The sequence below is a fragment of the Pseudomonas sp. HP_08 genome, from assembly GCF_055284095.1.
The window spans coordinates 1-56692 of sequence record NZ_JBTOQC010000009.1 but is presented as its reverse complement, the minus strand read 5'-3'; the positions used below and the strand labels follow the sequence as shown (position 1 = coordinate 56692).

Below are 56692 nucleotides of genomic sequence, written 5' to 3'. Positions count from 1 at the left end.
GGTATGAGGTGTTTTCGCCAATGTGTTCGTAGTAACCAATAAAGGGTATGGTTGTAAGGATAATGGCCAGCAGTGCAGTGATTTTTTTCATGGTTCGATCCGATTTTAAGATGCTACCTCTTTTCGCAAGCCTCTAGCTCTCGCTGACTACTTAGCGTTGTTTCAATACCCAGCCGATAGATGCAGTAATCAATTACCCGCTTGCGCTCTTGATTTGTCAGTTGATGAAGCTTTTTGCTATCAGCGTCATTGGCGAAAATATTAAAAAATTTTATTTGCAGTGTGGGTTTCTTCTTGATGAAGAAATGAGAGTGAATTTCAGCGTCTTCAATTGAGTTGTAGTACCCAACAAACAGAGCGCTGGAAAGTACGACCGTCAAAAGCGCGATAATCTTCTTCATGAGGTGGGTGGTGTCAACAGTTGGGTTTTTGTTCGGATAAGCTGAACCAGCTCCATGCCAACATTGCCAGGACATATTTTCCCGTCGCCCACTTGAAAAGGGAACTCTTGATGACCACCAAAGTACTTGATCTTGAAGAGACTGCTTAACGCGCGTAGAAGCATCCGCGTGGCATCTATTTGCTGGGCCGGTATCTGATTGGTTGTTCCGATTCCCATGGAATCCAGCGCTTTACGCCCGAAGGCTACGAGGTCTCCCCCCTCTTCCGGGGTAGTGAGATTGTTCAGCAATACGATGCCAATCACCTGTGAATTGAAACCTGAAACGCTTGAGCCTTTGAAGCGAATATCCCGCCCTTCATATATGTTTCCAGAGCAATCGATTCCAAAGTGGTAACCAATGTCCGAAAATTCTTTATTGTTTTGATGAAAGCTCTGAGTATCAAGCATCTGCTCAGCGCCTGTGCCACAAGAGTAACTCCTGCCAGCGTGGTGTAGCGCTACCATGCTGTAGCTCCAGTCTTTTTCAGGCGTTCCTTGGAGTTTATGAGCGCCCCATTCTGATCGCTCCACAAACTCATGCCCCAACCCCCTGACCTTACGAATAAGCGCCTCCCGCGTCGCCGCCCGGTCATTCACGGTAATCACTATCGGCACCGCCGCTTGTCCCGCCCGAACCTCGTGTGCATTGCCCGTTGCCGTAAAGCGTGGATCACGCCCTGACAGTTCATCCAGTAGCCGGGCCGGTGCCTTGAACAGCACATGCATGGCGATAATCGAGTTTTCCGACGCTGCCTCGATCTGCACCTGTCCGGCAGCATCGGTCGTGCCGGTGATCTGGCGTTCATCCACCACAGCGGTGAAAGGCCGGTTGGCCAGCGGCGCGCCGGTTTCGCTGTCGGTTACCTTGAAGAACCGGGAAAAGGTTCTGGCAGCGTCCGTCGGTGCGTCGTTGGGCTGTACCAGCGCGCCGGCAGCCTGAGCGCGTTGTTCCAGTTGCGGGTCGGCAAGCAGGGCTTGCAGCTTTTGATCGTCGACATTGCCCAGTTCATCGATGGCGCCAAGCCTGGCGAAGTCGACTGCCAGTTTTGGCGTCACAAAGTTGATCGGGCTGCCTTGGGTGTCCTGGCTGCCGGTGACAATGCCGCCGCCATGGCTGGTCAGGCTGCCGATATGCGCCATGGGACGGCCGTCGACCAGGATATTGACGAAGCCGGTGACGATCACCGCACCGCAGGCGGCCCTGTCACCGATGCGGGCAACGGGCAGGCCGTTGACTAATACGGTAGGGGAGGCGGATATCAGCGGGCTCAGCCCGTGCAGCGGAATCGGGCAGGCGTGCAGGTCGGTCAGGCGCGAGACGGGAATCATGGTCAACCTCGTGGATGCGGGGTGTGCATCCTGACGCGGGTTGCCATGGGCTTGATGTAGGGCGTTTCAGCGGGTTGTGTCTGATTGGGCTTCGCCGCCTGTTCAGAGACAGCTGTAAAGAAAAAGCCCGGCGCAGAGGCCGGGCTTTTTCAGGGGGTTGCCGCGAGCGCTATCAGGCGCCGTAAACCGGCAGGCGGGCGCAGATGGCCTTGACCTTTTCACGCACAGCGTCGATCACCGCTTCGTTGTTCAGGTCGGCGAGGATGTCGCAGATCCAGCCGGCCAGTTCCTTGCAGTCGGTTTCGTTGAAGCCGCGGGTGGTAACGGCCGGGGTGCCGAAACGCAGGCCCGAGGTCACGAACGGCGAACGCGGGTCGTTAGGCACCGAGTTCTTGTTGACGGTGATGTAGGCGCGGCCCAGGGCGGCGTCTGCGTCTTTACCGGAGATGTCCTGCTTGATCAGCGAGAGCAGGAACAGGTGGTTCTCGGTACCGCCGGAGACCACGTCGAAGCCGCGCTCGATGAACACGCCAGCCATGGCCTTGGCGTTCTTCACCACTTGTTGCTGGTAAGTCTTGAACTCAGGCTGCAGCGCTTCCTTGAAGCACACGGCCTTGGCGGCGATGACGTGCTCCAGCGGGCCGCCCTGGGCGCCCGGGAAGACGGCCGAGTTGAGCTTTTTCTCGATGTCGGCGTTGGCCTTGGCCAGGATCAGGCCACCACGTGGACCGCGCAGGGTCTTGTGGGTGGTGGTGGTGACCACGTCGGCGAATGGCACCGGGTTTGGATAGACGCCCGCAGCAACCAGACCGGCTACGTGAGCCATGTCGACGAACAGGTAGGCACCGACCTTGTCAGCGATTTCGCGGAAGCGCGGGAAGTCCAGCACTTGCGAGTAGGCCGAGAAGCCGGCAACGATCATTTTTGGCTTGTGCTCGACCGCCAGGCGCTCGACTTCGTCGTAGTCGATCAGGCCGTTGCCGTCGATGCCGTACTGGATGGCGTTGTACAGCTTGCCCGAGGACGAAACGCTGGCGCCGTGGGTCAGGTGACCGCCGTGGGCCAGGCTCATGCCCAGGATGGTGTCGCCGGCTTGCAGCAGCGCCAGGTAGACAGCCGCGTTGGCTTGCGAACCTGCGTGCGGCTGGACGTTGGCGTAGTCGGCACCGAACAGCTCTTTGGCGCGGTCGATGGCCAGTTGCTCAACGACGTCGACGTATTCGCAGCCACCGTAGTAGCGCTTGCCCGGATAGCCTTCGGCGTACTTGTTGGTCAGGGCCGAACCCTGAGCTTCCATGACGGCGGGGCTGGTGTAGTTCTCCGAAGCGATCAACTCGATGTGCTCTTCCTGGCGCACGGCTTCTTGCTCCATGGCTTGGAAGAGATCGGGGTCGAACTTGGCGATAGTCAAATCACGGTTGAACATGGCTGTCCTCGGGAGGTCGGAGCGGAAAAGGGAGGCATTCTACCCCATCGGCTTTTATCTGGCATATGAAAGGGCTTCATCTGTCGGATGAAGCAGCTGCAAGGCAGGAGCGCGCTTGCCCGCGACTGGGCGCGGAGCGGCCATAAAAATTGATGAAACGCCACAAATTTACGACTGCTACGCAGCCGGTCGTGGTGGTCCGGCATTCCGGCAGAGCGCGCTCCTGCGGCGATCATGCGCGACGCTAGTCGAGCATGAACAGGGCGTCGTTGCTGAACTGCGCTTCGAAGTGGCTGGCCGACATCGGGCGGCCGAACAGATAGCCCTGGACTTCGTCGCAGCCGTGTTCGCGCAGGAACTCCAGTTGCTCGTGGGTTTCGACGCCCTCGGCGATGACGGCCAGGTTCAGGCTGTGGGCCATGGCGATGATTGCCCGGGCGATCTGCGCGTCCTGCTCGCCTGACGGCAGGCCGTCGACGAAGGTGCGGTCGATCTTCAGTACGTCGATCGGGAACTGCTTGAGGTAGTTCAGCGAGGAATAACCGGTGCCGAAATCGTCGACGGCGATGCTCAGGCCGAGGTTTTTCAGGCCGTCGAGGATCTGCATGGCTTCGCTGACTTCGCGCATCAGGATACTTTCGGTCAGCTCCAGCTCCAGGCACGCCGGCGGCAGGCCGGTCTGGCGCAGGGTTTCGGCGATGCGCTCGCCCAACTGGCCGTCGGAGAACTGCCGCGCCGAGATATTCACCGAGACCTTGGGCACCCGCACCTTATTCTGGTGCCAGGTCTTGAGCTGGCGGCAGGCTTCGGCCAAAACCCAGTCGCCAACTTCGACCACCAGCCCTAACTCTTCCAGTACCGGGATGAAGTCGTTGGGCGGCACCAGCCCACGGCGTGGGTGGCGCCAGCGCAGCAGGGCTTCGGCGCCGGTCAGGCGTTTGCCGTCGCCGCTGAACTGCGGCTGGTAGAACAGCACGAACTCCTGTTGCTCCAGCGCATGGCGCAGGTCGCTTTCGAGTTCCAGGCGCTCCAGCGCCGTGGCGTTCATGTCGGCCTGGTAGAACTGGAAGTTGTTCTTGCCGCGCTCCTTGGCGTGGTACATGGCGGTGTCGGCGTTTTTCATCAACTGGCTCAGCTCGTTGCCGTCCTGCGGGCTGAGGGCGATGCCGATACTGGCCGTCACAAAAAACTCGCGGCCTTCGAGCACAAACGGCGTCACCAGGCTGGTCAGGATTTGCTCGGCGACATGAATGGCGCGGTTCAGGGCGCTTTCGCGGGTGGCGCCAGGCTCCAGCAACAAGGTGAATTCGTCGCCGCCCATGCGTGCCACGGTGTCGTCGTCGGTCACGCAGGCCAGCAACCGGCTGGCCATTTCCTTGAGCATGCGGTCACCGGCGGCATGGCCCAGCGAGTCGTTGATCGGCTTGAAGCGGTCCAGGTCGAGGAACATCAACACCACCCAGGCTTGCTGGCGTTCAGCGTGTTGCAAGGCCGAGTGCAGACGGTCCTGGAACAGCGTGCGGTTGGGCAGGTGGGTCAGGGCGTCGTAATAGGCCAGGCGATGGATATGCTGTTCGCTGGCCTTGCGCTCGCTGATGTCGCTGAAGAAGCACACATAGCTGGCCAGGTCGCCTTCATCGTCGAACACCGCCGTAATGCCGACCCACGCCGGGTATTGCTCACCGTTACGGCGCTTGAGCAGCACCTCGCCTTCCCAACTGCCGCGCTGGTTGAGTTGGGTAAGAATGTGGTGCAGGTGTTTTTCCTGTTCATGCTCGACGGTGAGCATGCTCGGCAACTGGTCGAGCACCTGGGCCACTTCATAGCCGCTGACCCGGGTGAACGCTTCGTTGGCCTGAACAATGTAGCCGGCCGGGTCGGTGATCAGGATGGCCGAGGTCGAGTGCTCGAAGACCGTGGCGGCCATGCGCAGGTCTTTCTCGGCACGGCGTTGCTGGCTGACATCGCGGCCCACGCCAAGAATGCCTTCCAGGCGACCACGCTCGTCCCAGACCAGCACCAGGCGCAACTCGACAGGAATCTTGCGCCCGTCGGCGCGCAGGCAGTCGAACAGAAACAGGTGGGTCGGCAATTCGTTGCGCAGCTTGTCGAGTTCGGCGGGCTTGTTCAGCACCTTGCGAATGCGCGCGATCAGGTTGTGAATGCCTGTCAGTTGCTGCGGGTTGGCGATGGCCGCGCCCCAGCCGTTGTGCAGAATCCACTCGGCGCTGTAGCCCATCACGCTTTGCACCGAGGGGCTGACATAGTTGAGTTCCAGCTGGCTGTCGGTGGAGAAAATCACATCGCTGATGCTTTCGGCGAGCATCCGGTAACGCTGCTCGCTGTCACGCAGCGACTGGCTGGCGGCAACCTGTTCGGTGATGTCTTTGGCAATGCCGATGATCCGCGTGACCAGGTGATCTTTATCCCAGGCCATGGCCTGCTCGCGGATGTCGAAGCAGCGCCAGTTCTGTTGCCGGTCGCGAAAGCGCAGCACGCATTGCAGCAGCTCGTTATGACCGTGATGGCGCTGGCGCAGGCGCATGTCCCGGTAGGCACGGGCATCGTCGGGGTGCAGCAGGATTTCCCAGAAAAACTCGCCCATCGCCTGCAGCTCGGCCTTGCTGTAGCCCAGTGTCTGGCCCAGATGGTGGTTGCTGTAGATCATCCGCTGGCTGAGCACGTCCTGCACATAGAGGTGATCGGGCACGGTGCGCACCACATCCGACCAGAAACTCTCGCGGTCCAGCAGCGACAGTTCGATCTGCTTGCGGCTGGTGATGTCGCCGATGCTCAGGATCACGGCATCGAAGTCGGCGTGCGCCTGGGGCAGGCGCATCACCAGCCATAGGTGCTGGTCCTGACCGTTGTCCTGGGTCAGGCGGATTTCCAGCTCCAGGCGCTGTTGGCCGTTGAGCACCGCTTCGATGATCTGCAGGCCGATACCGATGCGGGTGCGCGGGCAACCGTCGATCAGTTGCTGCCAGGCCTGCTCGTTGCCGTCGATGGCCAGCAGGTCCAGGGCCACCTGATTGACTTCGGTGATGTGCAGTTGTTGCAGCAGCCGCCCGCGCTGGCCGGGCTGGTTGTCGAGCAGCTTTTTCAGGTCCTCGGCAGTCTTGATCTGCAGGCTGTCGAACAGCGGCGGCAGTCCGGACATGTCCAGTACGCACAGCGCCACGCCGGTGCCTTCGAAAATCCCCTGATAACGGCGCCGGCTTTCGAGCAACTGCCCCTGGCGGCGGCGCAGGCTGATCAGCGCCATCAGCGGCAGGATCGAGAACAGCAAGGCCAGCGCGCATTTGATGATCAGCGGCACCAGCAAGGCCTGGCGTTCGCGATAGGCATCGAACAGGCCGCGCAGTTGCCAGTCACTGTTGCCGATCGGTTGCAGCAACACGGTTTCGGCACTGCCGGCATTTCTATAACTGTCGCGTGCAAGGGTCTGCTGGCCTTCGCGGCTTTCCAGGCGCCACAGGTGGATGAAGTCATGGTCGTACTGTTGGGTCAGGCCCTTGAGTACATCGGGGCCCAGCCGCACCACCCAGTAATCACCGGTAAAGCCGCCTGCCTGGCGCAACAGCAAATAGATCAGGGTGGCGTCTGTGGAATGCGTGTAGTAGAACGGCCGGCCCTGCGCCCGAACCAGTTGGGCCTTGATAAATGCAGCGTCGTGGGTGTCGCCGGCGCTGTCTTTGATCACGTCCCCGACCGGGTTCAGCCAGACCACACTGTGCAAGGCGGGCAGTGCCTGGCGCAGTGGGGCGAGGGTGACGGCCTGGTCCATGGGCTGGCCCAGGGATTTGGCTTCATCCAGCAGGCTGGTGCTGACCTGCGCGTTGAGGGCCATGTTCAGGCTCAGGCGATCGGCCAGTTGAGTGCTGTAGTCAAGGCTGCGCTGGCGTTGGCGGTCCTGGGTCTGCTGGAACTGCTCGAACGATTGCCACAACAGCAAGGCGAGCATCAACAGCACCAATGCCGCCAGCACACCTTTCAATGAGCTGCTCAAAGGCACATGCCCGGTGCTTTTGGCGCTACGCAGCGATGAGGAAGAGGTTGGTGTGGGCAAGTCGTTGTTCCTGACTACTGAACTGAAGCAGCGAATGCGCGATGCATTGACTAATTAGGCCGGGCGCCCAAAGGGCGGCTAGCATGCCTTGAGTCTAGGCGAAGTGCCAGCGTTTGTTGGGTCTTATGCCCGTGCCATGGCATCGGGCCTGGCCTTGCGAAACTCATCCGGGGTCACGCCCATCAACTTGCGAAACATGCCGATAAACGCCGATGAACTGCTATAGCCCAGATCCAGTGCGATCGCTTCGACCGTCATCGGTGTTTCCAGGCGTTCCAGTGCGCGCACCACGGTCAGCCGTTGCCGCCATTGCGCCAGCGACATGCCCAGATCGCGCTGGCAGCGGCGCAGCAAGGTGCGTTCGGTGGTGTTGGCCATTTTCGCCAGTTCCAGCAGTGAGTAGGTTTCGCCGGGATTACGCTCAAGCCACAGCAAGACCGGTGCCAGAATCGGGTCGTCCGAGCCGGGCAAATAGCTGCCGGCGCGTGAAGTCTGCCTGAGCTTGTCGAGCAGCACCTGCAACAGCCGTTCATCCTCGGCACTTTGCGGCACGCCGGGCGGGGCGCCGTGCAGTTCGTCGAGCAGGGCGCGGATCAACGGGGTAATGGTCAGTGCGCAGGCTTGCAACGGCAAACCTGCACACAAGGGCCGGGCGATATACAGCGAGGCATGGCAGGCTTCGTAGCGATTGCGCCCGACGTGCTCGGTTTCGGGCGGCAGCCACACACCGTATTGCGGCGGCGCCAGGAAATGCTGGTCACGCATCTTGATGTCCATCACGCCGCTGTATGAATAGACGAACTCACCCCATGGATGACTGTGCACGGGGTAGGTGCTCGAAGCCGGCACCCAGGCGCTGCGAAAATAGATCGGCGCAGGAATCGCCTCGGTGAAGGGTGGCAAGTGCAGGTGGCGGGCTGTTTCAGCCATGGGCAGGTTTTCCGTCAGGCGGCCGGCGAGTGGCGATTATGCGCTATGGGTTGTCGGTTTGGCGCTATGTGCTTCTGATCGGTCGCGCCCACACTGCCGGCACTTCCTGCACGAGTGCCGATCATGAACACACGCCAACCCGTCGATGCCCGCGCCGCCGCACTCATGTGCGGTATCTGCGCCTTGTGGGGATTACAGCAGGTGGCGGTCAAGGTCGCGGCACCCGACATGGCGCCGCTGATGCAGTTGTCGATCCGCTCCGGACTGGCGGCGATTCTGGTCTGGGCGCTGATGCTCTGGCGCGGCGAAGGGCGTGCCTTTGATCGCGCCACGCTGGCGCCGGGCATCATCGTCGGGCTGCTGTTTGCCCTGGAGTTTCTGTTTGTGGGCGAGGGCCTGCGCTATACCAGTGCTTCGCGGATGGTGATCTTCCTTTATTGCGCGCCGATCTTTACCGCCATCGGCCTGCACCTGTTTGTGCCCGGTGAGCGTTTGAGCCTGTTGCAATGGGGCGGGATTCTGATCGCGTTCGTCGGGGCGGTGTTTGCGTTCTACGGGCCAGCCGACAGCCTGGCCAACCGTCCGGCAGCGGCCGCCGATCAGCGCCTGGGCGATGCCTTTGGTTTACTGGGCGCCATTGCCTGGGCCGCGACCACCGTCACCGTGCGCGCCACCCGGCTGGCAGCGGCACCGGCCAGCCAGACGCTGCTGTACCAGTTGTTGGGCGCGTTCGGCTTGCTGCTGGCGGTGGCCTGGTTCAGCGGCCAGACCGGCTTCACCCTGTCGCACATTGCCCTGGTGAGCCTGGCGTTCCAGACCTTTCTGGTGGCCTTCATGAGTTTTCTGGTGTGGTTCTGGCTGTTGCGCCACTACCTGGCGTCGCGCCTTGGGGTGTTGTCGTTCCTGACCCCGCTGTTCGGCGTGGTATTCGGGGTATGGCTGCTCGATGAAACGCTGGAGCCGGCCTTTATAACCGGCGCGCTGCTGGTCATGGCCGGTATCGTCGTGGTCAGCGGCCATGACCTGTTCAGGCAGCGATCGGTGCAGCCATCCCCCTGCCAGCCACCGCCGAGTTAGGTTAAGCTTGCCGACCCTGAGCGCGGTGCGTCTGCGCTCGCTGTCGACTTTCAATACAGCCTGCAGCCTGCTTCTGGCACGGCCTGCGCCAGCTCGCGGCTTTCTATAGTCCGCCTGTAGTCCGGCGAGCTGCCAATCTTGTGGCCTTGCCTGCGTGGCAGGGCTTTCCATTTGTGTTTTCGAGCGAGGTCAACGTTTTGGCTCAATATGTCTACACCATGCATCGGCTGAGCAAAGTAGTGCCGCCGAAGCGGGAAATTCTCAAGAATATTTCTCTGTCGTTCTTCCCCGGCGCCAAGATCGGCGTACTGGGCCTGAACGGTTCGGGTAAATCCACCCTGCTGAAAATCATGGCCGGCGTCGACAAAGAGTTCGACGGTGAAGCCCGCCCGATGCCGGAACTTAACGTCGGCTACCTGCCCCAAGAGCCGCAACTGGACCCTGAGAAAACCGTTCGCGAAGTGGTCGAGGAGGCCGTCAGCGTCATCAAGGACGCCCAAGCGCGCCTGGATGAGGTGTATGCCGCCTACGCCGACCCGGATGCCGACTTCGACAAGCTCGCCGCCGAACAGGCCAAGCTTGAAGCCATCTTGCAGGCCAGCGATGGCCACAATCTGGAGCGTCAGCTGGAAGTCGCCGCCGACGCCCTGCGCCTGCCGGCCTGGGATGCCAAGGTTGCCGTGCTGTCCGGTGGTGAAAAGCGCCGCGTCGCGCTGTGCCGCCTGCTGCTGTCGGCCCCGGACATGCTGCTGCTCGACGAACCGACCAACCACCTGGACGCCGATTCCGTCGCCTGGCTGGAGCAGTTCCTGCACGGTTTCCCCGGCACCGTGGTTGCGATCACGCACGACCGTTACTTCCTCGACAACGTCGCCGGCTGGATTCTGGAACTCGACCGCGGCGCCGGCATTCCGTACGAAGGCAACTATTCGGGCTGGCTGGAAGCCAAATCCGATCGTCTGGCCCAGGAATCCAAGCAGCAGTCGGCCCATGAAAAGGCCATGAAAGAAGAGCTGGAGTGGGTGCGCAAAGGCGCCAAGGCTCGTCAGTCCAAGTCCAAGGCGCGTCTGCAACGCTTCGAAGAAATGCAATCGCAGGAATTCCAGAAGCGCAGCGAAACCAACGAGATCTACATCCCGGCCGGTCCGCGCCTGGGTGACAAGGTCATCGAGTTCAAGAACGTCAGCAAAGGCTATGGCGATCGCGTGCTGATCGATAACCTGTCGTTCGCCATGCCCAAGGGCGCCATCGTTGGCGTGATCGGCGGTAACGGTGCCGGTAAATCGACCCTGTTCCGCATGCTGATGGGCAAGGAACAGCCGGATTCGGGCAGCATCGAGATCGGTGAAACCGTGCAACTGGCGTGCGTCGATCAGGCGCGTGACGACCTGGACGGCAGCAAGACCGTGTTCCAGCAGATCTCCGACGGTTCCGACCAGATCCGCATCGGCAACTACGAGATTCCGTCGCGTACCTATGTCGGCCGTTTCAACTTCAAGGGCGGCGACCAGCAGAAGTTCGTCAAGGACCTGTCTGGCGGTGAGCGCGGTCGCTTGCACTTGGCGCTGACCCTGAAAGAGGGCGGCAACGTCCTGCTGCTCGACGAACCGTCCAACGACCTCGACGTAGAAACCCTGCGTTCGCTGGAGGAAGCCCTGCTGGACTTCCCTGGCGCCGCCATTGTGATTTCCCATGATCGGTGGTTCCTGGACCGCGTGGCCACTCACATTTTGGCGTACGAAGATGATTCGCAAGCGGTGTTCTTCGAAGGTAACTACACCGAATATGAAGCTGACCGTAAGAAACGTCTGGGCGATGCCGCTGCACAGCCGCACCGTGTACGACACAAGAAACTGGCGTAACACGCCGTTTTAGCTGCGCAAAAATGGGGCCTTTGTAGCCCCATTTTTGTGCCTTGAATTCAGCGTTTCAGGCTTTTAAATCGAATTAATTTATAGAATTGCACCATTTAATTTCATTAAAACGACATTTCGCCCTTTTTAAGTGCGTTATCCCTTGGTAGAGTCCGGAAAAAATTCCTACAAGCCTCCACTCTCCGAGACGTACCCCATGACTGAATCCGTCGACAATTTCCTCGCCCGTATCAAGCTGCGCGACCCGGCGCAGCCTGAATTTCATCAGGCCGTCGAAGAAGTATTGCGCAGCCTCTGGCCATTCCTGGAAGCCAACCCGCATTACCTGCAGGCCGGCATTCTGGAGCGCATGGTCGAGCCGGAGCGGGCAGTGCTGTTTCGGGTGTCGTGGGTCGATGATCAGGGCAAGGTTCAGGTCAATCGCGGCTACCGGATCCAGATGAGCAGCGCCATCGGCCCATACAAGGGCGGCCTGCGTTTTCACCCGTCGGTGAACCTCAGCGTGCTCAAGTTCCTGGCTTTCGAGCAGGTATTGAAGAACTCGCTGACCTCGCTGCCCATGGGCGGCGGCAAGGGCGGCTCGGACTTTGATCCCAAGGGCAAGAGCGACGCCGAAGTCATGCGTTTCTGTCAGGCCTTCATGAGCGAGCTGTACCGCCACATCGGTGCCGACCTCGACGTGCCGGCCGGTGATATCGGCGTGGGCGGTCGTGAGATCGGCTTCATGTTCGGTCAGTACAAGCGCCTGGCCAACCAGTTCACCTCGGTGCTGACCGGCAAGGGCATCACCTACGGCGGCAGCCTGATCCGCCCGGAAGCCACCGGCTACGGCTGCGTGTATTTCGCTGAAGAGATGCTCAAGCGCCAGGACAAGACGATCGATGGCCGTCGCGTGGCCATTTCCGGCTCCGGCAACGTGGCTCAGTACGCGGCACGCAAGGTCATGGATCTGGGCGGCAAGGTGATTTCGCTGTCCGACTCCGAAGGCACGCTGTACATCGAGGCTGGCCTGAACGACGCGCAATGGGACGCGCTGCTGGAGCTGAAAAACGTCAAGCGTGGGCGTCTCAGCGAACTGGCGGCGCCGTTCGGTCTGGAGTTCCGCAAGGGCCAGACACCGTGGAGCCTGGCCTGCGACATCGCATTGCCTTGTGCGACGCAGAACGAACTCAATGTCGAGGATGCCCGCACGCTGTTGCGCAACGGCTGCATCTGCGTGGCCGAAGGCGCCAACATGCCGACCACGCTGGAGGCTGTGGATATCTTTATCGAGGCCGGCACCCTGTTTGCGCCGGGCAAGGCCTCGAACGCCGGCGGTGTGGCGGTCAGCGGCCTGGAAATGTCGCAGAACGCCATGCGCCTGCACTGGACCGCAGGTGAAGTGGACAGCAAGCTGCACGGCATCATGCAGTCGATCCACCATGCGTGCGTGCACTACGGCACCGAGGCCGATGGCAGCGTCAACTACGTGAAGGGCGCCAACATCGCAGGCTTCGTCAAAGTCGCCGACGCGATGCTGGCACAAGGCGTGGTGTGATGTATTCACTGTATCTGTAGGCAATTACCCGACGCCACGCAAACACAGGCCCGTAGCAATTGTGTTCTCAAGCCAACTGCGCGTCAGCCTTCAAGGCTTCGCGCATTCTGGCCTTGATACTGAGTACGACACAAACCTTGTAGGAGTGAGCGCAGCTCACGAAAGGGCCCGTGGAATCAGCACATTTGCGGTGAGTTTACTTTAGCCTTCGCGAGCTGGCGCTCGCTCCTACGGGTTTTGGGCAGGCCTTGATACTGAGTACGACACAAACCTTGGCGCGCGCTTGCCTTGGGGCGCACCCGGACGACCGGCTGCGTTAGCAGCCGTAAATTTTCAGCGTTTACGAGATCTTGCGAGCGCTGGCGCACTCGGTCGCGGGTAAACGCGCTCCTACAGGGGCGGGTTTTCACTGGCCGGGGTCGGCTTCGATTTGCAGCACTTCGATCAAGCGGTCGCCGGCCGGGCGTTTCCACAGCACTTCGTCGCCCGCCTGGGCGCCGAGCAGGGCGCGGCCCAAGGGTGAGCCCCAGTTGATCAGCCCGTGGCTGGCGTCGGCCTGGTCTTCACCGACCAGTTGCACGCGCTGGCGGTGGTCCTGTTCATCGGCGTAGGTCACGGTGCTGCCAATCTGAACCTTGTCGGTGGACAAGGCGGGCGTCACCACTTTTGCGCTTTGCAGGCGTTGGGTGAAATAACGCAGGTCGCGCTCCAGATCGACCAGGCGCTGTTTGTCGGTGCCGTCGTCCAGTTCCGCTTGCTGACGATGCAAGGCCTGCAGTTCGCTGACCTGGTTCTGCAACAGAACCAGGCCTTGGGCGGTCACGTAATTGGGTTGTTCGCTGACCTGCCGTTCGACCGGCTGGCTGGCTTGGGATGCAGTGTTGTCTTCGTTAACAAAAGCACGACTCATGATGTCCTCCCGGCTAGATAAGCGTTAGGCAATCGCAGGCCAAAGAAGTTGAGGCACCATCAGACGCATGGTCGGCATTCAGTCAGACATATAGGCCTTGGCCTTGCTGCGGGTTTTCTCTCGTTCCCAGTCACGGTCGCGGTCGTTGCCCAGACTGTTGGCGTCGCGGTCACGGTTTTGCTGCATGGCCTGGCATTGGCGAAACCCGTCGTTCCAGCCCTTGGCGTACAGCGGCTCTTTCAGGTCGCGCGGCACGTCCTTGCGGTACACGCCGCCAATGGAGCCGGCCGCCTGTCGGCCACTGCCGCAACCATCCTGAAAGCCGTCGGCAAACGCCGGTGGATAGCCTTCGGCGACTAATTGCTCGTGGGTCGACTGGCAACCCGCAAGCACAACGATCAAGCCCAACAACGCGATACGCATGTTCATGACCGGATTCCTCGGTTACTGAGGAAAGTCTAGATCACGCCGTGTCGGGGCGTGGTCAAAGGCTTGTCGAGAAGCTGTTCAGTAGTGATACCACTTCGCTTGCAGCATGACTTCGTTCTGCGCGCCACCCAGATGGCTGAAGTCGCGTTGCGCTGTCAGGCGCAGGCCCAGGTTGCGCGACACTTCCCATTGCTGGTTCAGGCTGATGCTGCGGCGCACTTCGCCATTGGTGAAGTAATCGCCCTTGGCTTCCAGGCTCAGGTTGCCCAACGGGTTACGCCACAGCAGGCCGGTATCGAAACCGGCGGCTGGCGCGACGAAGGCGGCGAAATCGTTGTTGTGTTCGACGCGCACTGTGCCGAGTGCGAAGCCCAGTACATTGTCGTGCAGTTGCCAGGTGCCGCCGGCGCCGCCGTTGACGTGGCTGACCAGGTTCTGGTCGCCGTGCTTGCCCGGCACCCGCTCAAGGCCGCCGGCCACTTGCCAGGACCACGGCTTGAGCAGTTCGGTGCGCGGTGTCATCGAGCGGATGGTCGCCAGATCCAGACGCTGGACTTGCCATTCATTGCCTTCGTACTGGCGCAGCTTGAGTTGCAGGATCTCGATCTGGGCGCCCAGCGGAAAGCCATAGGCGTTGTCGTTGAGGTCGTGATAGGCCATGCGCAAACCATATTCGGCGAATGCCTTATCGTCGCGGCTGCCGACGCCGAGTTGCCAGGTGCGCGATTCGTGGCCCTCTTCGGGCAGGCCCGGTTGCTCGATCTGCAACGCCGGTGGCGGATTGCGGTTGATGGCCTGCAACAGCGCAAAACTGCGTTGCGCCGCCTGCCTGTCGCGGGCCTGGCCGTTGGCGCGGTAACGCTCCAGACGGTAAGCGGCGTCCTGAATCAGCGCGCGGCGCTCAGTTGGCAATGCTTGATAAGCCGGCGCTTGCAATTGCGAGGTGTCGGCGCTGATCGCCTTCACCCACTGCTGTTCGTCAGCGTCCAGCGGCTCGGCGCGGCTGAGCAATTCACGCTCGCGCGAAGGGCGGTATTCGGTCTTTTCCACCAGGCCAGCGGCCTTGATGGCCTTGACGGTGTCGGTCGGGATCGCGGTCAGCTCGAACTGGTCGGTCAGTTTCAGGCCGGGTCGGGCGATTTCGAGCAATTCAAGCAGGCGATAGGAGCAGTTTTCGTCGAAGAAGAAATAGCTGAAGCGCACCTGCTTCAGTTCCCAGACGTGCTCGACCATGCGCTCGGTTTCAGCGGTGCTCAGGTTCAGCCGGTATTCCCACAGGTCGCGGTTTTCCAGGCTGCGGTATTCAGAGAGCTTTTCCTGGTACGGGACCATCGAAAACAGGCCGGGATAACCGCCGGCCAAGCCTTTCCAGGCGTACAGGATGCTGTTGTCCATGCCTTCGATGTAGGCGCCGAAGTTGATCGCGTAGCTGAGCAGCGTGGTGTTGTTGGTCCTGGCACTGGCAGGGTCGATGCGCAGCAAGGTGTGGCCGAACATCGACGACGGGCTGTTGAGGTAGGCCGCCGGAAAGATCAGCACGGTGCTGTCGGGCGCCACATCCTTGAACCACGCCTTGAATTCAGTGCAGTCCACGGCAGGCAGGTCATGCAGTTGCAACTGATCGCGCAGCCAGCGGGTACGGGCCGGGTAAACACATTGAGCGTGTTGCTGGGGGTTGCCGACCGGGGCGGTGATCGCCGCCAGGGTCGCGGCAATTTCGGCGCGCGGGTCATGGGCGCCGTCTTTGGCAAGAAAGAATTTCGGGTCGTCGACATAGCTGCGCCAGCCACTCAGACGAGTTTTCTCGTAGTGGCCCAGCGAGATCCAGAACGGGTCGTCGGCCAGTTGCTGCAAGCGTCCGGCATTGGGTTCAGAAGCCGCAGCGGCCGCGCACAGCGGGGCACAGACCGACAGCGTCAGGCAGGCGAGACGTTTGAGCATGGGCAGGCAACTGTCAAAAAGAGGAGAACCCGCCCCTTGTTACAGAGGCGGGGGCACGCGTCAAGCCTGGGTAGCGTACTTGGCCAGGGTTGGGTCGTTTTTCAGCACATCGAGGGTTTTGGCATGAACGTCTTCAGCGGTGGCATCGGCCTTGGTGAAGATTTTCGAGAAGTTGTCATGGGTCACGGCCGCAAAGCGGTCACGGTCCTGTGGCGCAACGCCGAGGATCACGGCATAGGTGGTCAGCGCTTCGCCCTGACCCATGGCCATGTCCTTGGACAACTCGTCCATCATGCCATTCATGGCCAGCCACGATTTGCCGCCGTAGGTCAGTGCACTGTTGGTCGAGCAACCGTTGGTACCGCTGGTCATGCCGAAGGTGGCGTTACCGGAGGTGCCGTTGGTGGTAGAAGCCAGGAAGTGTGCCGGAGTGCCGCGCTGGCCTTCGAACAGCATGTTGCCCCAGCCGCAATCCGGACCGCCTGGCGCCTGGGCCATGGCGTTGACGGAAACAGCGGCAAAGAGCGTTCCAAGAAGAATCCGTTTCATAGCTTTATTCTCTTTATGTGCGACCTGAGTGGGCCGGGAGTTGTGCGTCATTGCGTCAATGCAAATGGCCATGAACGCCACTGTGCGAAATTTTGAGTCTGAGGTGTGTGCGAGGGTTCCGTGATTTGTTGCGGTTTATTACGCTTTATCACGCTTTGTAGAGAGACAGTCGGGACGTTGTCGCGCGTTGCCATGCGCCAGCTTGCCTGGCGTCTTGCAAGTGATGTCCGGCGAGCGCCAGAATGCCGCTATCTGCCCCGCGTGATCTAAGGAACACTGATGCCCGATTCTGTAGCTGCCAGTCTGCGTCTGGCGCCACAAGCGCTGACCCGTCCATTTACCGCTGAACAGTTCGCGTTCCAGACCACCAATGATCTGGAGCCCTTTCGCGGAGTCCTCGGCCAGGAGCGTGCCGTTGAGGCCTTGCAGTTCGGGGTGGCGATGCCACGTCCCGGTTACAACGTGTATGTCATGGGCGAACCCGGCACCGGCCGGTTCTCGTTCGTCAAACGCTACCTCAAGGCTGAGGCCAAGCGCCTGCAGACCCCGTCGGACTGGGTCTATGTCGAAAATTTCGAAGAACAGCGCGAGCCCCGCGCGCTGGAGCTGCCGTCAGGCACGGCGATGGCATTCATCGCCGACATCGGTGGCCTGATCGATAACCTGCTGGCGACCTTTCCGGCGGTGTTCGAACACCCGTCCTACCAGCAAAAGAAAAGCGCCATCGACCGCGCCTTCAACCAGCGTTATGACCGCGCGCTGGATGTGATCGAACGCCTGTCGCTGGAAAAAGACATTGCCCTGTACCGCGACAGCACCAATATCGCCTTCACGCCGATGGTCGACGGCAAGGCGCTGGACGAGGCGGAATTCGCGCAGTTGCCCGAGGCTGACCGCGAGCGCTTTCATGAAGATATTTCCGGCCTGGAAGAGCGCCTGAACGAAGAACTGTCGAGCCTGCCGCAGTGGAAGCGCGAGTCCAACAATCAACTGCGCCAGCTCAACGAAGAAACCATCACCCTGGCCTTGCAACCGCTGCTGGCGCCATTGTCGGAGCAATACGCCGAGAACGCGGCGGTGTGCGCGTACTTGCAGGCCATGCAGGTCAACCTGCTCAAGACTGTGGTCGAGCAACTGGTCGACGACAGCAAGACCGATGCCCAGGCGCGCAAGCTGCTGGAAGACCAGTACAGCCCCAGCCTGGTGGTCGGCCATACCCACGGCGGCGGTGCGCCGGTGGTGTTCGAGTCGCACCCGACCTACGACAACCTGTTTGGCCGCATCGAATACAGCACCGACCAGGGCGCGCTGTACACCAGTTACCGGCAGTTGCGCCCTGGCGCCTTGCATCGCGCCAATGGCGGCTTTCTGGTACTTGAGGCCGAGAAGCTGTTCGGCGAGCCGTTTGTCTGGGATGCGCTGAAGCGCACGCTGCAATCGCGCAAGCTGAAAATGGAATCGCCGCTGGGCGAACTGGGCCGCGTGGCCACGGTGACCCTGGCGCCGCAGGTGATCCCCTGGAGCGTCAAGGTGATCATCATCGGCTCGCGCCAGCTGTATTACACCTTGCAGGACGTCGATCCGGACTTTCAGGAGATGTTCCGGGTGCTGGTCGACTTCGACGAAGAAATTCCGATGGTCGATGAAACCCTGGAGCAGTTCGCGCAGTTGCTCAAGACCCGCACCTTCGAAGAGGGCATGGCGCCGCTGACTGCCGACGCCGTGGCGCGCCTGGCGACGTACAGCGCGCGGCTGGCCGAGCATCAGGGGCGTTTGTCGGCGCGCATCGGCGACCTGTTCCAGCTGGTCAGCGAGGCCGACTTCATTCGCCAGCTGGCCAACGAAGAGCTCACCGACGCCGGTCATATCGAACGCGCGCTCAAGGCCAAGGCCACGCGAACGGGGCGGGTTTCGGCGCGGATTCTCGACGACATGCTGGCGGGCATCATCCTGATCGACACCGATGGTGCGGCGGTGGGCAAGTGCAACGGCCTGACGGTGCTGGAGGTCGGCGACTCGGCCTTCGGCGTGCCGGCGCGTATCTCGGCAACGGTTTATCCGGGCGGCAGCGGCATTGTCGACATCGAGCGTGAGGTCAACCTTGGTCAGCCGATTCACTCCAAGGGCGTGATGATTCTCACCGGCTACCTGGGCAGCCGCTACGCGCAGGAATTCCCGCTGGCGATTTCGGCGAGCATCGCGCTGGAGCAGTCCTACGGCTATGTCGACGGTGACAGCGCTTCGCTGGGTGAGGTCTGCACCTTGATCTCGGCCCTGTCACGCACGCCGCTCAAGCAATGTTTCGCCATTACCGGTTCCATCAACCAGTTCGGCGAAGTGCAGGCGGTGGGCGGGGTCAACGAGAAGATCGAAGGCTTCTTCAGGCTTTGTGAGGCACGTGGCCTGACTGGCGAGCAGGGCGCGATTATCCCGCGTTCCAACGTCGCCACGTTGATGCTCGACGAGCGCGTGTTGCAGGCCGTCAGGGCCGGGCAGTTCCATATCTATGCGGTGAGCCAGGCCGACGAAGCCCTGAGCCTGCTGGTGGGCGAACCTGCCGGCGAGCCAAACGAGGAGGGCGAATTCCCCGAAGGCAGCGTCAACGCCCGTGTGGTCGAGCGCCTGCGCGATATTGCGCAGATGCTCAGTGACGAGGACCTCAAGGAAGAGCTGGAAAAAGAGCCTGCGCAACTGGCACCGGAGCTCAAGCCCTAGAAGCCTGCCCGGACGAAGAATGCCGCAGGGGTCACATTCTGCGGCATCCGTTCGTCCAGCCCCTGCGTACGTTGGGGTTTCTCCTCTATGCTGAAGCATCAGTGCAGTGCCACATGGACTGGCTGCACCTGTATCCACAAGGAGGAACCCGCCATGTCACGAAGCCTTTGCCTGACCCGCCACTGCCTGGGGCTGGTGACGCGGATCGAATGCATCATTCGGCCCTTGGGGGATAGCGGCCTGTGGACACTGCTGTTCGCGGCCGGCATGTCGGGCGAGCAACCTTCGGCGATCAAGGCCCAGGGCCCGTTCCAGGGCGCCCGTGCCGCTGAGACGGTGCTGCAGGCGATTGCCGACAGCCTGAGCCTGAACGGCTACCAGTCCAGCGACGACCTGCCGATCTGGAGTTTGCACCTGCAAGGCGAACTGCGGCGTCTTAACCTTCAGTTGACCGATTGCCAGCGATCATCGCCGTTTTAATCGCGCGATCCTGGAATCACCCATCGTGCGCGGCATTTTGTCGCGTCTTCAGAGCGGTCATGCCGCGCTGATATACTCGCCCGCCCATTTCCAATCACATGCGAGTCCCGATGGAACGTTTCTTCGAAAATGCCATGTATGCATCGCGCTGGCTGCTGGCACCGATTTATTTCGGTCTGTCCCTTGGATTGCTGGCGTTGGGGCTGAAATTCTTTCAGGAAGTTTTCCACGTCCTGCCCAATATCTTCTCGCTGGCCGAAGCCGACCTGATCCTGGTGCTGCTGTCGCTGATCGACATGGCGCTGGTGGGCGGCCTGCTGGTCATGGTGATGATCTCCGGCTACGAGAACTTCGTTTCGCAACTGGACATCGACGAAGACAAGGAAAAGCTCAACTGGCTGGGCACCATGGACTCTTCGTCGCTGAAGATGAAAGTGGCGGCCTCCATCGTGGCGATTTCCTCGATTCACTTGTTGCGGGTGTTCATGGACGCACGCAATACGCCGACCGAATACCTGATGTGGTACGTGATCATCCACATGACGTTCGTGATCTCGGCGTTCGTCATGGGCTATCTGGATCGCCTGACCAAGCACTGACGCCCGCTTTGTATTACGGCCGGCCGGCCCGATTATGCTAGGCTGGCCGCCCTTTTATTCGGGGTGCCGGGTTTTTTCACCCTGCATCCCCTTGCGGAGCAGTGTTATGTCCGAAGTCAATCTGTCCACCGACGAAACCCGCGTCAGCTATGGCATCGGCCGCCAACTGGGCGACCAACTGCGCGACAACCCGCCACCGGGCGTTGACCTGCAGGCCATCCTCACCGGCCTGACCGATGCTTTCAATGGCCAGCCAAGCCGCGTCAGCCAGGAAGACCTGTCGGCCAGCTTCAAGGTCATTCGTGAAGTGATGCAGGCGCAAGCTGCCGCCAAGGCCGAGCAAGCCGCTGCTGCCGGCGTGACCTTCCTGGCTGAAAACGCCAAGCGCGAAGGCATCACCACCCTGGCTTCGGGCCTGCAATTTGAAGTGCTGACCGCCGGTAGCGGCGCCAAGCCGACCCGCGAAGATCAAGTGCGCACTCACTACCACGGCACCCTGATCGACGGCACTGTGTTCGACAGCTCCTACGATCGTGGCGAGCCTGCGGAGTTTCCGGTGGGCGGCGTGATTGCCGGCTGGACCGAAGCCCTGCAACTGATGAATGCCGGCAGCAAATGGCGCCTGTACGTGCCAAGCGAGCTGGCCTATGGCGCTCAAGGCGTTGGCAGCATCCCGCCGCACAGCGTTCTGGTATTCGACGTCGAGCTGCTCGACGTTCTGTAAGCCGACTGCCTGTCTGCCCAACGAACCTGCGCGGTTCGTTGGGCAGGCACGTTGTTCAGCGCTCACATGCTGAGCTCACCCATCGGGCGCAACGCTCGCGCATAGCAAAACAGAAACAGATTGCGCACCAGCTCCTTGAGCACCACCGGCTCGCTCGAACTGAGACTGTTGACGTCCAGGTCGCCCTGATCGCGCAATTCCTCCAGTGCTTCTTCCTCAAGTACCGCACAGACTTCGCCTGTTTCGCGATGAAGAATTCGCAAGTAGGGTTGTGGGCGGTCCAGCCATGCATCGATCAAATAAGTCATGTTCCATCTCCTGCTTCGGTGTGATGAGAATAATTCTTATTACGATAATAGCAAGCCTCTATTGAGATTAATTCGCATTTTCTGTCGGGCGGTTGAACGACCCGGCATAAAGACGCCGTCTTGTAGGGCCAGCTTTAGCGGGGAAGCGGGCGCCGCCATCTACGTCGTAATGCCTGTCAGTCAAGCCTTGGCGCTGACCTGTAGGAGCCCGCTCTGCCGGCGACCGGCTGCGTTAGCAGTCGTAAACTTTCAGCGGTTCATAGGTTTTTGCGAGCGCTTCGCGCTCGGTCGCCGGCAGAGCGGGCTCCTGCCAAGGCCCGTGTCGCCCTTAACTGATCGGTATTACTTCTGCGACGGTGTTTCAGTACACGATGGCGCCCAACAAAAAGCCCGTCACGAGGACGGGCTTTTTATGTGCGAGCTGTGGATCAGTGCGTGCGGGCGACCGCAAATTCACTCAGTTCCACCAGCGCATCGCGGTACTCGCTCGGCGGCAGGGCATCGAGGCAGGCAATGGCGCGGGCGACATAGTCACGGGCCAGCTGGGCGGTGTAGTCCAGGGCGCCGGCGCTTTCGACGGCATCACGGATACTTTCCAGATCGTCCAGGCCGCCTTTCTGAATCGCCTGACGCACCAGCGCTGCCTGTTCGGCCGTGCCTTCGCGCATGGTGTAGATCAGCGGCAGGGTCGGCTTGCCTTCGGCCAGGTCGTCACCGACGTTCTTGCCCAGGGTCTCGGCATCGCCACGGTAATCGAGCAAGTCGTCAACCAGCTGGAAGGCCACGCCCAGATGGTCGCCGAATGTGCGCAGGGCTTCGGTTTGCTCCGGGCTGGCGCCGCACAGCGCTGCGGCGCTATGGGTCGAGGCTTCGAAGAGCATGGCGGTCTTGCCGCGAATCACTTCCATGTAGATTTCTTCAGTGGTGCTGGCGTCGCGGATCTTCGACAGTTGCAGCACTTCACCCTCGGCAATCACCCGGGTGGCTTTGGAGAGAATCTTCATGACCGGCATCGAGCCCAGTTCGACCATCATTTCGAACGAGCGCGAATAAAGGAAGTCACCGACCAGCACGCTTGGCGCATTGCCCCACAGCGCATTGGCTGTCGAACGACCACGGCGCATGCCGGACATGTCGACCACGTCGTCGTGCAGCAGGGTGGCGGTGTGCAGGAACTCGATGGTGGCGGCCAGCAGGCGCAGGTCGTCGTCCTGATGCCCCAGGGCCTTGCCGCTCAACAGCACCAGCAGCGGGCGCAGGCGTTTGCCGCCGGCCGAGGTGATGTAATCGCCGATCTTGGAGACCAGCGGCACACGCGACGTGAGTTGCTGCTTGATGATCAGGTCAACGGCACTAAAGTCGTCCGCCACCGCGCGGTAGAAAGCTTGGGGTTGCATCAGCGACAGGTGCTCCAGATAGGTTGCGCCGCATGCTAGGTCGCGGGTCAGGGTGTGTCAAGGCGTGATGGGTGGGCACTTGCAAGGCTCTGGCAGCTTGCGTACAATCGCGCACCCTTACTTTCTTGGGCAGCACCTGCCTTACGCAATTGCATTAAGGTCTCCAGCCTGATGCAGCCATGCCAGCCGATACTCTACCTATAAAGAGCTGGGTGAGCAGGATTTTCGGAGAGATACCATGTCTTACGCAGTAATCGTTACGGGTGGCAAGCAGTACAAAGTCGCCCCGGGTGAATACCTGAAAGTTGAAAAACTGGAAGTCGCCACTGGCGAATCCATCACTTTTGACCGTGTGCTGCTGATCGGCAACGGCGACGAAGTCACCATCGGCGCTCCAGTCGTTGCTGGCGCTACCGTTGTCGCTGAAGTGGTTGCACAAGGTCGTCACGACAAGGTTCGTATCATCAAGTTCCGTCGTCGTAAGCACCACATGAAGCGCCAGGGCCACCGTCAGTGGTACACCGAGATCAAAATCACCGGTATTCAGGCGTAATTCAGCCTAATCCTCATTTGGAGAATTGACTCATGGCACACAAAAAAGCCGGCGGTAGTACTCGCAACGGTCGCGACTCAGAAAGTAAACGTCTTGGCGTTAAAATCTACGGCGGCCAGGCAATCATCCCAGGCAACATCATCATTCGTCAGCGCGGCACCGAGTTCCACGCTGGCTACGGTGTTGGCATGGGCAAAGACCACACCCTGTTCGCGAAAGTGGAAGGCGTGGTGAAGTTCGAAGTGAAGGGCGCTTTCAATCGCCGTTACGTAAGCATCATTCCGAAGGCTGAAGCCGCGGCAGTGTAATTACGTGTTGCATGAAAAGCCCTGTCTTGCGACGGGGCTTTTTCGTTTTCGGTGGTGGTGAGTCTCTTGCAAAGCTGTCTGTGCGAGCTGTTGTGATACGGGCCCCGGGCCCTCTGGTTTTTGATCGGTGTCGCAGCGCTCATCTTTGCAAGAGGCTTATGAATTCATGTGGTTCTGCTCGTCCTCGTGACGGGAGCAAGTGTTATGAAATTTGTTGATGAAGTATCGATTCGAGTAAAAGCCGGTGATGGCGGCAACGGTTGCATGAGCTTCCGTCGTGAAAAATTCATCGAAAACGGTGGGCCTAACGGCGGCGACGGTGGTGATGGCGGTTCGGTGTACATGGTTGCCGACGAAAACCTCAACACCCTGGTCGACTACCGCTACACCCGTCACTTCGATGCGCAGCGCGGTTCCAACGGCGGCAGCACCGACTGCACTGGCGCCAAGGGTGAAGACATGATCCTACGCGTGCCGGTCGGCACCACGGTGATCGATGCAGGCACCCAGGAAATCATCGGCGACCTGACCAAGGCCGGTCAGCGCCTGATGGTTGCTCAAGGTGGCTGGCACGGCCTGGGCAACACCCGTTTCAAATCCAGTACCAACCGCGCGCCACGCCAGACCACGCCAGGCAAGCCAGGCGATCAGCGTGACCTCAAGCTGGAGCTGAAAGTACTCGCTGACGTTGGTTTGCTGGGTCTGCCGAATGCCGGCAAGAGCACCTTCATCCGCTCGGTGTCGGCCGCCAAGCCGAAAGTCGCCGACTACCCGTTCACCACGCTGGTGCCGAACCTGGGCGTGGTCAGCGTCGACCGCTGGAAAAGCTTTGTCATCGCCGACATTCCGGGGCTGATCGAAGGCGCATCCGACGGTGCCGGCCTGGGTATTCGCTTCCTCAAGCACCTGGCGCGTACCCGCCTGTTGCTGCACCTCGTCGATATGGCGCCGATGGACGAATCCAGTGCGGCAGATTCCGCTGAGGTGATCATCAATGAGCTGGTGCGCTTCAGCCCGGCGCTGGCCGAGCGTGATCGCTGGCTGGTGCTGAACAAGTGCGACCAGTTGCTCGAAGAAGAGCAGGAAGAGCGCAAGCGCGAAATCGTCGAGCAACTGGGCTGGACCGGTCCGGTCTACGTGATCTCGGCCATTGCCCATGAAGGCACCGAGCGTCTGTCGCGCGACATCATGCGTTATCTGGAAGACCGTGCCGATCGTCTGGAGCGTGACCCTGCGTACGCCGAAGAGCTGGCCGAGCTGGATCAGCGCATCGAAGATGAGGCGCGTGCCCAGTTGCAGGCGCTGGACGACCAGCGTGCCCTGCGTCGCAGCGGCGTGAAGAGCGTCGAAGATGTCAGCGACGACGACTGGGATGATGATCTGGACGATGAAGACGGTCCGGAAATCATTTACGTCCGTGACTGATTGCTTGAAGTAAACTAGCGCCGCTTTCGAGCGGCGTTTTTGTGTCGCCTGTATTTGTGTTCAAGTTTTGTATCCAAGAAAATTCTCTGGCTAAGGTTGGAAGATGATGCGCAGCAAAGTGACAGGTGCCCAGCGCTGGGTCGTGAAGATCGGCAGTGCCTTGCTGACCGCTGATGGCAAGGGGCTGGATCGCTCGGCAATGGGCGTGTGGGTCGAGCAGATGGTGGCGCTGCATAATGCAGGCGTCGAGCTGGTGCTGGTGTCTTCGGGCGCTGTGGCGGCGGGCATGAGCCGCCTGGGCTGGACGATTCGACCGAGCGCGATGCACGAGTTGCAGGCCGCTGCCGCCATCGGCCAGATGGGCCTGGTGCAGGCCTGGGAATCAAGCTTTGCCGAGCATGGCCGGCACACCGCGCAGATTCTGCTGACCCATGACGACCTGTCCGACCGCAAGCGCTACCTGAATGCGCGCAGCACCTTGCGTGCGCTGGTCGAATTGGGCGTGGTGCCGGTGATCAACGAAAACGACACCGTGGTCACCGACGAAATCCGTTTCGGCGACAACGACACGCTGGCTGCGCTGGTGGCCAACCTGGTCGAGGCTGACTTGCTGGTGATCCTCACCGACCGCGATGGCATGTTCGATGCCGACCCGCGCAATAACCCCGATGCCCAGCTGATTTCCGAGGCCCGCGCCGATGACCCTGCGCTGGACGCGGTGGCTGGCGGCACCGGTGGTGCGCTGGGGCGTGGTGGCATGCAGACCAAGCTGCGTGCGGCGCGACTGGCGGCACGTTCGGGTGCGCACACCGTGATTGTCGGTGGGCGTATCGAGCAGGTGCTGTCGCGCCTCAAGGCGGGCGAGCAGCTGGGTACGCTGCTGTCGCCAGAGCGTGAAATGCTCGCGGCGCGCAAGCAATGGCTGGCGGGTCACCTGCAAACCCGTGGCACGCTGGTGCTCGACGAGGGCGCGGTGGCGGCGCTGGTGTCGGACAGCAAGAGCCTGCTGCCGGTGGGCGTCAAGCTGGTGCAAGGCAGCTTCCGTCGTGGCGAAATGGTCGTTTGTGTCGCGCCCGATGGTCGGGAAGTGGCGCGCGGTCTGAGCAACTACAGCGCAATCGAAGCGCAGAAGATCATTGGCCAGTCCTCCGAGGCGATTGTCCGGGTGCTGGGCTATATGGCCGAGCCTGAGCTGGTGCATCGCGACAATCTGATTCTGGTCTGAGCAGGGTGAATGTGGGTATGCGGCATGTGATCAGGAAAATGGCGGCGCTGATGGTGTTCTGGCCTTTGCTGGCAGGCGCTGAAGAGATCGGTCAGGTGTCGACGGTGTTCAAGTTTGTCGGCCCCAATGACCGGATCGTGGTCGAGGCGTTCGACGATCCGGGCGTCGAGGGTGTGACGTGCTATCTGTCGCGCGCCAAGACCGGCGGCGTGAAGGGCGGGCTGGGGCTGGCCGAAGACCGTGCCGAGGCCTCCATTGCCTGTCGACAGGTCGGGCCGATTCGCTTCAAGGCGACGCTCAAGGATGGCGAGGAAGTGTTCAAGGAGCGCACTTCGCTGGTGTTCAAGACCATGCAGGTGGTGCGTTTCCTCGATCAGAAGCGCAATACGCTGGTGTATCTGGTCTACAGCGATCGTCTGATCGAAGGCAGTCCGCAAAATGCGGTGACCGCCATTCCGATCCTGCCCTGGCCGCAAGCGGTCGCCACCCCGTAAGCCCGAAGGCGCGGCTGATAGCTGCTCGCAGGAGTGGCTTTGGCCGCGAACCCAGTTGCATGAATTACGGGCGGGGCTTTTTTACAGGCAATAAAAAAACCGGCCCTGAGGCCGGTTTTTCAAGAACAGATCAATCAGGCAGCTTCTTTCAGAGCCTTGATGTGACCATTCAGGCGGCTCTTGTGGCGAGCAGCCTTGTTCTTGTGGATGATTCCTTTGTCGGCCAGACGGTCGATGACAGGAACAGCCAGAGTGTAAGCGGCTTGCGCTTTTTCTGCGTCTTTTGCGTCAATGGCTTTAACTACATTCTTGATGTAGGTACGAACCATGGAACGCAGGCTGGCGTTGTGGCTGCGACGCTTCTCAGCCTGTTTTGCACGTTTTTTGGCGGAAGGTGAGTTGGCCACCGTCAAGCTCCTCGAAAGACTTTATGAATTAGCTTACAAACAAGGCCGCGAATCATGCCGATGAGTGGAAGTGTTGTCAAGCTCAGATGCTCGGTTCCGCTGAGCGGTCGTGGCATAAAGCCGGTGCTTCACTTCCACTGCGCGACCTGTAAACTCGCGCACCTTGGCTTCGGGCTCATTTGGGGCGCGGAGTATTGCATGCATGAGTCGTTTGGTCGAGGCGCGTAACTCTTTAATGAATCTGCTCAAGTCACTGGCTGCTGTCAGCTCCATCACCATGCTGTCCCGGATTCTGGGCTTCGTGCGCGATACCATCATCGCTCGGGCCTTTGGCGCCGGCATGGCGACCGATGCCTTTTTCATCGCCTTCAAGCTGCCTAACCTGTTGCGGCGCATCTTTGCCGAGGGTGCGTTTTCCCAGGCGTTCGTGCCGATTCTGGCCGAATACAAACAGCAGCAAGGCGAGGAGGCGACCCGCACCTTCGTGGCTTATGTTTCGGGGTTGCTGACGCTGGCGCTGGCGCTGATCACCTTGCTGGGCGTGATATTCGCACCCTGGATTATCTGGGCCACGGCGCCGGGCTTTGCCGATACGCCGGAAAAGTTCGCCTTGACCAGCGAACTGCTGCGGGTGACGTTTCCTTATATATTGCTGATCTCGCTGTCATCGCTGGCCGGCGCGATTCTCAATACCTGGAACCGTTTCGCCGTACCGGCCTTCGTGCCAACGCTGCTTAATGTCAGCATGATCGGCTTCTCGCTGTTCCTGATTCCGTACTTCGACCCGCCGATCATGGCGCTGGGCTGGGCGGTGCTGGTCGGCGGCCTGCTGCAGTTGCTGTACCAACTGCCGCACCTGAAAAGGATCGGCATGCTGGTGTTGCCGCGCCTTAATCTGCGTGATTCGGGGGTGTGGCGGGTGATGCGGCAGATGCTGCCGGCCATTCTCGGCGTGTCGGTCAGTCAGATTTCGCTGATCATCAACACGATTTTCGCCTCGTTCCTGGTGGCAGGCTCCGTGTCGTGGATGTACTACGCCGACCGCCTGATGGAGCTGCCATCCGGTGTGCTCGGCGTGGCGCTGGGCACGATCTTGCTGCCGACCCTGGCCAGGACCTACGCCGACAAGGACCGCCAGGAATATTCGCGGATTCTCGACTGGGGCCTGCGCCTGTGCTTCGTGCTGGTCTTGCCGTGTACCCTGGCGCTGGGCCTGCTGGCCGAACCTCTGACGGTTTCGCTGTTCCAGTACGGCCAGTTCGACGCCCATGATGCGGCCATGACCCAGCGCGCGCTGGTGGCCTATTCAGTGGGTTTGCTCGGTCTGATCCTGATCAAGGTGCTGGCGCCGGGCTTTTACGCCCAGCAGAACATTCGCACGCCGGTAAAGATCGCGATCTTCACCCTGATCGTCACGCAGCTGCTCAACCTGGCGTTTATCGGGCCGCTGCAACATGCAGGCCTGGCGCTGGCGATCAGTGTCGGCGCGATCATCAACGCCGCGCTGCTGTTCTGGCAATTGCGTCGCCAGGACCTGTTCCAGCCGCAGCCGGGCTGGGCAAAGTATCTGTTCAAGCTGTGCCTGGCCGCCGGCGTGATGTCGGGCGTGCTGCTGGGCATGCTGCATTACATGCCGGCCTGGGATATGGGCGGCATGCTGGAGCGCTTCATGCGCCTGGGGTTGCTGGTGGTGGCAGGCGTGGTGACCTATTTCGCCATGCTGCTGTTGCTGGGCTTTCGTCTCAAGGATTTTGCCCGCAAGGCGATCAAATTGTAGGAGCGCGCTTGCCCGCGACCGAGTGCGAAGCGCTCGCAAAATCTCGGAAACGCTGAAAATTTACGACTGCTAACGCAGCCGGTCGCGGTGGTCCGGCATTCCGGCAAGCGCGCTACCTATCTTCATTACCTGTCGTCCATGCGTTTGTCTGGGTATAATCGGCCACTTTATGAGCAAGAAGCGCGTTATGCAGCTGGTTAGAGGCCTTCACAACCTGCGCCCCCAGCACCGGGGCTGCGTCGCCACGATTGGCAATTTCGACGGTGTTCACCGTGGCCACCAGGCTATCCTGGCGCGCCTGCGTGAGCGGGCAGTCGAGTTGGGCGTGCCCAGCTGCGTGGTGATCTTCGAGCCACAGCCGCGTGAATTCTTCGCCCCCGAGACCGCGCCTGCACGTCTGGCACGCCTGCGCGACAAGATCGAGCTGCTGCGTGCCGAGGGCGTTGACCGGGTGCTGTGCCTGTCGTTCAATCAGCGCCTGAGCAAGCTCAGCGCTGCCGAGTTCGTCGAGACCATCCTGATCGACGGGCTCGGCGTCAGGCACCTTGAGGTCGGCGACGATTTCCGTTTCGGCTACGACCGCTGCGGCGATTTCGATTTTCTGCAGCAGGCTGGCGCCGATCATGGCTTCACTGTCGAGGCGGCGCAGACCGTCGAGATAGAAGGCGTGCGGGTCAGCAGCACCAAGGTGCGCAAGGCCCTGGCCGCCTCCGACTTTGTGCTGGCCGAGCAACTGCTCGGTCGCCCGTTCGCGATTGCCGGGCGGGTCTTGCATGGCCAGAAGCTGGCCCGCCAGTTGGGTACGCCTACCGCCAATGTGCAGCTCAAGCGCCGTCGCGTGCCCTTGAGCGGGGTCTATCTGACCAGCACCCATATCGATGGCCAGGTCTGGCCGGGCGTGGCCAATATTGGCGTGCGCCCGACCGTGGCCGGTGATGGCAGCGCCCACCTCGAGGTGCACCTTCTGGATTTTGCCGGTGATCTCTATGGCCGGCGTTTGACGGTGGTCTTCCACCACAAGCTGCGTGATGAGCAGCGTTTCGCCTCGCTGGAGGCGCTCAAGACGGCGATCAATGCGGACGTCGCCGCCGCCCGTGCCCACTGGCATGGCCAACCGCTAACCAAGAGCCTGAAATGACCGACTACAAAGCCACGCTAAATCTTCCGGACACCGCCTTCCCGATGAAGGCCGGCCTGCCCCAGCGCGAGCCGCAGACCCTGCAGCGCTGGGACAGCATTGGCCTGTACCAGAAGCTGCGTGAAATTGGCAAGGACCGGCCCAAGTTCGTCCTGCACGACGGCCCGCCCTATGCCAATGGCAAGATTCACATCGGTCATGCGCTGAACAAGATCCTCAAGGACATGATCGTGCGCTCCAAGACCCTGTCGGGCTTTGACGCACCGTATGTGCCGGGCTGGGACTGCCACGGCCTGCCGATCGAGCACAAGGTCGAAGTCACCCACGGCAAGAACCTGGGCGCCGACAAGACCCGCGAGCTGTGCCGTGCCTATGCCACCGAGCAGATCGAGGGCCAGAAGGCCGAGTTCATCCGCCTGGGCGTGCTGGGCGACTGGAACAATCCGTACCTGACCATGAACTTTGCCAACGAGGCCGGCGAAGTCCGTGCCCTGGCCGAGATGGTCAAGGGCGGTTTCGTGTTCAAGGGCCTGAAGCCGGTCAACTGGTGCTTCGATTGCGGTTCGGCACTGGCCGAGGCCGAAGTCGAATACCAGGACAAGAAGTCCTCGACCATCGACGTCGCCTTCCCGGTGGCCGATGAAGACAAACTGGCCGCCGCCTTCGGCCTGTCAGCGCTGCCGAAACCGGCGGCCATCGTGATCTGGACCACCACCCCGTGGACCATCCCGGCCAACCAGGCGCTGAACGTTCACCCTGAATTCACCTATGCGCTGGTCGATGTCGGTGACCGCTTGCTGATTCTGGCCGAAGAGCTGGTCGCTTCGTGCCTGGCGCGCTACAAGCTCGAAGGTTCGGTGATCGCCACCGCCACCGGCAAGGCGCTGGAACTGATCAATTTCCGTCACCCGTTCTACGACCGTCTGTCGCCTCTGTATGTGGCTGACTACGTCGAACTGGGTGCCGGCACTGGCGTGGTCCACAGCGCCCCGGCCTACGGCCTGGACGACTTCAACATCTGCAAACAGTACGGGATGAGCAACGACGACATCCTCAGCCCTGTGCAGAGCAATGGCGTGTATGCCGAGTCGCTGGAGTTCTTTGGTGGCCAGTTCATTTTCAAGGCCAACCAGAACATCATCGACAAGCTGGCCGAAGTCGGCAGCCTGCTGCACACCGAAACCATCAGCCACAGCTACATGCACTGCTGGCGCCACAAGTCGCCGCTGATCTACCGCGCCACCGCGCAGTGGTTCGTGGGCATGGACAAGCAGCCTGTGGCAGGCGATACCCTGCGCGAGCGCTCGCTCAAGGCCATCGACGAGACTAAATTCGTGCCGGCCTGGGGCCAGGCGCGCCTGCACTCGATGATCGCCAACCGCCCGGACTGGTGCATCTCGCGTCAGCGCAACTGGGGCGTGCCGATCCCGTTCTTCCTGCACAAGGAAAGCGGCGAGCTGCACCCACGTACCGTCGAGCTGATGGAAGAAGTGGCCCTGCGCATCGAGAAGGAAGGCATCGAGGCCTGGTTCAAGCTCGACGCCGCCGAACTGCTCGGTGACGAAGCCGCCCAGTACGACAAGATCAGCGACACCCTGGACGTCTGGTTCGACTCCGGCACCACGCACTGGCACGTACTGCGCGGCTCGCACAACATCGGCCACGACAGCGGCCCGCGTGCCGACCTGTACCTGGAAGGCTCCGACCAGCACCGCGGCTGGTTCCACTCGTCGCTGCTGACCGGTTGCGCCATCGACAACCACGCGCCGTACCGCGAACTGCTGACCCACGGCTTCACCGTCGATGAAAGCGGTCGCAAGATGTCCAAGTCGCTGGGTAACACCATCGAGCCGCAGAAGGTCAACGACACCCTGGGCGCCGACATCATGCGTCTGTGGGTCGCGGCCACCGACTATTCCGGTGAAATCGCTGTCTCCGACCAGATCCTGCAGCGCAGCGCCGACGCCTACCGGCGTATCCGCAATACCGCGCGCTTCCTGCTGTCGAACCTGTCGGGCTTCAACCCGGCCACCGACCTGCTGCCGGCCGAAGAAATGCTGGCGCTGGACCGCTGGGCCGTGGACCGCGCGCTGCTGCTGCAACGCGAGCTCGAAGAGCACTACAGCGAATACCGCTTCTGGAACGTCTACTCGAAGATCCACAACTTCTGCGTGCAGGAGCTGGGTGGTTTCTATCTGGACATCATCAAGGACCGCCAGTACACCACCGGTGCCAACAGCACCGCGCGGCGTTCGTGCCAGACCGCGCTGTTTCATATCAGCGAGGCGCTGGTGCGCTGGATCGCGCCGATCCTGGCGTTCACCGCCGACGAGCTGTGGCAGTTCCTGCCGGGCGAGCGCAACGAATCGGTGATGCTCAACACCTGGTATGAAGGCCTGAGCGAACTGCCGGAAGGCTTCGAGCTGGACCGCGCCTATTGGGAACGTGTCATGGCCGTGAAGACAACGGTCAACAAGGAAATGGAAAACCTGCGCGCGGCCAAGGCGATTGGCGGCAACCTGCAGGCCGAAGTGACCCTGTACGCCGAAGACGCGCTGGCGGCCGACCTGACCAGGCTGGGCAACGAGCTGCGTTTCGTGCTGATCACCTCGACTGCTTCGGTCGCGCCATTGCTGTCGGCTCCGGCCGACGCCGTGGTCACCGAAGTGGCTGGCTTGAAGCTCAAGGTAGTCAAGTCCGGTCACGCCAAGTGCGCCCGTTGCTGGCACCACCGCGAAGACGTCGGCAGCCATGCCGAGCACCCGCTGATCTGCAACCGTTGTGTGGATAACCTCAGCGGCGCAGGCGAGGTTCGCCACTATGCTTGATAAGGGCACGCTTGATAGCGGCGCAGGCCGTTTTGGTCGCTTGTCCTGGTTGTGGTTGACGCTGCTGGTCGTGGTCATCGACCAGGCCAGCAAGTACTACTTCGAGCACTCGCTGAACCTGTACCAGCAGATCATCATCATTCCGGACTATTTCAGCTGGACCCTGGCCTACAACACCGGTGCCGCTTTCAGCTTCCTGGCTGATGGCGCCGGCTGGCAGCGCTGGTTCTTTGCCCTGATCGCGATTGTGGTCAGTGCCGTGCTGGTGGTCTGGCTCAAGCGCCTGGGGCGTGACGACACCTGGCTGGCGATTGCCCTGGCGCTGGTGCTGGGCGGGGCGATCGGCAACCTGTATGACCGCGTGGTACTGGGTCATGTGATCGATTTCATTCTGGTGCACTGGCAGAACCGCTGGTATTTCCCGGCGTTCAACGTGGCCGACAGCGCGATCAGCGTCGGCGCGGTCATGCTGGCGCTGGACATGTTCAAGAGCAAGAAAAGCGGAGAAGCCGTTCATGACTGACTATTCGGCGAGCGAGCAGCGCATTGGCCAGAACACTCAGGTCACCCTGCATTTTGCCCTGCGTCTGGAAAACGGCGACACGGTAGACAGCACCTTCGACAAGTCGCCGGCGACCTTCAAGGTCGGCGATGGCAACCTGTTGCCGGGCTTTGAAATGGCGATCTTCGGCTTCAAGGCCGGCGATCACAAAAGCGTGCGGATCCTGCCGGAAAACGCCTTTGGTCAGCCCAACCCGCAAAACGTGCAGATCATGCCACGCTCGCAGTTCGAGGGCATGGAACTGTCCGAAGGCTTGCTGGTGATCTTCAACGATGCGGCGAACACCGAGTTGCCGGGTGTGGTCAAAGCGTTCGACGATGAGCAAGTGACCATCGACTTCAACCACCCTCTGGCCGGCAAGGCGCTGGACTTCGAAGTGCAAATCTTCGACGTCCAGGCTCTGGACTAGTAGGAGCGCGCTCTGCCCGCGACCGGCTGCGTTAGCAGTCGTAAAATTTCAGCGGTTAATAGATTTTGTGAGCGCTAACGCACTCAATCGCGGGCAAGCGCGCTCCTACCCACTACGAGGCACAGCATGCAAATCAAACTCGCCAACCCCCGCGGCTTCTGCGCCGGAGTGGACCGCGCGATCGAAATCGTCAATCGCGCCCTGGAAGTGTTTGGCCCGCCGATTTATGTGCGTCATGAAGTGGTTCACAACAAATTCGTCGTCGAAGACCTGCGTGCCCGTGGCGCGATCTTCGTCGAAGAGCTGGACCAGGTGCCGGACGACGTCATCGTGATCTTCAGCGCCCACGGCGTTTCCCAGGCCGTGCGAACTGAAGCCGCGGGACGTGGCCTGAAAGTGTTCGATGCTACCTGTCCGCTGGTGACCAAGGTGCATATCGAGGTGGCCAAGTACAGCCGCGACGGGCGCGAATGCATCCTGATCGGCCATGAAGGCCACCCCGAAGTCGAAGGCACCATGGGTCAGTACGATTCCAGCAATGGCGGCTCGATCTATCTGGTCGAAGACGAAGAGGATGTCGCCAACCTGCAGGTGCGCGACCCTGAGCGCCTGGCCTTCGTGACCCAGACCACGCTGTCGATGGATGACACCAGTCGGGTGATCGATGCCCTGCGTACGCGCTTCCCGGTTATTGGCGGGCCGCGCAAGGACGACATCTGCTACGCCACGCAAAACCGTCAGGATGCAGTCAAGCTGCTGGCCGACGAGTGCGAAGTGGTGCTGGTCGTGGGTAGCCCCAACAGCTCCAACTCCAACCGCCTGCGTGAGCTGGCCGAGCGCATGTCGACCCCGGCCTACCTGATCGATGGCGCCCAGGACCTGCAACGCAGCTGGTTCGATGGCATCACCCGCATCGGCATCACCGCAGGTGCCTCGGCGCCGGAAGTGCTGGTGCGCGGCGTCATCGAGCAACTGCACGCCTGGGGCGCGACCGGCGCCGAAGAGCTGGCAGGTCGCCCGGAAAACGTTACCTTCTCGATGCCCAAGGAGTTGCGTGTCAAGTCGCTGACCTGAGGATTTCAACCGCACAGGGCCTGATCGGCCTCGCGCTCGACGATCCGGACATGCCCGGTAATCGCCACCACCACCCGGTAGTGGCTGACCGGGCGGTCTTTCAGGCACACAAACAGGCTGCCGTTGCCTGAGCCTTGCAGACCTCCAAGCCCCCCGAAACTGAGTTTTTGCGCGACCTTGTTGTTGCCGACGATGCGCACCTTGCCATTCAGTGCCCGCTCGACCAGCAAGGCGTCGTCGGGTTTGTCTGCATTGTATTCGGTGAAAATCCGCCAGCCCTGACTCCAGTCTTCGTCGATGGCCGCAATGACCACCGTCTGATTGCGGGTGATGGCCGCCACCCGCGCCGAACGTATGCCGCTGGCCAGCTCTCGGGCTGCCACCAGCCGCTGTTGGGCCTGAAACAGCTGACTCAATTGCGGTACAGCAACCTGCGCCAGAATCGCCAGGACGGCCACTGTGACCATGAGTTCTACCAACGTGAAACCGCTCTGCTTCAATATTCTTCCTCCCTGGAAGCACATTTCGTACACTCGTCGCCGCCAAAGCGCCGTATATCCTTCTAGAGTTGTCCCATGTTGCAGCGGCTTTATAGTCGTAACGTTAAGGAGACGCTCAATGCGTGATGGAGCCAAGGGGTTCAGCCTGGTCGAACTGTTAATCACTGTGTCGGTGGTGGGCATACTGGCAGCCATAGCCATGCCCAACTTCACCCAGACAGTGCAGGGTAATCGGGCCGATACCGAGGTGGGCGATCTGCAACATGCACTCAACTATGCGCGGTTAGAGGCGATCAATCGCGGGGTAACTATGCGCATTGCGCCGGTGAGTGGTTCGGACTGGGCTACGGAGTTGCGGGTCACTACCGTCAGCGATACGAACACGGTATTGCGCACCGTCGCTGCCATGGCCAGTGGCGCGGCAGTGGGGGCGGGGAATGTCGCGGCCATCGATTTCAACAACCTGGGCGGGATGGTGGCGCCGGGCGCTGCTGTGACCATGACGTACACCCGAGGATCGCTGACCCGGACCTTGAATGTCTGCCTGACCGGACGAATCACGTCGAAAGGAAGCTGCACACAATGAATAGCCAGGCCCGATGTTTTCAGTCAGGCATGACACTGATCGAAGTGCTGGTGTCGCTGCTGGTATTGGCCATCGGTCTGCTGGGGGCGGCGGCCATTCAGCTCAATGCGCTCAAGTACACTGACAGCTCGACCATGGCGACCCAGGCCAGTTTTATCGCCTACGACATGATGGACCGCATTCGCGCCAACGTGGACGGTAATGCCGCCGACAATGGCTCAACCAATGTGTTGGCCAGCTATGCACTGGCCAACCTGAGTGCAGCGCCGACGGCATCAAGCAATGCCCGTGATCAGGACCTGGCGGACTTCAGGGCGAATATCATCGCCTTTGCCGGCACCACCGCCGGTGCCAACAGCAATATAGCCATCACCAAGCCTACCGTGACCATCACGATCACATGGGATGAAACCCGGGCTGCCAGCGCTGCAGCAGTTGCCACCGGCCAGACCCCGGGCACCAGCACCCCGCAGTCCTTTGTGCTCACCTCGCGGGTCGGGGTGAACTGATGAGGCGGCGTAGTCGAGGCTTCGGCCTGATCGAAATCATGATTGCCCTGGTGTTGGGTCTGGTGATCAGTGCGGGTATCGTCCAGATTTTCAGCGCATCGCGCGCAACTTTTCAGAGTCAGAACGCGGCTGCAAGCATGCAGGAAGATGCCCGTTTTGTGCTCAGCAAGATGATTCAGGAGCTGCGCATGACCGGCATGTATGGCTGCCTGAGCCTCTCCAGTAGTTTGCCAGTCTCGCCCGCGATCTCAGTGCCCACGGCGCTGGACAGGCCTATTTTCTGGGACAGCACCACCAATACCTTGAGCCTGATCACCGCCGATATCGGAACAACCGGGACCACGCCGACCTGGACCATCATTTCCGATTGCCAGACTAACCCGCAGATTTACCTGGGTGCCCGTACGCCAACGGCCGGGCAAACCGCCTTTGCACTGCGCCAGGTGGAGTACTCGTTCAGTAACAACACGCTGTTCATCGGACCTGCCGGTAACAGACAGCCCCTGCTACAGAATATCAATGCGTTCAATGTGTCCTTTGGCATGGCCGGCAACCCGATGACGTATACCAGCACCATCACGGTAAACAATGCCGCCAAGATTCGCAGTGTTCGCTTGACCCTCACTCTGGTCGACCCGATGGGTCGAGTCGAGCCCCAGCCATATTCGGTGGTTGCCTATTTGCGTAATCGTTTTTGAAGGGGCTGTACGCGATGAACAGGATGCAGTTGCACACCGTCTCGATGTTCACAGGTCACCAGCGCGGCATGGTATTGCTGGTCAGCCTGGTGTTTTTGCTGTTGCTGACCATGCTGGGCATTTCCTCGATGCAAAACGCCACATTGCAGGAAAAAATGGCGGGCAGCGTGGGATGGCGCAACAAGTCTTTTCAGGTGGCCGAAGCGGTGCTGCGCCGGGGCGAGTTGTCGATCATGGCCACCGGCTTCAACATGGCGAAATGCAACACTCCCACCACCTGCGCGCCACCCGCTGAGTCCACCACCGTGGTGGCAGCCGGTACTACGGGCAATTCAGGCGTTAACTGGGTCAGCGAAGGCGGCGGTTTTTATGGCGTACAGAATCTGGGCACCACCACCGTGCCCATCAAAAGTCCGCCAACGTGCGGCGTTCGGCCGGTGACGATGTACAGAGTCACGGCAGTGGCCATTCAGGGCAGTTCGCGCACCGTGCTGGAGAGCATCTATGGTAATTGCTAGGGTCTGGCGCCACGGCTTGAAAATGATCGGCGGGGCAATGCTGGCCTTGTACCTGGCAGCGCCGGCCTATGCGTTCAACCCGTCTCAGGTGCCGCTGCTCAGTGCTTCGGCGGTCACGCCCAATGTCATGCTGCAAGTGGACAACTCCGGCAGTATGGACACCATCATGACCGCCTCGGGGTTCAATGCCTCGGCGAACTGGGGCCCGGTTTACAAGGCGGTGTACAACTGTTTGCTGGGCCTGCTGTGTTCCTATACCCGTGAACAGGTCTCCAATGGCACAGCCGACTATGTCTTCGTCAGCAGCCTGAGCCGTGGCACTTGCAACAATGGCTCCTATGCGTTCTATCGCAGCCTGACCTCGCCATCATCGACGATTGTGTGCATTGCTCTGGCTGACCCGGCAGGGGGCGGCGATACCCGTTATCCCATCGATTACCTGTCTTATCTGGTGGCTGAGGTGGTGGCCGGGCGCAGCGTGACAGGTATCCCGACGCAAAGCCGCCTGACCACCGCCATCAGCGTGGCATTGAATCTGGTGCAGACCAACCGTGCTCTGCGCATGGGACTGGCCGGCTACAACCCGCCGCGCACGGGCGACCCAGGTCCGGGTGGCAGCATCAAGCAGCCGATCGCCGACCTGTCACCGGTGGCCGCCACCACCTACCAGAGCGCCGTCAGCCAGCAGACGGCCGATACCAACTACAACAACCTGCGCAATGCCATCTCGGCCATCTCGGCCGAAGCCAACACGCCGCTGGCAGAAACCTATTATCAGGTCACCCGCTACATGCGTGGGCTGACACCATCGCCGACCTATACCGGTTCGCCGACCACCTTTACCAGTCCGATCCAGTACCGCTGCCAGAAAAACTACGGCGTTGTGATCACCGACGGCCTGCCGACGTATGACCGGACCTTCCCGAGCAATGACCCGGACGACCCTACTGGCCGGTTGCCCAACTGGGACGGAGTCTTCAATGACGGCCCCAACCTGCTGGGCGACGGGGAGGGTGATACGCTGTACTTCGATGACATCGCCAAATTCGCCTACGACATCGATATGCGCAAGGACTCGCGTACTGCAGGCGGCGATCTGACCGGCAAGAGCTGGGACACCGCCGGCTTTCCCACGCAGAACATGAACACCTATGCCATCGGCTTTACGCTGGACAACCAGATGCTGATCGATGCCGCCGACAGCACGCATGGCCGGGGCTTGTACTTTCAGGCCAACGACAGCGCCGGGTTGAACACCGCCCTGAACCTGGCATTGAGCGATATCTATGCCAAGGCCAGCTCCGGTGGCGGTGGTGCCGCCAACTCGGCAACGTTGCAAAGTGGCACTCGCTTCTACCAGACGCTGTATGACCCGGCCGACTGGCGCGGCACCATTCGCGCTTACAACCTCAACGCCACGACCGGTGCGCTGGGCAGCGTCGCCTGGACGACGGACACCACGATTACCAGCACGGCTACGGCACCGACCTTCGAGTCATGGAGTACAGCAGCGACGCCGACCCGTATCAGCCTGGATTACGCCAACTTTTCGCCGGCCCAGCAGACGGTACTCAATACCAGCCTGCCCACCGGTGTAACCGGCGCCAACCTGATCAACTGGACCAAGGGCACTGCCAATGCCAGCTTGCGCACCCGGACCCGGTTGTTGGGCGATATCGTCAATTCGCCATTGATTGCCGCCATGGGCAGCGACAAGACCGCCGCCGATCTGGCGGGTGATACCTCTTACAACACTTACCTGAGCAAAAAGGCCGCCAACATGACCAACAGTCTGTTGGTCAACGCCAACGATGGTTTTTTCAACGTGCTCAACCTCGACAGTGGTTTGCGTCGCTATGCCTATCTGCCGTCCACGGCGTTGTCGTCGCTCTCGACCATTGCCTCGACCACTTACGGGCTGGGGGTGCACAAGTTCACCGTCGATGGCCAGATTGCAGTCTTCGATACCCAGGCCGGCTCCGGCACTGACTGGCGTACCGTGGCCTACGGTGGCACTGGCGCAGGCGGCAAGGGCTTTTTCGCCATCAAGCTGTTCGAAGCCGACAATAACAATACGATCAGTGCGTTATGGGAGGTCAAAGCGCCGGACACTTCCGACACCAGTAACCGCTTCAATAACCTGGGCTATGCCTACGCCAGGCCTGAAGTGGCACGCATGAGCGATGGCACTGGCATCGTGTTACTGGGCAATGGCTATGGCAGTTTTACCGGTCGCGCTTCGCTGTATGTGCTTAATGCCAATACCGGTGCGTTCATTACCGAGATCCAGACACCGGTATTGAACAACGAAACCGATAACGGCCTGTCGTCGGTCAAGCTGGTGGTCAACTCACACAACGTGGTGCAGGCTGCCTATGCCGGGGACCTCAAAGGGCGGATGTGGAAGTTTGACCTCAGCTCGGCAGCCGCCAGCGGCTGGAAACTGGCCTTCAACGGATCGCCGCTGTTTACCGCACCCCGTGGTGATGCCCAGCCGATCACGGTTCAGCCGTTGATACTGGATCATCCGCAGAACGGCAAGATCGTTTATTTCGGCACCGGCAAGTTCAGTGAGACCACCGACAAGCAAACCACGGCGCAGCAAGCGTTCTATGCCATCTGGGATGCCAGTGCGGGCACAGGCAGCATCGTCGAGAGCAACCTGCAGGTGCAGAACATCAACGGTTCCGTTACGGGCAGCAATGCGACGTACTTTACTTCCACCACGAACAGCGTGGACTGGGCGACGCGTAAAGGCTGGTACATGCCACTGGCCACCGCTGCGCCTTATCTGGGTGAACGTATCATCTATCCGGCGCAGACTACGCGTGGCCGGATTATCTTCACGACGGCAGCGGTGAACTCGACCGATCCTTGTGAAAGTACCGGTACAGGCCGCTTGTTCGAGCTGGATGCGGCCAACGGTGCGATGCTCAGCTACCCGGTACTGGACACCAATGGCGACGATCTCATCAGCGCGCTGGACGGGTTGACTGCCGGTCGAGGCTTTGGCGGCGGCATTCCTGTGCAGGCGGCTTATGTTGCCGGTAGCGGTGGCGTCAATGACAACCGCTACATCATCGTCGGCAACAATATCGAGAAACTGATAGAACCGCCGGGTTCTGCCAACATCTTCCAGCGCATCATGTGGCGACAGATCCAATAGCAAGGAGCACGCATGCACAGCAAAAACCGTGGTTTTACCTTGATCGAACTCATGATAGTCGTGGCGATTGTCGGTATTCTGGCCGCCATCGCTTATCCCAGTTATACCGAGTACGTGAAGCGCACCCAGCGTTCGGCGATTGCAAGTCTGCTTTCGGAGCAGACCCAGGTGCTGGAGCGCTGGTATTCGCAGAAAGGGGTTTATAACGGTAATCCGGCGCCGGTGATTTCAGCCGGTAATGACTACTACACCATTGCTGCAGTACTCAATGACCAGAACTTCAGCCTGGCAGCGACGGGCAAGGGCATGATGCTGAATGACAAATGCGGTGTATTCACCATCACCAATACCGGCGCGCGGACTAATCCGGGTGCTACCAGCGGTGTGACCCCCAAGGACTGCTGGAGCCGCTAGTGCCTTTTTTCCTTTGACCCGAGAACAGAATGTCAAAGCAACCCATAGTCATCATCGGCGGCGGCGTAATCGGCCTGTTGACCGCCTATAACCTCGCCCATGAAGGCCAGCCCGTCGTATTGCTGGAGCGCACCGAGCTGGGTCGCGAGTCGTCCTGGGCAGGCGGCGGGATCGTCTCGCCGCTTTACCCGTGGCGCTACAGCCCGGCAGTCACCGCGCTGGCGCACTGGTCGCAGGATTTTTATCCACAGCTGGGCGAGCGCTTGCACGCCCAGACCGGCCTTGACCCTGAAGTACACACCACCGGCCTGTACTGGCTCGATCTGGACGATGAAGAGCAAGCGCTGGCCTGGGCGGTGCGTGAGCAGCGGCCGCTGAGCCGCGTCGATGTCTCGGCAGTGCACGATGCCGTGCCGGTGCTGGGGTCAGGATACAAGAGCGCCATCTACATGGCCGATGTCGCCAATGTGCGCAATCCGCGGCTGGTCAAATCCCTCAAGGCGGCCTTGCAGGCCATGCCGGGGGTGGAGATTCGCGAGCAGTGCGAAGTCACCGGCCTGGTGCATCAGGACGGCAAGGTGCAGGGCGTTGCCACCCGTGACGGGGTTATCCACAGCGAACGGGTGGTGCTGGCCGCTGGCGCCTGGAGCGGCGAGTTGCTCAAGCCGCTGGGCGTCGAGTTGCCGGTCGAGCCGGTCAAGGGCCAGATGATTCTGTTCAAGTGCGCGGCGGACTTTTTGCCGAGCATGGTGCTGGCCAAGGGGCGTTATGCGATTCCTCGCCGCGACGGGCATATTCTGGTCGGCAGTACCCTGGAATATGAAGGCTTCGACAAGACCCCGACCGAGGCAGCGCAAGCCAGCCTCAGGGCCAGCGCCATCGACCTGCTGCCGGCGTTGGCCGACGCTGAAATCGTCGGTCACTGGGCCGGGTTGCGGCCGGGCTCGCCTGAAGGCATTCCATATATCGGCGAGCTGCCGGGGTTTGCCGGGCTGTGGCTCAATTGCGGCCATTTCCGCAACGGCCTGGTGCTGGCGCCGGCGTCTTGCCAGTTACTGAGCGATTTGCTGCTGGGCCGCGAGCCGATCATCGATCCCGCGCCGTATGCTCCGGCAGGGCGGGTGTAGGCGTAGGACCGGCTTTAGCCGGGAACACATGCGCCACATTTTGCGGTGATGCCTTCGCGGCTGAAGCAGCTCCTACGGAGGGAGTGTCCATAACGGTTAATCCAGCCCCAGCTTCTTGAGCCGGTAACGCATCGAGCGGAATGACAGGCTCAGGCGCTGGGCGGCGGCGGTGCGGTTCCAGCGGGTTTCTTCCAGGGCCTGCAGGATCAGTTTGCGCTCGATGCTTTCCAGATAGTCTTCCAGGTTATCGATGCCCGCCAGGCTGTGCGCGTCGCTTTCCTGCGCGTTTGTGCTGTCGGACAGGCGCAGGTCTTCTGCCAGAATCTGATCGTTCTCGCACAGCGTATAGGCCCGCTCCAGCATGTTTTCCAGTTCGCGCACATTGCCCGGGAAACGGTAGTTCTTCAGGGTTTCCTGGGCTTGTGGGTGCAGGCGGGCGAGGGGCTGGCTGTAGTTGTTGGCCAGGCGTTGCAGCACGCTGGTGGCCAGGGTTTCGATGTCTTCGCGGCGCTCGCGCAGGGGCGGCACGCGCAGCTCGATGACATTGAGCCGGTAATACAAGTCCTGACGAAAGCGCCCGGCGCTGACTTCAAGGTTCAGGTCCTTGTGGGTGGCGCACAGAATGCGCACGTCCACCACCTGTTCCTGCTGGCCTCCCACGCTGCGCACGGACTTTTCCTGAATGGCGCGCAACAGCTTGACCTGCATGCCCAGCGGCAGGTCGGCGACTTCATCGAGAAACAGCGTGCCGCCATTGGCGACCTGAAACAGGCCGGGCTTGTCTTCATGGGCGCCGGTAAAGCTGCCCTTGCGATGGCCGAAGAACTCGCTCTCCATCAACTCCGAAGGAATGGCGCCGCAGTTGACCGGCACGAACGGCTTGTCGGCGCGCGGGCCTTGTTCGTGGATCAGGCGTGCGACCAGTTCCTTGCCGCTGCCCGACTCGCCGCTGATATAGATCGGCGCCTGGCTGCGCGCCAGCTTGTCGATCTGCTTGCGCAAGGCGCGCATGGGTGGCGAGTCGCCCAGCAGGCGGCTGTCGATGCTGTGAGCAGGCGCCGCGCTGCCTGGCAGGCGCAAGGCGCTGCTGACCAGTTCGCGCAGGCGGGTGAGGTCGACCGGCTTGGTCAGAAAGTCGAACGCACCGGCCTTGAGCGCGCCAATGGCGAGGTCGACGTTGCCATGGGCGGTGATCATCGCCACCGGCACTTGCGGGTATTTCTGCTGGATATGCTGCACCAGTTCGAGGCCATTGCCGTCGGGCAGGCGCATGTCGGTCAGGCACAGGTCGAAGGCTTCACGCTTGAGCCAGTCGCGGGCCTCGCTGACATTGCGGGCGCTGCGGGTGTCGAGCTTCATGCGGCCCAGAGTGATTTCCAGGAGTTCGCCAATGTCCGGCTCATCGTCAACGATCAGGATTTTTTGCCGTGGGGTCATGCTCAACTCAACTTGAACGGGTGGGCGAAGGTAATGCGCAGACAACTGCCGCCGCCTTGTCGCAGAGAATAGTCCAGGTGCGCCTGATTGCTTTCGCACAGTTCGCGGGACAGGTACAGGCCAAGGCCGGTGCCTTTGGTTTGCGTGGTGAAAAACGGCTCGAATATCTTGCTCAGGTGCTGCTCGGCCACGCCGCTGCCATCGTCGAGCACTTCCAGGGTCGGCAGGTCGCTGACGGGGTGGTGAAACAGCCGCAGCCAGACCTGCGCCTGCTCGTGGGCCTGGCCGCTGTGGCGCAAGCCGTTGTGCACCAGGTTGCTGAGGATCTGGTGCAGTTGTTCGGCGTCCATGCGCGTGGTCAGCAGGCCGCCGCCAATGTCGCTGTGCAAATGCTGATGGGGCGCGGCGCTGCTGCGCCATTCACTGACAAAAGCGCTCAGCCAGCTCGCCAGGTCGAGTAACTGGGCTTCGGACTCGCGCCGACGCGACAGTTGCAGAACGTTTTCGATGACCACGTTAATGCGCCGCGACTGGTCGTGAATGATCTGCCCCAGGCGACGGTCGTCAGTGCTCAGCTCCTCTGATTCGTTGAGCAATTGCACCGCATGGCTGACCGCGCCCAGCGGGTTGCGGATCTCGTGGGCGATGCCGGCCGTAAGGCGCCCCAAAGCTGCGAGCTTGAGCTGTTGGGCCTGGTGGGCGATTTGCGACAGGTCTTCGAGAAACACCAGGGTCTGGCGTTGATCGCGGCGGTTGAGGGTGGCAAAGCTGGCTTGCAGCACGGGACCGGCGGGCGAGTTCTGGAAGCTGCCGGGTACCCGTATCGGATTCATGTGCCAGTGGCGCAGGCGTTCGACCAGATGCGGGCAATAGTCGTCGATCAACTGGCCCAGCAACTGCTCATGGCCCAGCAGGGTCAGGGCGCTCTGATTGACCAGCAACACCTGTCGGCCGGCATCGAGCACCAGAATGCCGGTGCGCATGCGTTGCAGGATCAGGCCATTGAGTTCTTCGAGGTTATCGACATCGGCGGCGCGTTGTTCGGCCAGCCCTTCGCTGACTTGCAGGCGCGCGGTCAGGGCCTGCATCAGCAGGGCGGCGGCAAAGCACAGCGCGCCCAGGCTGCCTGCCTGCACATAATCGTTGGAGGTCTTGCTGTTGTTGAAGCTCAGGTAGAAGGTCAGGTAGATGATGCCGATCGCCGACATCGCCGCGATCAACAGGCCGATACGCCCGCGCAGCAGGATATTGCTGATGGCGACCGAGGCGATCAGCAGGTTGCCGATGCCGCTGGCCGGCCCGCCACCGGCATAGAACAGTCCCGAGAGCAGAATCACATCGCTCAGTGCCAGGCTGAACATCTGCGCCTTGTGGCGGGGCCGCTCCAGCAGCACCACCACCAGAATATTGAACACCAGATAAATCCAGCAGCCGGCCCGAAACAGGTTCGGGTTGGCCATTTCCAGCAGCTCGATGTCCAGGTCGGTGGACACCAGCAGCACCAGCATGATGCCGATGACCAGACGATAAAGATGGTAGAGCCGCAGGATCCTTTGCGCGAGCGGGCTGCCGAGTAAAAGCGGCTCAGTGTTCACGCGAGGCGGGGCCTTGGAGCCTGTGTGCCTCGCTGCAATACCATTGCTGTTCCAGGCTTAATGCGCGGTCGCGAGGCAGGTGAACGCCGCACTGCGCGCAACGCACCATGGGCGCGGGCGCAGACTCGGCGGGCGGTGCGGCAGGCGGCTTGCGCGGCGGGTTGAGCAGGCGCTTGACGAACCAGACGGCCGCCGCAATCAGGACGACCCAGAAGATGAGGCGAATCATGGTTAACCGCTTGAAGTTGGATGATGTGGATAAAAACAGCGCGACAGTTAAGTAAGGCGGTTTTCGCCTGAAACTGAATCTGTGGGAGAGAGCTCTGCTCGCGATATGGCCAGTAAAGTCGGCACATCTGCCGCGTCTGTACCGCGGCAACCGCCAGCAGAGCTGCCTCCCACAAGTCCGTGTTGACCTTGACTGATCGGCAGCGAGCCTAAAGTGGGGTGACACAGAGCGCAAATATAGACAAAAAAAGAGGCCCGCAGGCCTCTTTTTTATCAGCGTACGATCTTAATCGAACAGACCGAACGTTGCGTAGCTGAACCACGAACGGCTTTTCTTGCCTTCAGCTTTTTGTGCTTCTTCAGCCTGCTCGTCGAGTTCTGCTTGGTTTTCCGGCAGCAGCTCTTTCGGGATGGCCGACTTGGCGTCCTGGTACTGACGCACGATGTCCTGATTGGCGCGGGTTTCGCCCGGTGGCAGCGGAGCGCTGCTACCGATCATGCCCAGGGTCGCCTTGGACAGCCAGGAACGGTTGTCGGCTTCAGGCTCGCGTGGGCTGAACTCGCCATCGGCCAGTTGCGGGTGTTTCGGGTAGTTGGCTTTCAGCACTTCAAGGCTGGTGGCCGACAGGTCGTCCAGGTGCAGACGCTGGTAGGCCTCGACCATCACCGCCAGGCCGTCGCCGACCGATGGGGTTTCCTGAAAGTTTTCTACGACATAACGGCCACGGTTGGCAGCTGCGACATACGCCTGGCGGGTCAGGTAGTAGTCGGCCACGTGGATTTCGTAGGCCGCCAGCAGGTTGCGCAGATAAATCATGCGCTGCTTGGCGTCGGGCGCGTAACGGCTGTTGGGGTAACGGCTGGTCAACTGGGCGAACTCGTTGAACGAGTCGCGGGCCGCGCCCGGGTCACGTTTGGTCTGGTCCAGCGGCAGGAAGCGCGCCAGCAGGCCAACGTCCTGGTCGAAGGAGGTCAGGCCGCGCATGTAGTACGCGTAGTCGACGTTCGGATGCTCGGGGTGCAGACGGATAAAACGTTCGGCAGACGATTTGGCAGCCTCCGGTTCACCGTTCTTGTAGTTCGCGTAGATCAGTTCGAGCTGTGCCTGGTCGGCGTAGCGACCGAACGGATACCGCGACTCCAGTGCCTTGAGCTTCTCGGTTGCACTGTTGTAGCTGTTGTTCCCCAGGTCGTTCTGCGCCTGCTGGTACAGCTCGACTTCGCTTAGGTTCTCGTCAATGACTTCTTTCGACGAGCAGGCCGCAGTCGTTGCGAGGATGGCGATCAGCAGCAGGTGTTTCACTTGCATGGCGGCTTGCGTCCTATAACGGCCTGCTGTCTTGGGCGGGGCCGTCCTGTTATGATGAGCGCCCCGCGAAAACTGTCGGGGCAAAAGACGCCGTATTTAACCACAAGCGCGCTGCCGAAACCAAAGGCTAGCCGCCTTCCAGTCTGGCCATGTCCGAAAATATAGAACTAAGCGCAGAGGTACCGTCCGATTCGGGTGGTCAACGCCTCGATCAAGTCGCCGCCCAATTGTTTGCCGAATACTCGCGTTCGCGCCTTGTCACCTGGATCAAGGACGGCCGTCTGACGGTCGACGGCAACGTTTTGCGCCCGCGCGATATCGTCTACGGCGGCTCCATTCTGCACCTGACTGCCGAGCAGGAAGCCCAGGGCGAGTGGATCGCCCAGGACATCGCTCTGGACATCGTCTACGAAGACGATCAGATCCTGGTCATCAACAAGCCTGCAGGCCTGGTCGTGCATCCGGCCGCCGGCCATGCCGACGGCACGCTGCTCAATGCCTTGCTGCACCACGTGCCCGACATCATCAATGTGCCGCGCGCCGGCATCGTGCACCGTCTGGATAAAGACACCACCGGCTTGATGGTGGTGGCCAAGACGTTGCAGGCCCAGACCCAACTGGTCAACCAGTTGCAGGGCCGCACGGTCAGCCGCATTTATGAGTGCATCGTGATCGGTGTCGTGACTGCCGGCGGCAAGATCGACGCACCGATCGGTCGTCACGGCCAGCAACGCCAGCGCATGGCGGTGATGGACAATGGCAAGCCGGCGGTGAGTCATTACCGCGTACTGGACCGTTTCCGTAGCCACACCCATGTGCGGGTCAAGCTGGAAACCGGCCGTACCCACCAGATTCGTGTGCACATGGCGCATATCAACTTCCCGTTGATCGGCGACCCGGCCTACGGCGGACGCTTCCGCATTCCGCCGGCCGCCAGCCAGACCCTGGTCGAGTCGCTCAAAACCTTCCCGCGTCAAGCGCTGCATGCCCGTTTCCTGGAGCTGGATCACCCGGTGACCGGCCAGCGCATGCGCTGGGAATCGCCGTTGCCGGAAGACTTCGTCTGGCTGCTATCGCTGCTCAAGCAGGACCGCGAGGCGTTCGTCGGGTGACCCGCGACTGGCTGACGCCTGACTGGCCCGCGCCGGCGCACGTTCGTGCCTGCGTGACCACCAGAGCCGGCGGCGTCAGTCAGGCCCCGTTCGACCGCTTCAATCTGGGCGACCATGTTCAGGACAGTCCTGACGCGGTGGCCAGCAATCGCTTGCAACTGACCTCGCAATTGAACGTGCAGCCGGCCTGGCTGCGTCAGGTCCACGGTGTGGTGGTGGCGCAGGCCGACCCTGCGCGTGTCGATGAGGCCGATGCCAGCTGGAGCGAAACGCCCGGCGTGGCCTGTACCATCATGACCGCCGACTGCCTGCCGGCCTTGTTCTGCAACCGCGCCGGCACTCACGTTGCCGCCGCTCACGCCGGCTGGCGGGGTCTGGCCGCTGGCGTGCTGGAAGCCACGGCCGACAGCCTGCACAGCGCTGCGGACGATATTCTGGTGTGGCTGGGCCCCGCCATCGGCCAGCCGTCCTTCGAGGTTGGCGCCGAGGTGCGTGAGGCGTTCATCGGCACCCATCCTGAAACCACGGCTGCCTTTATTCCCAGCGTTAATGCCGGCCGCTACATGGCCGATATCTACGCGCTGGCGCGCCTGCGCCTGGCCGCGCATGGCATTCAGGCGGTTTACGGTGGTGGTTTCGATACCTTTACCGACGAACGGTTTTTCTCCTATCGCCGCGCTGCCCGTACCGGGCGCTTCGCTTCCCTTGTGTGGATCGCACGCGACTGATTCATATCAGCTGTCTTACCTTGAAACCTGCAGAATTGTCCGCATCTAACGGGTAATCCAGCAGGTTTTCTTTACAGGTGTGTTCATTGCTCCGGCCTGCTCAATAGGAAGGTGAAGAATGCGTATCGACAGATTGACCAGCAAACTCCAGTTAGCCTTATCCGATGCCCAATCGTTGGCCGTCGGTTTCGATCATCCGGCCATCGAACCGGTGCATCTGCTTCACGCCTTGCTTGAACAGCAGGGCGGCTCGATCAAGCCCTTGCTGATGCAGGTCGGCTTTGATGTCACCAGCCTGCGCAAGGAACTGGGCAAAGAGCTCGATGCCTTGCCGAAAATCCAGAACCCCACCGGCGACGTCAACATGTCGCAGGATCTGGCGCGCCTGCTCAACCAGGCCGACCGCCTGGCGCAACAGAAGGGCGACCAGTTCATCTCCAGCGAAGTGGTGCTGCTGGCGGCCATGGACGAAAACAGCAAGATCGGCAAATTGCTGCTCGGCCAGGGCGTAAGCAAAAAAGCCTTGGAAAACGCCATCAATAACCTGCGCGGCGGCAATGCGGTCAATGACGCCAATGTCGAGGAATCGCGGCAGGCCCTGGACAAGTACACCATCGACCTGACCAAGCGCGCCGAAGAAGGCAAGCTCGACCCGGTGATCGGTCGCGACGATGAAATCCGCCGCACCATTCAGGTGTTGCAGCGCCGTACCAAGAACAACCCGGTGCTGATCGGTGAGCCCGGCGTGGGCAAGACCGCTATTGCCGAGGGCCTGGCGCAACGCATCATTAATGGTGAAGTGCCCGATGGCCTGCGCGGCAAGCGTTTACTGTCGCTGGACATGGGCGCATTGATCGCCGGTGCCAAGTTCCGTGGCGAATTCGAAGAGCGCCTCAAGTCGCTGCTCAACGAACTGGGCAAGCAGGAAGGCCAGATCATCCTGTTTATCGACGAATTGCACACCATGGTCGGCGCCGGCAAAGGCGAGGGTTCGATGGACGCCGGCAATATGCTCAAGCCGGCGCTGGCGCGTGGCGAGCTGCACTGCGTCGGCGCGACCACGCTCAACGAGTACCGCCAATATATAGAGAAGGACGCGGCCCTTGAGCGGCGCTTCCAGAAGGTACTGGTCGAGGAGCCGAGCGAAGAAGACACCATCGCCATTCTGCGTGGCCTTAAAGAGCGCTATGAGGTCCACCACAAGGTGGCGATCACCGACGGCGCGATCATTGCGGCGGCCAAGCTCAGCCACCGCTATATCACTGACCGGCAGTTGCCCGACAAGGCCATCGACCTGATCGACGAAGCGGCCAGCCGCATTCGTATGGAGATCGACTCCAAGCCCGAAGTGCTCGACCGTCTGGAGCGCCGCCTGATTCAACTGAAGGTCGAATCGCAGGCCTTAAAGAAAGAAGATGACGAGGCTGCGCTTAAGCGCCTGGAAAAGCTGCAGGTCGAGATCGAGCGTCTGGAGCGTGAATACGCCGACCTCGAAGAAATCTGGACCTCGGAAAAAGCTGAAGTGACCGGCTCTGCGCAGATTCAGCAAAAGATCGAGCAATCGCGTCAGGAGCTGGAAGCCGCGCGTCGGCGTGGCGACCTCAACCGCATGGCTGAATTGCAGTACGGGATCATCCCGGACCTGGAACGCAGCCTGCAAATGGTCGACCAGCATGGCAAGCCAGAGAACCAGTTGCTGCGCAGCCGGGTCACCGAAGAAGAAATCGCCGAGGTGGTTTCCAAATGGACCGGCATCCCGGTGGCCAAGATGCTCGAAGGCGAGCGTGAGAAGCTGCTGAAGATGGAAAGCCTGCTGCACCAGCGCGTGATCGGTCAGGAAGAGGCCGTGGTGGCGGTGGCCAACGCGGTGCGCCGTTCACGTGCCGGGCTCTCCGATCCGAACCGCCCGAGCGGCTCGTTCATGTTCCTCGGCCCTACCGGGGTCGGCAAGACCGAGCTGTGCAAGGCGCTGGCCGAGTTCCTGTTCGACACCGAAGAGGCCATGGTCCGCATCGATATGTCCGAGTTCATGGAGAAACACTCCGTGGCGCGGCTGATCGGTGCGCCACCGGGCTATGTGGGCTATGAAGAGGGCGGCTACCTGACCGAAGCCGTACGGCGCAAACCGTACGCGGTGATCCTGCTGGATGAGGTCGAGAAGGCCCACCCCGATGTGTTCAACATTCTGTTGCAGGTACTGGAAGACGGCCGCCTGACCGACAGCCATGGCCGCACGGTGGATTTCCGCAATACCGTGATCGTGATGACCTCCAACCTGGGCTCGGCGCAGATTCAGGAACTGGTCGGTGATCGTGAAGCGCAACGCGCCGCGGTGATGGATGCCGTGGGTACGCACTTCCGCCCCGAGTTCATCAACCGTATCGACGAGGTGGTGATCTTCGAGCCGCTGGGTCGTGAGCAGATTGCCGGCATTACCCAGATCCAGCTGAGCCGTCTGCTGGGCCGCCTGGCCGAGCGTGAACTGAACCTGGTGCTCAGCCCTGAGGCCTTGGACAAGCTGATCGCGGTGGGCTATGACCCGGTGTATGGCGCACGGCCGCTCAAGCGTGCCATCCAGCGCTGGATCGAGAACCCGCTGGCGCAGCTGATTCTGTCGGGACGCTTCCTGCCAGGGTCGACCATTACCGGTAGCCTGCAAGGCGATGAGATCGTGTTTGCCTGATACTGCGGTTCTGATTCATGCGTGACCCTGAAAGGCTCCCTATAAAGGGAGCCTTTCTCTTTATAGGTGTCTGGCAGCGCCAAAAAGCGACTTTGAAAAAAAATCGCAAATCATTGTAGTAAAAGCAATTTAGGGTGTTGACAGGTGTTTTTAATCTTGTAGAATGGCGCGCCTCAGAGACGTGAACGTAACGCGAAACGCGAAGTGTAAACGCCGAAGAGATTGGATCTGAAGACGTTCCGCGATAGCTCAGTTGGTAGAGCAAGTGACTGTTAATCACTGGGTCCCTGGTTCGAGTCCAGGTCGTGGAGCCAGATTCAGGTTCAGGTTGTACAAGTCGGGGTATAGCGCAGTCCGGTAGCGCGCCTGCTTTGGGAGCAGGATGTCAGGAGTTCGAATCCCCTTACCCCGACCATTTTTGGGTCGTTAGCTCAGTTGGTAGAGCAGTTGGCTTTTAACCAATTGGTCGTAGGTTCGAATCCCACACGACCCACCATTTTTGGCCTTGCTGTAGTTGGCTAAATCTTAGGGAAATGATGCCAGTCGCATCATTCTTGTAAAAACGCCCTTAACGGGGCGTGTTTTAAGCAGAAACGGGGTATAGCGCAGTCCGGTAGCGCGCCTGCTTTGGGAGCAGGATGTCAGGAGTTCGAATCCCCTTACCCCGACCATTTTCACTTGGCTTTGCCAGGGCGAAAATCTGGATTCACAGATTCATTGCTGTGAATCAAACAAAAAAGGCGTCCTTCGGGACGCCTTTTTTGTGCGTACGGGTTTTGTAATGTGTGATCAGTTCTGCACCGCCTGAACCGATCCACCGTCGACCCGCAGATTGCTGCCGTTGACGAACGTCGCCCGGTCCGACACCAGCCAGGCAATCGCCGCCGCGACTTCCTCGACCTGGCCCCGACGCTTCTGCACGATGCCTGGACGTTCCTCATCCAGAAAAGTCTTCACGGCCTCTTCGAACGACACGCCCATTTCCTCGGCACGCTGTTTCATCATGCCGTCGGTCATATTGGTTTCGATAAAAGCGGGCGCCACCGTGTTGCACAACACGCCGTGGGCGGCCTCTTTGTACGACAGGTTCTTCACGAAGGCTGCCAGCGCGGCTTTGGCTGTGTTGTAGACCGCCTCTTCCCAGTAGGGCTGTACGGCGTTTTCCGAAGTGATGCAGACAAAGCGGCCCCAGTTGCGGCTGCGCATCGTGGGAATAGTTGCGCGGGCAACGCGCACGGCCGAGAAAAAGTCGGTGTCCCAGGCGTGCTGGTAGTCTTCATCGGTCAGTTCCAGTGGATCACCCTTGGCGCCGGTGACGCCTGCGGTATGCACCACGATATCGACATGGCCGAAGCGGGCGCCTGCCTGCCTGACCAGATGATCGACCTGAGCCTGATCAGTCATGTCGGCCGCGAACAGCATGGGTTCACCTGGCAAACCGCTGCACGCTTTATTCAGTGCATCCTGATCCAGATCGGTCAGCACCAGATGTACACCTTCCTCGCCCAACAGACGCGCGGTCGCCAGGCCGATGCCGCCACTGGCGCCGGTAATCAGCGCAACCCGCCCTTTGATAGCCAAATCCATACCGCACCTCGTTCGTAGACTCGCCGGTTTTCCGGCCTTCGAAAGGTGTGACTGGTGCAGTGGGGATTTGATTCAAGAAATTGCAGCGTCTTGCACCGAACGGCGTTGTAGGAGCGCGCTCTGCCCGCGATTGAGCGCAAAGCGCTCACAAAATTCTGCAAAACGCTGAAAATTTACGACTGCTGCGCAGCCGGTCGCCGGCAAGCGGGCTCCTACAGGTTCAGATCAATGCAGCTTCATTCTCGGCTCGGTGCCCTTGCCGATCCGGCTGCCCAGCATCAGCATCAGCGTACGGAACGCGCCATACAGCGCCATCTGGTGCATGCGGTACAGCGAGATATAGAACATCCGCGCCAGCCAGCCTTCCAGCATCACGCTGCCGGTGAGGTTGCCCATCAGGTTGCCGACCGCCGAGAAGCGCGACAGCGAGATCAGCGAGCCGTAGTCCTGATAGCGGTATTCCGGCAGCGCCTTGCCTTCGATGCGCAAGCGCAGCGATTTGGCCAGCAACGAGGCCTGTTGATGCGCTGCCTGGGCGCGAGGCGGCACGTTGCGGTCGCTGCCTTTTTGCGGGCAGGCGGCGCAATCGCCAAAGGCGAAGATGTTTTCGTCGCGGGTGGTTTGCAGCGTCGGCAACACCTGCAACTGGTTGATGCGGTTGCTCTCCAGCCCGTCCAGGTCCTGCAGGAAGCCCGGCGCACGAATACCCGCTGCCCAGACCTTGAGCACCGCTGGAATGATCTGGCCGCTGCTGGTGACCAGTGTGTCGGCAGTCACTTCACTGACCGCCGCATTGGTCAGCACCGTGACGCCGAGTTTTTCCAGGGTCTTGTGCACCGGGCCGCCAATACGCTCGGGCAGGGCAGGCAATACCCGCGGGCCGGCTTCGATCACGGTAATGCGCAGATTCTCCGGCTTGAGCCGGCCCAGCCCGTAGGCGGCGAGTTCGTGAGCGGCGTTGTGCAACTCGGCCGCCAGCTCGACGCCGGTGGCGCCAGCGCCGACGATGGCCACGGTAATTTCCTGAGTGCTGTCGTCCTGGCCGGCGTGCGCACGCAGGTAGCGGTTGAGCAACTGTTGGTGAAAGCGCTCGGCCTGTTTGCGGGTATCGAGGAACAGGCAGTGCTCGGCAGCGCCCAGCGTGCCGAAATCATTGGTGGTGCTGCCCACCGCGATCACCAGGCTGTCGTAGTCCAGGCTGCGCGCCGGCACCAGCTCGTTGCCGTTCTCATCCTGAGTCGCCGCCAGATGAATCTTGCGATTGGCGCGATCCAGCCCGGTCATGCGCCCGAGCTGGAACTGGAAGTGATTCCACTTGGCCTGAGCCACATAGTTCAGCTCGTCCTCGTAAGAGTTGAGCGAACCGGCCGCCACTTCGTGCAGCAGTGGTTTCCAGATGTGGGTCAGGTTGGCGTCGACCAGCGTGACGCTGGCGGTGCCTTTCTTGCCCAGGGTTTTACCCAGGCGAGTGGCCAGCTCGAGACCGCCGGCGCCGCCGCCAACGATGACAATGCGATGAGTCATAGGGATTACTCGTAAGGTTAAGGAAAGCGGGTGGCACGGTCTTCGCGAGCGCAATAGGGCAGCTCATAGCGGCGGACCGTGCTGAAAAGGGCTTCAAGAGGTGGCTGGGCACAACGCACGACTCGTATTGAATGGGGTATAGACGCAATAGACCGCGAACACGTTACAAGGTTTATAAGAGCGGGGCTTGAGCGTCCAGTGGTTCGACTTGCAGCGTGTCGCACAAGCGAATGATTCCGCTTTGTATCACTCGCGCCGTGATTCCGCCATGCCCGCGTACGGCCTGAAACGTGCCCAGGCCCAGATTCTGCTCCAGCCGCGCGCAAGGCTGGCACCAGCCCGTGGTCTCCAGAATCGCCTGACCGATCCGAAAGCGCCGGTTTTTGAGGCTGAACAGATTGATACCGCTGATCACCAGATTGCGCCGCAGCTCCTGCGCCAGCACCGGATTATCGGCCGCGCGGCCCAGCAGCGAGCTGATCACCGCCAAATGCTCCCACTGAATCAGCGTCACTTGCCGGGCATTGCGCGGGCCGGGGCGGGCGTGGTCACCGGTCAGGCCGGCTTCGCGGCGTGCCTCCACTGCTTCCAGCTCGATCATCGTCGCGCGCGATTGCGGACGCACGCCGATCCAGCGCACCTGGCCTTGTTGCGGTACATCGGCAATCAACTGTTGCAACGGACTCATCACAGGCTGATCCCCACATCGAACACCACGGTACGGCCCAGGTTGGTCCGCAAGAAATCCGGCGCGCCGGGATGGGCAAACAGCACTCGGGCAAAGTTTGATCCGACCAGCGACAGCGAGCGCCAGCCCTGACGCAAATATTCAGTGGGCGGCGGAAAGTGGCTGTTAAGGTCAAGCGATTCACGCTTGAGGCTGGCAAAGGCAATGATATCCAGCTCGCCCAGGTCCAGCCCGCGCTCGCGGTAATTGCTGGCCTTCTTGCTCAGGGTCGGTGCCAGACGCCGCAACAGCGCCGGCGCCGGAACCCGCTTTGGCTTGGCCTCACGGCGTACCAACTGGCTGAGGTTATAAGCGCTGCGCCGACGGGCGAGTTCGTCGCGCCATTCATCGTTCAGGCGCCGGCCTTCGTCGATAACGAAAAACACCTCAAAGCGCGCATCGTGAAACAGCACGTCCGGCGGCTCCTGACTGGCCGGCAGGAAATCCTCGTGACGGTGCGGGATATTCAAGCCCTGCAACAGGCGCTGACACACCCAGCGCTCGCGTTCCCACTTTCGCGCATTGGAAAGAAAGGCATTGGCTTGTTCGGCCTGGTTGGTCAGCAGGCGCAGGTAGTCTGGATCATCCATTGGGCCGTCGCATCGCTGTAACTGAATGTGAAAATGCCTGTTCAGGCGGCGTGTCATGCCTGTAGCCTGCCACGCGGCAGACAGGCGCACAATCGCCGGTTGCACTGCCCCCGACAACCAACATGAGGACAACGCATTGAAATTGCTGCCTATCCTGTTGCTGGCGCTGCTGCCCCTGAGCGCGCAGGCCCTGCAGACCGGCGAACACCTGGCGCCCTGGACCTTGCTCGACCAGTACGACCAGCCCTACACCTTGAACGAGCAGGCGCAAACCCTGCTGGTGGCGCGCGGCATGGACGCGGCCAAACTGCTCAAGACAGCCCTTGAAGGCAAGCCCAAGGGCTATCTGGACGCGCGTAACACCGTGTTCGTCGCCGACATCCAGAAAATGCCTTCGATTATCGCCACGATGTTCGCCATCCCGAAAATGCGCGACTACAGCTACCGCGTGATGCTCGATCGCGAATCACGCGTGGTGCCGCAGTACCCGGGGGATGAAGATAAGATTTTGTGGCTGCAATTGCGTGACGGCAAAGTGGTCGAGCAACAGCAGTTTGGTGATGCGCAAGCACTGCGCACCGCGCTGGAAAAACCGCTCTAACGCAGACTGATCTGACCCCAAAAAGTTGGACAGTCTATTGCCACACGCCCACCGAACGAGTCCTGAACTCCACAGGACTCAATCCGCCAAGCCTCACTTTTATCCGGTCATGATTGT

Annotated in this window: 52 protein-coding genes and 4 tRNA genes (1 of these 56 cut by a window edge); 33 read left to right on the top strand and 23 right to left on the bottom strand. The window is 60.9% G+C overall.

Annotation, left to right across the window (positions count from 1 at the left end; genetic code table 11):
* The 6 genes from ACYAS9_RS09690 to ACYAS9_RS09665 form a co-directional block, all read right to left on the bottom strand.
* Positions 1-91, bottom strand: partial view of a hypothetical protein gene (locus ACYAS9_RS09690; protein ID WP_463568073.1) — the start only. It extends 242 nt beyond the left edge of the window; only the first 91 of its 333 coding nucleotides appear in the window; it begins with the start codon at positions 89-91; the stop codon falls past the left edge of the window.
* A gap of 22 nt (positions 92-113) precedes the next feature.
* Positions 114-401, bottom strand: a complete 288-nt coding sequence (locus ACYAS9_RS09685) for a hypothetical protein (RefSeq protein ID WP_463568072.1) — start codon at positions 399-401, stop codon at positions 114-116.
* On the bottom strand, positions 398-1771 hold the full coding sequence (locus tag ACYAS9_RS09680) for a PAAR domain-containing protein (RefSeq protein ID WP_463568071.1): 1374 nt from the start codon (positions 1769-1771) through the stop codon (positions 398-400). The genes ACYAS9_RS09685 and ACYAS9_RS09680 overlap by 4 nt, the downstream gene beginning before the upstream one ends.
* Positions 1772-1943: 172 nt before the next feature.
* On the bottom strand, positions 1944-3197 hold the full coding sequence (gene glyA, locus ACYAS9_RS09675; protein WP_463568070.1) for a serine hydroxymethyltransferase: 1254 nt from the start codon (positions 3195-3197) through the stop codon (positions 1944-1946).
* A 244-nt stretch (positions 3198-3441) separates the two neighbouring features.
* A complete protein-coding gene (locus ACYAS9_RS09670) occupies positions 3442-7266 on the bottom strand; it encodes a sensor domain-containing protein (protein ID WP_463568069.1) in 3825 nt (1274 codons plus the stop codon).
* Between the two features lie 123 nt (positions 7267-7389).
* On the bottom strand, positions 7390-8196 hold the full coding sequence (locus ACYAS9_RS09665) for an AraC family ligand binding domain-containing protein (RefSeq protein ID WP_463568068.1): 807 nt from the start codon (positions 8194-8196) through the stop codon (positions 7390-7392).
* A gap of 123 nt (positions 8197-8319) precedes the next feature.
* On the opposite strand from ACYAS9_RS09665, the gene ACYAS9_RS09660 reads away from it, so the two are divergent.
* From ACYAS9_RS09660 to gdhA, 3 genes are all read left to right on the top strand, one after another.
* Positions 8320-9273, top strand: coding sequence for a DMT family transporter (locus ACYAS9_RS09660; protein WP_463568067.1), 954 nt, complete (start codon positions 8320-8322; stop codon positions 9271-9273).
* A 197-nt stretch (positions 9274-9470) separates the two neighbouring features.
* A complete protein-coding gene (gene ettA / locus ACYAS9_RS09655; protein WP_056841932.1) occupies positions 9471-11135 on the top strand; it encodes an energy-dependent translational throttle protein EttA in 1665 nt (554 codons plus the stop codon).
* A 208-nt stretch (positions 11136-11343) separates the two neighbouring features.
* Positions 11344-12684 (top strand): NADP-specific glutamate dehydrogenase, encoded by a 1341-nt coding sequence (gene gdhA / locus ACYAS9_RS09650; RefSeq protein ID WP_463568066.1) that lies wholly within the window; start codon positions 11344-11346, stop codon positions 12682-12684.
* A gap of 406 nt (positions 12685-13090) precedes the next feature.
* On the opposite strand, the gene ACYAS9_RS09645 is transcribed toward gdhA, so the two are convergent.
* From ACYAS9_RS09645 to ACYAS9_RS09630, 4 genes are all read right to left on the bottom strand, one after another.
* Positions 13091-13594 carry a GreA/GreB family elongation factor gene (locus ACYAS9_RS09645; RefSeq protein WP_463568065.1) on the bottom strand — a complete coding sequence of 168 codons (504 nt, stop codon included), beginning with the start codon at positions 13592-13594 and terminating at the stop codon, positions 13091-13093.
* Positions 13595-13672: 78 nt separating this feature from the next.
* Positions 13673-14023: a hypothetical protein gene (locus ACYAS9_RS09640; RefSeq protein ID WP_463568064.1), complete on the bottom strand. Its 351-nt coding sequence runs from the start codon at positions 14021-14023 to the stop codon at positions 13673-13675.
* A gap of 78 nt (positions 14024-14101) precedes the next feature.
* Positions 14102-15964: an Lnb N-terminal periplasmic domain-containing protein gene (locus tag ACYAS9_RS09635; protein WP_463568063.1), complete on the bottom strand. Its 1863-nt coding sequence runs from the start codon at positions 15962-15964 to the stop codon at positions 14102-14104.
* A 60-nt stretch (positions 15965-16024) separates the two neighbouring features.
* Positions 16025-16513, bottom strand: a complete 489-nt coding sequence (locus ACYAS9_RS09630) for a DUF3015 domain-containing protein (RefSeq protein ID WP_459743723.1) — start codon at positions 16511-16513, stop codon at positions 16025-16027.
* A gap of 279 nt (positions 16514-16792) precedes the next feature.
* Between ACYAS9_RS09630 and ACYAS9_RS09625 the strand changes: the two genes are divergently transcribed.
* The 4 genes from ACYAS9_RS09625 to ACYAS9_RS09610 all read left to right on the top strand — a co-directional run bounded on the left by ACYAS9_RS09625 (position 16793) and on the right by ACYAS9_RS09610 (position 21031).
* Complete coding sequence (locus tag ACYAS9_RS09625; protein ID WP_463568062.1) at positions 16793-19228, top strand: Lon protease family protein; 2436 nt, start codon at positions 16793-16795, stop codon at positions 19226-19228.
* Between the two features lie 153 nt (positions 19229-19381).
* Complete coding sequence (locus ACYAS9_RS09620; RefSeq protein ID WP_463568061.1) at positions 19382-19708, top strand: PA4575 family protein; 327 nt, start codon at positions 19382-19384, stop codon at positions 19706-19708.
* Between the two features lie 110 nt (positions 19709-19818).
* Positions 19819-20307, top strand: coding sequence for a TIGR00645 family protein (locus ACYAS9_RS09615; RefSeq protein WP_459743729.1), 489 nt, complete (start codon positions 19819-19821; stop codon positions 20305-20307).
* A gap of 106 nt (positions 20308-20413) precedes the next feature.
* The gene (locus tag ACYAS9_RS09610) at positions 20414-21031 is read left to right on the top strand and encodes an FKBP-type peptidyl-prolyl cis-trans isomerase (RefSeq protein WP_463568060.1); all 618 of its coding nucleotides are present in this window, start codon (positions 20414-20416) and stop codon (positions 21029-21031) included.
* Positions 21032-21093: 62 nt separating this feature from the next.
* Here the strand turns inward: ACYAS9_RS09610 and ACYAS9_RS09605 are convergent, their stop codons facing one another.
* A complete protein-coding gene (locus ACYAS9_RS09605; RefSeq protein WP_463568059.1) occupies positions 21094-21339 on the bottom strand; it encodes a PA4570 family protein in 246 nt (81 codons plus the stop codon).
* Positions 21340-21767: 428 nt separating this feature from the next.
* Entirely contained in the window at positions 21768-22736 is a 969-nt protein-coding gene (locus ACYAS9_RS09600; protein ID WP_463568058.1) for a polyprenyl synthetase family protein, read from the bottom strand.
* Positions 22737-22974: 238 nt separating this feature from the next.
* On the opposite strand from ACYAS9_RS09600, the gene rplU reads away from it, so the two are divergent.
* The 5 genes from rplU (at position 22975) to ACYAS9_RS09575 (ending at position 26741) form a co-directional block, all read left to right on the top strand.
* Positions 22975-23289, top strand: coding sequence for a 50S ribosomal protein L21 (rplU, locus tag ACYAS9_RS09595; RefSeq protein ID WP_459743736.1), 315 nt, complete (start codon positions 22975-22977; stop codon positions 23287-23289).
* Positions 23290-23321: 32 nt separating this feature from the next.
* Positions 23322-23597, top strand: coding sequence for a 50S ribosomal protein L27 (gene rpmA / locus ACYAS9_RS09590; protein WP_056841945.1), 276 nt, complete (start codon positions 23322-23324; stop codon positions 23595-23597).
* Between the two features lie 204 nt (positions 23598-23801).
* Complete coding sequence (gene cgtA / locus ACYAS9_RS09585) at positions 23802-25022, top strand: Obg family GTPase CgtA (RefSeq protein ID WP_459743738.1); 1221 nt, start codon at positions 23802-23804, stop codon at positions 25020-25022.
* Between the two features lie 106 nt (positions 25023-25128).
* The gene (gene proB / locus ACYAS9_RS09580) at positions 25129-26247 is read left to right on the top strand and encodes a glutamate 5-kinase (RefSeq protein WP_463568182.1); all 1119 of its coding nucleotides are present in this window, start codon (positions 25129-25131) and stop codon (positions 26245-26247) included.
* Between the two features lie 38 nt (positions 26248-26285).
* Positions 26286-26741, top strand: coding sequence for a CreA family protein (locus ACYAS9_RS09575; RefSeq protein WP_463568181.1), 456 nt, complete (start codon positions 26286-26288; stop codon positions 26739-26741).
* Positions 26742-26875: 134 nt separating this feature from the next.
* On the opposite strand, the gene rpsT is transcribed toward ACYAS9_RS09575, so the two are convergent.
* Positions 26876-27148 (bottom strand): 30S ribosomal protein S20, encoded by a 273-nt coding sequence (gene rpsT / locus ACYAS9_RS09570; protein ID WP_056841948.1) that lies wholly within the window; start codon positions 27146-27148, stop codon positions 26876-26878.
* Between the two features lie 235 nt (positions 27149-27383).
* Between rpsT and murJ the strand changes: the two genes are divergently transcribed.
* The 6 genes from murJ to ispH all read left to right on the top strand — a co-directional run bounded on the left by murJ (position 27384) and on the right by ispH (position 34936).
* Positions 27384-28925 (top strand): murein biosynthesis integral membrane protein MurJ, encoded by a 1542-nt coding sequence (gene murJ / locus ACYAS9_RS09565; RefSeq protein WP_463568180.1) that lies wholly within the window; start codon positions 27384-27386, stop codon positions 28923-28925.
* Between the two features lie 187 nt (positions 28926-29112).
* Positions 29113-30063 (top strand): bifunctional riboflavin kinase/FAD synthetase, encoded by a 951-nt coding sequence (ribF, locus tag ACYAS9_RS09560; protein ID WP_463568057.1) that lies wholly within the window; start codon positions 29113-29115, stop codon positions 30061-30063.
* Positions 30060-32891, top strand: coding sequence for an isoleucine--tRNA ligase (ileS, locus tag ACYAS9_RS09555; protein ID WP_463568056.1), 2832 nt, complete (start codon positions 30060-30062; stop codon positions 32889-32891). The genes ribF and ileS overlap by 4 nt, the downstream gene beginning before the upstream one ends.
* Complete coding sequence (gene lspA / locus ACYAS9_RS09550) at positions 32884-33414, top strand: signal peptidase II (RefSeq protein ID WP_463568055.1); 531 nt, start codon at positions 32884-32886, stop codon at positions 33412-33414. The genes ileS and lspA overlap by 8 nt, the downstream gene beginning before the upstream one ends.
* Entirely contained in the window at positions 33407-33862 is a 456-nt protein-coding gene (locus ACYAS9_RS09545) for an FKBP-type peptidyl-prolyl cis-trans isomerase (protein ID WP_463568054.1), read from the top strand. Before lspA ends, ACYAS9_RS09545 begins: the two co-directional genes overlap by 8 nt.
* A gap of 126 nt (positions 33863-33988) precedes the next feature.
* A complete protein-coding gene (gene ispH, locus ACYAS9_RS09540) occupies positions 33989-34936 on the top strand; it encodes a 4-hydroxy-3-methylbut-2-enyl diphosphate reductase (protein ID WP_463568053.1) in 948 nt (315 codons plus the stop codon).
* Between the two features lie 5 nt (positions 34937-34941).
* Here the strand turns inward: ispH and ACYAS9_RS09535 are convergent, their stop codons facing one another.
* The gene (locus tag ACYAS9_RS09535) at positions 34942-35436 is read right to left on the bottom strand and encodes a GspH/FimT family pseudopilin (protein ID WP_463568052.1); all 495 of its coding nucleotides are present in this window, start codon (positions 35434-35436) and stop codon (positions 34942-34944) included.
* Positions 35437-35554: 118 nt separating this feature from the next.
* Here ACYAS9_RS09535 and ACYAS9_RS09530 point away from each other — a divergent pair, with 118 nt between their 5' ends.
* Genes ACYAS9_RS09530 through thiO form a run of 7 tightly spaced genes read left to right on the top strand, consistent with a single transcriptional unit; the run spans position 35555 to position 42454 of the window.
* Positions 35555-36022 carry a GspH/FimT family pseudopilin gene (locus tag ACYAS9_RS09530; RefSeq protein ID WP_463568051.1) on the top strand — a complete coding sequence of 156 codons (468 nt, stop codon included), beginning with the start codon at positions 35555-35557 and terminating at the stop codon, positions 36020-36022.
* Positions 36019-36531 carry a type IV pilus modification protein PilV gene (gene pilV / locus ACYAS9_RS09525; protein ID WP_463568050.1) on the top strand — a complete coding sequence of 171 codons (513 nt, stop codon included), beginning with the start codon at positions 36019-36021 and terminating at the stop codon, positions 36529-36531. Before ACYAS9_RS09530 ends, pilV begins: the two co-directional genes overlap by 4 nt.
* Positions 36531-37229 (top strand): PilW family protein, encoded by a 699-nt coding sequence (locus ACYAS9_RS09520; protein WP_463568049.1) that lies wholly within the window; start codon positions 36531-36533, stop codon positions 37227-37229. Before pilV ends, ACYAS9_RS09520 begins: the two co-directional genes overlap by 1 nt.
* Before the next feature lie 14 nt (positions 37230-37243).
* A complete protein-coding gene (locus ACYAS9_RS09515) occupies positions 37244-37747 on the top strand; it encodes a pilus assembly PilX family protein (RefSeq protein WP_463568048.1) in 504 nt (167 codons plus the stop codon).
* Positions 37734-40913 carry a pilus assembly protein gene (locus ACYAS9_RS09510; protein WP_463568047.1) on the top strand — a complete coding sequence of 1060 codons (3180 nt, stop codon included), beginning with the start codon at positions 37734-37736 and terminating at the stop codon, positions 40911-40913. The genes ACYAS9_RS09515 and ACYAS9_RS09510 overlap by 14 nt, the downstream gene beginning before the upstream one ends.
* A gap of 12 nt (positions 40914-40925) precedes the next feature.
* Positions 40926-41327 (top strand): type IV pilin protein, encoded by a 402-nt coding sequence (locus ACYAS9_RS09505; protein WP_463568046.1) that lies wholly within the window; start codon positions 40926-40928, stop codon positions 41325-41327.
* Positions 41328-41356: 29 nt separating this feature from the next.
* A complete protein-coding gene (gene thiO, locus ACYAS9_RS09500; RefSeq protein ID WP_463568045.1) occupies positions 41357-42454 on the top strand; it encodes a glycine oxidase ThiO in 1098 nt (365 codons plus the stop codon).
* 96 nt (positions 42455-42550) lie between these two features.
* On the opposite strand, the gene ACYAS9_RS09495 is transcribed toward thiO, so the two are convergent.
* The 4 genes from ACYAS9_RS09495 to ACYAS9_RS09480 all read right to left on the bottom strand — a co-directional run bounded on the left by ACYAS9_RS09495 (position 42551) and on the right by ACYAS9_RS09480 (position 47023).
* Positions 42551-43891 (bottom strand): sigma-54-dependent transcriptional regulator, encoded by a 1341-nt coding sequence (locus tag ACYAS9_RS09495; RefSeq protein WP_463568044.1) that lies wholly within the window; start codon positions 43889-43891, stop codon positions 42551-42553.
* 2 nt (positions 43892-43893) lie between these two features.
* Entirely contained in the window at positions 43894-45486 is a 1593-nt protein-coding gene (locus ACYAS9_RS09490) for a sensor histidine kinase (RefSeq protein ID WP_463568043.1), read from the bottom strand.
* Positions 45476-45715, bottom strand: a complete 240-nt coding sequence (locus ACYAS9_RS09485) for a PP0621 family protein (protein WP_463568042.1) — start codon at positions 45713-45715, stop codon at positions 45476-45478. Before ACYAS9_RS09485 ends, ACYAS9_RS09490 begins: the two co-directional genes overlap by 11 nt.
* Positions 45716-46000: 285 nt before the next feature.
* Positions 46001-47023: an outer membrane protein assembly factor BamD gene (locus ACYAS9_RS09480; protein WP_463568041.1), complete on the bottom strand. Its 1023-nt coding sequence runs from the start codon at positions 47021-47023 to the stop codon at positions 46001-46003.
* 149 nt (positions 47024-47172) lie between these two features.
* Between ACYAS9_RS09480 and rluD the strand changes: the two genes are divergently transcribed.
* The 7 genes from rluD to ACYAS9_RS09445 all read left to right on the top strand — a co-directional run bounded on the left by rluD (position 47173) and on the right by ACYAS9_RS09445 (position 52217).
* Positions 47173-48135: a 23S rRNA pseudouridine(1911/1915/1917) synthase RluD gene (gene rluD, locus ACYAS9_RS09475; protein ID WP_459743768.1), complete on the top strand. Its 963-nt coding sequence runs from the start codon at positions 47173-47175 to the stop codon at positions 48133-48135.
* Positions 48132-48863: a peptidoglycan editing factor PgeF gene (gene pgeF / locus ACYAS9_RS09470; protein ID WP_463568040.1), complete on the top strand. Its 732-nt coding sequence runs from the start codon at positions 48132-48134 to the stop codon at positions 48861-48863. The genes rluD and pgeF overlap by 4 nt, the downstream gene beginning before the upstream one ends.
* Positions 48864-48981: 118 nt before the next feature.
* Complete coding sequence (gene clpB, locus ACYAS9_RS09465) at positions 48982-51546, top strand: ATP-dependent chaperone ClpB (RefSeq protein WP_463568039.1); 2565 nt, start codon at positions 48982-48984, stop codon at positions 51544-51546.
* A gap of 238 nt (positions 51547-51784) precedes the next feature.
* Positions 51785-51860 (top strand) — tRNA-Asn (locus ACYAS9_RS09460).
* Positions 51861-51884: 24 nt separating this feature from the next.
* Positions 51885-51961, top strand: a tRNA-Pro gene (locus ACYAS9_RS09455).
* A gap of 5 nt (positions 51962-51966) precedes the next feature.
* Positions 51967-52042: transfer RNA gene (locus tag ACYAS9_RS09450), tRNA-Lys, on the top strand.
* A 98-nt stretch (positions 52043-52140) separates the two neighbouring features.
* Positions 52141-52217: transfer RNA gene (locus ACYAS9_RS09445), tRNA-Pro, on the top strand.
* Between the two features lie 118 nt (positions 52218-52335).
* Here ACYAS9_RS09445 and ACYAS9_RS09440 read toward each other — a convergent pair.
* From ACYAS9_RS09440 to ACYAS9_RS09425, 4 genes are all read right to left on the bottom strand, one after another.
* Complete coding sequence (locus tag ACYAS9_RS09440; RefSeq protein WP_463568038.1) at positions 52336-53133, bottom strand: SDR family NAD(P)-dependent oxidoreductase; 798 nt, start codon at positions 53131-53133, stop codon at positions 52336-52338.
* 225 nt (positions 53134-53358) lie between these two features.
* Positions 53359-54657, bottom strand: a complete 1299-nt coding sequence (locus ACYAS9_RS09435) for an NAD(P)/FAD-dependent oxidoreductase (RefSeq protein ID WP_463568037.1) — start codon at positions 54655-54657, stop codon at positions 53359-53361.
* A gap of 172 nt (positions 54658-54829) precedes the next feature.
* Positions 54830-55345 carry an MOSC domain-containing protein gene (locus tag ACYAS9_RS09430; RefSeq protein WP_463568036.1) on the bottom strand — a complete coding sequence of 172 codons (516 nt, stop codon included), beginning with the start codon at positions 55343-55345 and terminating at the stop codon, positions 54830-54832.
* Positions 55345-55974: a DUF1780 domain-containing protein gene (locus tag ACYAS9_RS09425; RefSeq protein WP_463568035.1), complete on the bottom strand. Its 630-nt coding sequence runs from the start codon at positions 55972-55974 to the stop codon at positions 55345-55347. Before ACYAS9_RS09425 ends, ACYAS9_RS09430 begins: the two co-directional genes overlap by 1 nt.
* Before the next feature lie 136 nt (positions 55975-56110).
* On the opposite strand from ACYAS9_RS09425, the gene ACYAS9_RS09420 reads away from it, so the two are divergent.
* Positions 56111-56575, top strand: coding sequence for a hypothetical protein (locus ACYAS9_RS09420; protein WP_463568034.1), 465 nt, complete (start codon positions 56111-56113; stop codon positions 56573-56575).
* Positions 56576-56609: 34 nt separating this feature from the next.
* Here ACYAS9_RS09420 and ACYAS9_RS09415 read toward each other — a convergent pair.
* Positions 56610-56692, bottom strand: an 83-nt coding sequence (locus tag ACYAS9_RS09415) for an IS3 family transposase (RefSeq protein WP_463568179.1), incomplete at its 5' end; no start/stop codon positions are given.

Bases quoted from the DNA above. Each gene is read 5' to 3' on its own strand.
- ACYAS9_RS09605 (WP_463568059.1), bottom strand. From the start codon at position 21,339: ATGACTTATTTGATCGATGCATGGCTGGACCGCCCACAACCCTACTTG.
- thiO (WP_463568045.1), top strand. From the start codon at position 41,357: ATGTCAAAGCAACCCATAGTCATCATCGGCGGCGGCGTAATCGGCCTG.
- ACYAS9_RS09640 (WP_463568064.1), bottom strand. From the start codon at position 14,023: ATGAACATGCGTATCGCGTTGTTGGGCTTGATCGTTGTGCTTGCGGGT.
- ACYAS9_RS09685 (WP_463568072.1), bottom strand. From the start codon at position 401: ATGAAGAAGATTATCGCGCTTTTGACGGTCGTACTTTCCAGCGCTCTG.
- ACYAS9_RS09505 (WP_463568046.1), top strand. From the start codon at position 40,926: ATGCACAGCAAAAACCGTGGTTTTACCTTGATCGAACTCATGATAGTC.
- ACYAS9_RS09510 (WP_463568047.1), top strand. From the start codon at position 37,734: ATGGTAATTGCTAGGGTCTGGCGCCACGGCTTGAAAATGATCGGCGGG.
- clpB (WP_463568039.1), top strand. From the start codon at position 48,982: ATGCGTATCGACAGATTGACCAGCAAACTCCAGTTAGCCTTATCCGAT.
- ACYAS9_RS09430 (WP_463568036.1), bottom strand. From the start codon at position 55,345: ATGAGTCCGTTGCAACAGTTGATTGCCGATGTACCGCAACAAGGCCAG.
- ACYAS9_RS09635 (WP_463568063.1), bottom strand. From the start codon at position 15,964: ATGCTCAAACGTCTCGCCTGCCTGACGCTGTCGGTCTGTGCCCCGCTG.
- ACYAS9_RS09645 (WP_463568065.1), bottom strand. From the start codon at position 13,594: ATGAGTCGTGCTTTTGTTAACGAAGACAACACTGCATCCCAAGCCAGC.
- ACYAS9_RS09680 (WP_463568071.1), bottom strand. From the start codon at position 1,771: ATGATTCCCGTCTCGCGCCTGACCGACCTGCACGCCTGCCCGATTCCG.
- ACYAS9_RS09480 (WP_463568041.1), bottom strand. From the start codon at position 47,023: ATGCAAGTGAAACACCTGCTGCTGATCGCCATCCTCGCAACGACTGCG.
- ACYAS9_RS09660 (WP_463568067.1), top strand. From the start codon at position 8,320: ATGAACACACGCCAACCCGTCGATGCCCGCGCCGCCGCACTCATGTGC.
- ispH (WP_463568053.1), top strand. From the start codon at position 33,989: ATGCAAATCAAACTCGCCAACCCCCGCGGCTTCTGCGCCGGAGTGGAC.
- ACYAS9_RS09425 (WP_463568035.1), bottom strand. From the start codon at position 55,974: ATGGATGATCCAGACTACCTGCGCCTGCTGACCAACCAGGCCGAACAA.
- ACYAS9_RS09485 (WP_463568042.1), bottom strand. From the start codon at position 45,715: ATGATTCGCCTCATCTTCTGGGTCGTCCTGATTGCGGCGGCCGTCTGG.
- ACYAS9_RS09665 (WP_463568068.1), bottom strand. From the start codon at position 8,196: ATGGCTGAAACAGCCCGCCACCTGCACTTGCCACCCTTCACCGAGGCG.
- gdhA (WP_463568066.1), top strand. From the start codon at position 11,344: ATGACTGAATCCGTCGACAATTTCCTCGCCCGTATCAAGCTGCGCGAC.
- ACYAS9_RS09530 (WP_463568051.1), top strand. From the start codon at position 35,555: ATGCGTGATGGAGCCAAGGGGTTCAGCCTGGTCGAACTGTTAATCACT.
- ACYAS9_RS09440 (WP_463568038.1), bottom strand. From the start codon at position 53,133: ATGGATTTGGCTATCAAAGGGCGGGTTGCGCTGATTACCGGCGCCAGT.
- ACYAS9_RS09630 (WP_459743723.1), bottom strand. From the start codon at position 16,513: ATGAAACGGATTCTTCTTGGAACGCTCTTTGCCGCTGTTTCCGTCAAC.
- ACYAS9_RS09495 (WP_463568044.1), bottom strand. From the start codon at position 43,891: ATGACCCCACGGCAAAAAATCCTGATCGTTGACGATGAGCCGGACATT.
- ACYAS9_RS09575 (WP_463568181.1), top strand. From the start codon at position 26,286: ATGGCGGCGCTGATGGTGTTCTGGCCTTTGCTGGCAGGCGCTGAAGAG.
- pilV (WP_463568050.1), top strand. From the start codon at position 36,019: ATGAATAGCCAGGCCCGATGTTTTCAGTCAGGCATGACACTGATCGAA.
- murJ (WP_463568180.1), top strand. From the start codon at position 27,384: ATGAATCTGCTCAAGTCACTGGCTGCTGTCAGCTCCATCACCATGCTG.
- rplU (WP_459743736.1), top strand. From the start codon at position 22,975: ATGTCTTACGCAGTAATCGTTACGGGTGGCAAGCAGTACAAAGTCGCC.
- ACYAS9_RS09515 (WP_463568048.1), top strand. From the start codon at position 37,244: ATGAACAGGATGCAGTTGCACACCGTCTCGATGTTCACAGGTCACCAG.
- ileS (WP_463568056.1), top strand. From the start codon at position 30,060: ATGACCGACTACAAAGCCACGCTAAATCTTCCGGACACCGCCTTCCCG.
- rluD (WP_459743768.1), top strand. From the start codon at position 47,173: ATGTCCGAAAATATAGAACTAAGCGCAGAGGTACCGTCCGATTCGGGT.
- ACYAS9_RS09600 (WP_463568058.1), bottom strand. From the start codon at position 22,736: ATGCAACCCCAAGCTTTCTACCGCGCGGTGGCGGACGACTTTAGTGCC.
- ACYAS9_RS09545 (WP_463568054.1), top strand. From the start codon at position 33,407: ATGACTGACTATTCGGCGAGCGAGCAGCGCATTGGCCAGAACACTCAG.
- ACYAS9_RS09435 (WP_463568037.1), bottom strand. From the start codon at position 54,657: ATGACTCATCGCATTGTCATCGTTGGCGGCGGCGCCGGCGGTCTCGAG.
- cgtA (WP_459743738.1), top strand. From the start codon at position 23,802: ATGAAATTTGTTGATGAAGTATCGATTCGAGTAAAAGCCGGTGATGGC.
- proB (WP_463568182.1), top strand. From the start codon at position 25,129: ATGCGCAGCAAAGTGACAGGTGCCCAGCGCTGGGTCGTGAAGATCGGC.
- lspA (WP_463568055.1), top strand. From the start codon at position 32,884: ATGCTTGATAAGGGCACGCTTGATAGCGGCGCAGGCCGTTTTGGTCGC.
- ACYAS9_RS09620 (WP_463568061.1), top strand. From the start codon at position 19,382: ATGTCACGAAGCCTTTGCCTGACCCGCCACTGCCTGGGGCTGGTGACG.
- glyA (WP_463568070.1), bottom strand. From the start codon at position 3,197: ATGTTCAACCGTGATTTGACTATCGCCAAGTTCGACCCCGATCTCTTC.
- ACYAS9_RS09615 (WP_459743729.1), top strand. From the start codon at position 19,819: ATGGAACGTTTCTTCGAAAATGCCATGTATGCATCGCGCTGGCTGCTG.
- rpmA (WP_056841945.1), top strand. From the start codon at position 23,322: ATGGCACACAAAAAAGCCGGCGGTAGTACTCGCAACGGTCGCGACTCA.
- ACYAS9_RS09610 (WP_463568060.1), top strand. From the start codon at position 20,414: ATGTCCGAAGTCAATCTGTCCACCGACGAAACCCGCGTCAGCTATGGC.
- ACYAS9_RS09520 (WP_463568049.1), top strand. From the start codon at position 36,531: ATGAGGCGGCGTAGTCGAGGCTTCGGCCTGATCGAAATCATGATTGCC.
- ACYAS9_RS09625 (WP_463568062.1), top strand. From the start codon at position 16,793: ATGCCCGATTCTGTAGCTGCCAGTCTGCGTCTGGCGCCACAAGCGCTG.
- ribF (WP_463568057.1), top strand. From the start codon at position 29,113: ATGCAGCTGGTTAGAGGCCTTCACAACCTGCGCCCCCAGCACCGGGGC.